46 protein-coding genes (2 of these 46 only partly in view) are annotated in these 57,271 nt (G+C 66.5%); 18 read left to right on the forward strand and 28 right to left on the reverse strand.

Going from position 1 to position 57,271, the window contains the following annotated elements; translation table 11 throughout:
• The 9 genes in view from wecB to AC07X6_RS17805 are tightly spaced (at most 15 nt apart) and all read left to right on the forward strand, a layout consistent with a single transcriptional unit that may run on beyond the window.
• Positions 1-1,127, forward strand: the 3' portion of a protein-coding gene (gene wecB / locus AC07X6_RS17765; RefSeq protein WP_494791849.1) for a non-hydrolyzing UDP-N-acetylglucosamine 2-epimerase. Its footprint begins 34 nt before the window's first position; only the last 1,127 of its 1,161 coding nucleotides appear in the window; the start codon falls outside the window, past its left edge; its stop codon occupies positions 1,125-1,127.
• Positions 1,127-1,984, forward strand: a complete 858-nt coding sequence (locus AC07X6_RS17770; protein WP_230538350.1) for an XrtA system polysaccharide deacetylase — start codon at positions 1,127-1,129, stop codon at positions 1,982-1,984. Before wecB ends, AC07X6_RS17770 begins: the two co-directional genes overlap by 1 nt.
• Positions 1,984-3,063, forward strand: coding sequence for a FemAB family XrtA/PEP-CTERM system-associated protein (locus tag AC07X6_RS17775; protein WP_494791895.1), 1,080 nt, complete (start codon positions 1,984-1,986; stop codon positions 3,061-3,063). The genes AC07X6_RS17770 and AC07X6_RS17775 overlap by 1 nt, the downstream gene beginning before the upstream one ends.
• A gap of 15 nt (positions 3,064-3,078) precedes the next feature.
• On the forward strand, positions 3,079-4,374 hold the full coding sequence (locus AC07X6_RS17780) for a TIGR03087 family PEP-CTERM/XrtA system glycosyltransferase (protein WP_494791850.1): 1,296 nt from the start codon (positions 3,079-3,081) through the stop codon (positions 4,372-4,374).
• Complete coding sequence (gene xrtA, locus AC07X6_RS17785; protein WP_494791851.1) at positions 4,371-5,963, forward strand: exosortase A; 1,593 nt, start codon at positions 4,371-4,373, stop codon at positions 5,961-5,963. The genes AC07X6_RS17780 and xrtA overlap by 4 nt, the downstream gene beginning before the upstream one ends.
• Positions 5,953-7,167, forward strand: a complete 1,215-nt coding sequence (locus AC07X6_RS17790; RefSeq protein WP_494791852.1) for a TIGR03088 family PEP-CTERM/XrtA system glycosyltransferase — start codon at positions 5,953-5,955, stop codon at positions 7,165-7,167. The genes xrtA and AC07X6_RS17790 overlap by 11 nt, the downstream gene beginning before the upstream one ends.
• Before the next feature lie 10 nt (positions 7,168-7,177).
• Positions 7,178-9,130 carry an XrtA/PEP-CTERM system amidotransferase gene (locus AC07X6_RS17795; RefSeq protein WP_494791853.1) on the forward strand — a complete coding sequence of 651 codons (1,953 nt, stop codon included), beginning with the start codon at positions 7,178-7,180 and terminating at the stop codon, positions 9,128-9,130.
• A 4-nt stretch (positions 9,131-9,134) separates the two neighbouring features.
• Positions 9,135-10,364: a TIGR04063 family PEP-CTERM/XrtA system glycosyltransferase gene (locus AC07X6_RS17800; protein ID WP_494791854.1), complete on the forward strand. Its 1,230-nt coding sequence runs from the start codon at positions 9,135-9,137 to the stop codon at positions 10,362-10,364.
• Positions 10,361-12,796 carry a glycosyltransferase gene (locus tag AC07X6_RS17805; RefSeq protein ID WP_494791855.1) on the forward strand — a complete coding sequence of 812 codons (2,436 nt, stop codon included), beginning with the start codon at positions 10,361-10,363 and terminating at the stop codon, positions 12,794-12,796. Before AC07X6_RS17800 ends, AC07X6_RS17805 begins: the two co-directional genes overlap by 4 nt.
• Before the next feature lie 14 nt (positions 12,797-12,810).
• Here the strand turns inward: AC07X6_RS17805 and AC07X6_RS17810 are convergent, their stop codons facing one another.
• The 7 genes from AC07X6_RS17810 to AC07X6_RS17840 form a co-directional block, all read right to left on the reverse strand.
• Complete coding sequence (locus AC07X6_RS17810; protein ID WP_494791856.1) at positions 12,811-13,680, reverse strand: hypothetical protein; 870 nt, start codon at positions 13,678-13,680, stop codon at positions 12,811-12,813.
• Between the two features lie 10 nt (positions 13,681-13,690).
• Positions 13,691-14,431, reverse strand: a complete 741-nt coding sequence (locus tag AC07X6_RS17815) for a DUF3944 domain-containing protein (protein WP_230538056.1) — start codon at positions 14,429-14,431, stop codon at positions 13,691-13,693.
• A gap of 693 nt (positions 14,432-15,124) precedes the next feature.
• Positions 15,125-16,864, reverse strand: a complete 1,740-nt coding sequence (locus AC07X6_RS17820; protein WP_494791857.1) for a serine hydrolase — start codon at positions 16,862-16,864, stop codon at positions 15,125-15,127.
• Positions 16,865-17,080: 216 nt separating this feature from the next.
• A complete protein-coding gene (locus tag AC07X6_RS17825) occupies positions 17,081-17,482 on the reverse strand; it encodes a hypothetical protein (RefSeq protein WP_494791858.1) in 402 nt (133 codons plus the stop codon).
• Positions 17,483-17,595: 113 nt separating this feature from the next.
• Positions 17,596-19,593 carry an MBL fold metallo-hydrolase gene (locus AC07X6_RS17830; RefSeq protein WP_494791859.1) on the reverse strand — a complete coding sequence of 666 codons (1,998 nt, stop codon included), beginning with the start codon at positions 19,591-19,593 and terminating at the stop codon, positions 17,596-17,598.
• Between the two features lie 211 nt (positions 19,594-19,804).
• Positions 19,805-20,272 (reverse strand): MepB family protein, encoded by a 468-nt coding sequence (locus tag AC07X6_RS17835; protein WP_494791860.1) that lies wholly within the window; start codon positions 20,270-20,272, stop codon positions 19,805-19,807.
• Positions 20,269-20,502: a hypothetical protein gene (locus AC07X6_RS17840; RefSeq protein ID WP_230538064.1), complete on the reverse strand. Its 234-nt coding sequence runs from the start codon at positions 20,500-20,502 to the stop codon at positions 20,269-20,271. Before AC07X6_RS17840 ends, AC07X6_RS17835 begins: the two co-directional genes overlap by 4 nt.
• Positions 20,503-20,595: 93 nt before the next feature.
• Between AC07X6_RS17840 and AC07X6_RS17845 the strand changes: the two genes are divergently transcribed.
• Positions 20,596-20,958, forward strand: coding sequence for a TfoX/Sxy family protein (locus AC07X6_RS17845; RefSeq protein WP_474291130.1), 363 nt, complete (start codon positions 20,596-20,598; stop codon positions 20,956-20,958).
• Here AC07X6_RS17845 and AC07X6_RS17850 read toward each other — a convergent pair.
• The 7 genes from AC07X6_RS17850 to AC07X6_RS17880 all read right to left on the reverse strand — a co-directional run bounded on the left by AC07X6_RS17850 (position 20,947) and on the right by AC07X6_RS17880 (position 30,728).
• A complete protein-coding gene (locus AC07X6_RS17850; protein ID WP_494791861.1) occupies positions 20,947-21,951 on the reverse strand; it encodes a 2-hydroxyacid dehydrogenase in 1,005 nt (334 codons plus the stop codon). The genes AC07X6_RS17845 and AC07X6_RS17850 overlap by 12 nt on opposite strands.
• A gap of 86 nt (positions 21,952-22,037) precedes the next feature.
• A complete protein-coding gene (locus AC07X6_RS17855) occupies positions 22,038-23,228 on the reverse strand; it encodes a hypothetical protein (RefSeq protein WP_494791862.1) in 1,191 nt (396 codons plus the stop codon).
• Positions 23,229-23,272: 44 nt separating this feature from the next.
• Complete coding sequence (locus AC07X6_RS17860; RefSeq protein WP_494791863.1) at positions 23,273-24,463, reverse strand: hypothetical protein; 1,191 nt, start codon at positions 24,461-24,463, stop codon at positions 23,273-23,275.
• 2 nt (positions 24,464-24,465) lie between these two features.
• Positions 24,466-26,049, reverse strand: a complete 1,584-nt coding sequence (locus tag AC07X6_RS17865; RefSeq protein WP_494791864.1) for an MBOAT family O-acyltransferase — start codon at positions 26,047-26,049, stop codon at positions 24,466-24,468.
• Entirely contained in the window at positions 26,039-27,112 is a 1,074-nt protein-coding gene (locus AC07X6_RS17870; protein ID WP_230538070.1) for a glycosyltransferase family 4 protein, read from the reverse strand. Before AC07X6_RS17870 ends, AC07X6_RS17865 begins: the two co-directional genes overlap by 11 nt.
• 37 nt (positions 27,113-27,149) lie before the next feature.
• The gene (locus AC07X6_RS17875; protein ID WP_494791865.1) at positions 27,150-28,628 is read right to left on the reverse strand and encodes a lipopolysaccharide biosynthesis protein; all 1,479 of its coding nucleotides are present in this window, start codon (positions 28,626-28,628) and stop codon (positions 27,150-27,152) included.
• A gap of 15 nt (positions 28,629-28,643) precedes the next feature.
• Positions 28,644-30,728, reverse strand: a complete 2,085-nt coding sequence (locus tag AC07X6_RS17880; protein WP_494791866.1) for a glycosyltransferase — start codon at positions 30,726-30,728, stop codon at positions 28,644-28,646.
• 152 nt (positions 30,729-30,880) lie between these two features.
• Here AC07X6_RS17880 and AC07X6_RS17885 point away from each other — a divergent pair, with 152 nt between their 5' ends.
• Both AC07X6_RS17885 and AC07X6_RS17890 read left to right on the forward strand, forming a co-directional pair.
• A complete protein-coding gene (locus AC07X6_RS17885; protein WP_494791867.1) occupies positions 30,881-32,191 on the forward strand; it encodes a putative O-glycosylation ligase, exosortase A system-associated in 1,311 nt (436 codons plus the stop codon).
• Entirely contained in the window at positions 32,188-33,123 is a 936-nt protein-coding gene (locus AC07X6_RS17890) for a polysaccharide deacetylase family protein (protein WP_494791868.1), read from the forward strand. Before AC07X6_RS17885 ends, AC07X6_RS17890 begins: the two co-directional genes overlap by 4 nt.
• Here the strand turns inward: AC07X6_RS17890 and AC07X6_RS17895 are convergent.
• From AC07X6_RS17895 to AC07X6_RS17905, 3 genes are read right to left on the reverse strand one after another with little or no spacing between them, the layout of a single operon-like run.
• Positions 33,032-34,978, reverse strand: a complete 1,947-nt coding sequence (locus AC07X6_RS17895; RefSeq protein WP_494791869.1) for an asparagine synthetase B family protein — start codon at positions 34,976-34,978, stop codon at positions 33,032-33,034. The two genes, AC07X6_RS17890 and AC07X6_RS17895, sit on opposite strands and share 92 nt — an antisense overlap.
• Complete coding sequence (locus AC07X6_RS17900; RefSeq protein WP_494791870.1) at positions 34,975-36,234, reverse strand: pyridoxal-dependent decarboxylase, exosortase A system-associated; 1,260 nt, start codon at positions 36,232-36,234, stop codon at positions 34,975-34,977. Before AC07X6_RS17900 ends, AC07X6_RS17895 begins: the two co-directional genes overlap by 4 nt.
• Positions 36,231-37,841: an acyl-CoA ligase (AMP-forming), exosortase A system-associated gene (locus tag AC07X6_RS17905; RefSeq protein WP_494791871.1), complete on the reverse strand. Its 1,611-nt coding sequence runs from the start codon at positions 37,839-37,841 to the stop codon at positions 36,231-36,233. Before AC07X6_RS17905 ends, AC07X6_RS17900 begins: the two co-directional genes overlap by 4 nt.
• Before the next feature lie 187 nt (positions 37,842-38,028).
• Here AC07X6_RS17905 and AC07X6_RS17910 point away from each other — a divergent pair, with 187 nt between their 5' ends.
• The 6 genes from AC07X6_RS17910 to AC07X6_RS17935 are packed head-to-tail and all read left to right on the forward strand — an operon-like array spanning position 38,029 to position 42,736.
• On the forward strand, positions 38,029-38,784 hold the full coding sequence (locus AC07X6_RS17910; RefSeq protein ID WP_494791872.1) for a GNAT family N-acetyltransferase: 756 nt from the start codon (positions 38,029-38,031) through the stop codon (positions 38,782-38,784).
• Positions 38,763-39,008: an acyl carrier protein gene (locus AC07X6_RS17915; protein ID WP_494791873.1), complete on the forward strand. Its 246-nt coding sequence runs from the start codon at positions 38,763-38,765 to the stop codon at positions 39,006-39,008. Before AC07X6_RS17910 ends, AC07X6_RS17915 begins: the two co-directional genes overlap by 22 nt.
• Positions 39,005-39,862 (forward strand): hydrolase 2, exosortase A system-associated, encoded by an 858-nt coding sequence (locus AC07X6_RS17920; RefSeq protein WP_494791874.1) that lies wholly within the window; start codon positions 39,005-39,007, stop codon positions 39,860-39,862. The genes AC07X6_RS17915 and AC07X6_RS17920 overlap by 4 nt, the downstream gene beginning before the upstream one ends.
• Entirely contained in the window at positions 39,859-40,746 is an 888-nt protein-coding gene (locus tag AC07X6_RS17925) for a hydrolase 1, exosortase A system-associated (RefSeq protein WP_494791875.1), read from the forward strand. The genes AC07X6_RS17920 and AC07X6_RS17925 overlap by 4 nt, the downstream gene beginning before the upstream one ends.
• 53 nt (positions 40,747-40,799) lie before the next feature.
• Positions 40,800-42,041: a glycosyltransferase gene (locus AC07X6_RS17930; protein ID WP_494791876.1), complete on the forward strand. Its 1,242-nt coding sequence runs from the start codon at positions 40,800-40,802 to the stop codon at positions 42,039-42,041.
• Positions 42,038-42,736, forward strand: coding sequence for an ABC transporter permease (locus AC07X6_RS17935; RefSeq protein WP_494791877.1), 699 nt, complete (start codon positions 42,038-42,040; stop codon positions 42,734-42,736). Before AC07X6_RS17930 ends, AC07X6_RS17935 begins: the two co-directional genes overlap by 4 nt.
• Here the strand turns inward: AC07X6_RS17935 and AC07X6_RS17940 are convergent.
• The 11 genes from AC07X6_RS17940 to AC07X6_RS17990 all read right to left on the reverse strand — a co-directional run.
• Entirely contained in the window at positions 42,723-43,460 is a 738-nt protein-coding gene (locus AC07X6_RS17940; RefSeq protein ID WP_494791878.1) for a hypothetical protein, read from the reverse strand. The two genes, AC07X6_RS17935 and AC07X6_RS17940, sit on opposite strands and share 14 nt — an antisense overlap.
• A 17-nt stretch (positions 43,461-43,477) precedes the next feature.
• Positions 43,478-43,915 carry a DUF6678 family protein gene (locus tag AC07X6_RS17945; RefSeq protein WP_494791879.1) on the reverse strand — a complete coding sequence of 146 codons (438 nt, stop codon included), beginning with the start codon at positions 43,913-43,915 and terminating at the stop codon, positions 43,478-43,480.
• Positions 43,915-45,144, reverse strand: a complete 1,230-nt coding sequence (purT, locus tag AC07X6_RS17950) for a formate-dependent phosphoribosylglycinamide formyltransferase (protein WP_494791880.1) — start codon at positions 45,142-45,144, stop codon at positions 43,915-43,917. The genes AC07X6_RS17945 and purT overlap by 1 nt, the downstream gene beginning before the upstream one ends.
• Positions 45,145-45,250: 106 nt before the next feature.
• A complete protein-coding gene (locus AC07X6_RS17955; protein WP_474291104.1) occupies positions 45,251-45,748 on the reverse strand; it encodes a VOC family protein in 498 nt (165 codons plus the stop codon).
• Positions 45,749-45,815: 67 nt separating this feature from the next.
• On the reverse strand, positions 45,816-47,249 hold the full coding sequence (locus tag AC07X6_RS17960) for a TolC family protein (RefSeq protein ID WP_494791881.1): 1,434 nt from the start codon (positions 47,247-47,249) through the stop codon (positions 45,816-45,818).
• Positions 47,239-48,582, reverse strand: coding sequence for an HlyD family type I secretion periplasmic adaptor subunit (locus AC07X6_RS17965; protein WP_494791882.1), 1,344 nt, complete (start codon positions 48,580-48,582; stop codon positions 47,239-47,241). The genes AC07X6_RS17960 and AC07X6_RS17965 overlap by 11 nt, the downstream gene beginning before the upstream one ends.
• Positions 48,579-50,780, reverse strand: a complete 2,202-nt coding sequence (locus AC07X6_RS17970) for a type I secretion system permease/ATPase (protein WP_494791883.1) — start codon at positions 50,778-50,780, stop codon at positions 48,579-48,581. Before AC07X6_RS17970 ends, AC07X6_RS17965 begins: the two co-directional genes overlap by 4 nt.
• A 103-nt stretch (positions 50,781-50,883) precedes the next feature.
• Positions 50,884-53,934 carry a calcium-binding protein gene (locus tag AC07X6_RS17975; RefSeq protein ID WP_494791884.1) on the reverse strand — a complete coding sequence of 1,017 codons (3,051 nt, stop codon included), beginning with the start codon at positions 53,932-53,934 and terminating at the stop codon, positions 50,884-50,886.
• Between the two features lie 547 nt (positions 53,935-54,481).
• A complete protein-coding gene (locus AC07X6_RS17980) occupies positions 54,482-55,018 on the reverse strand; it encodes a hypothetical protein (protein WP_494791885.1) in 537 nt (178 codons plus the stop codon).
• An 80-nt stretch (positions 55,019-55,098) separates the two neighbouring features.
• A complete protein-coding gene (locus AC07X6_RS17985) occupies positions 55,099-56,679 on the reverse strand; it encodes a methyl-accepting chemotaxis protein (RefSeq protein ID WP_494791886.1) in 1,581 nt (526 codons plus the stop codon).
• Positions 56,680-56,945: 266 nt separating this feature from the next.
• Positions 56,946-57,271: the 3' portion of a hotdog fold thioesterase gene (locus tag AC07X6_RS17990; protein WP_230538094.1), read on the reverse strand. 109 nt of this gene lie beyond the right edge of the window; the window shows 326 of its 435 coding nt (coding positions 110-435); the start codon falls outside the window, past its right edge — the gene reads right to left on this strand; its stop codon occupies positions 56,946-56,948.

Here is a 57,271-nt window from a genome sequence, read left to right on the forward strand (position 1 = left end):
CGCACCTGCTGTGCGTGGTGGCCGCGCGTCCCAACCTGATGAAGATGGCGCCCATCCTGGCCGCCCTGGCCCGCCAGGCGCCCGCCGTGCGCGTGACCCTGCTGCATACGGGCCAGCATTACGACACGGCCATGAACGGACAATTGTTTGCCGACCTGGACATGCGCCCGCCCGACCTTGCCCTCGACGTCGGCTCCGGCAACCACGCGCAGCAGACGGCCGAGATCATGCGCCGCTTCGACGCCGTGCTCGACGCCCATCCGCCGCTGGCGCCCGATGCCGTGCTGGTGGTGGGCGACGTCAATTCCACCCTCGCCTGCGCGCTGGTGGCGGCCAAGCGCGGCACGCCCGTGATCCACGTCGAGGCGGGCCTGCGCAGCGGCGACCGGCGCATGCCCGAGGAAATCAACCGCGTGCTGACGGATCAATTGTCCGATCTGCTGCTCACCAGCGAGGAAGGCGCGCGCGCCAACCTGCTGCGCGAAGGCATCGCCCCCGAACGCATCCACTTCACGGGCAACGTCATGATCGACAGCCTGCGGCAGCAGCTGCCGCGCGCAGTCCGGCCCGACATCACCGTGCGCGCGCATGGCCACGCCTGTCCGCCCGCCTACGGACTCTTGACCTTGCACCGGCCGTCGAACGTGGATGATCCGGCGCAACTGGAAGCGCTGCTGCAGGCGCTGGGGCAACTGTCATGCCGGCTGCCGCTGCTGTTTCCCATCCACCCGCGCACGGCTGCCGGCCTGCGCCTGGCGGGCCTGGAACCGCTGCTGGCGCGGCACGCCATCGTCCGTTTGCCGCCGCTGGGCTATCTGGAAATGCTGGGCCTGATGCAGGGAGCGCGCCTGGTGCTGACGGATTCGGGCGGCATCCAGGAAGAAAGCACGGCCCTGGGCGTGCCCTGCCTGACCCTGCGCGCCAATACGGAGCGCCCCGTCACCGTCACCGACGGCACGAACACCCTGGCCGGCACGGACCCCGCCGCCATCCTGGCGCTGGCGCGCGCCATCCTGGACACGGGCGGCAAGCGGGGCCGCATTCCGCCCCTGTGGGATGGCCACGCGGCCACGCGCATCGCCGCCGTCATCGCGCCCTGGCTGGCGGCGCGCCGGGGGCCGCCATGATGCCGCCGCCTTGCTCTTTGATATTGCGCAACGCGCTGACCATCGACGTGGAAGACTATTTCCAGGTCTCCGCCTTCGCGCCGCACATCGCGCGCGCCGACTGGCCCCGCCTGGAATGCCGGGTCGAGGCGAACATCGAGCGCATCCTGCTGCTGCTGGAAAGCCGCCGCATCCACGCCACCTTTTTCACCCTGGGCTGGATCGCCGAGCGCTATCCGGCCATGCTGCGCCGCGTGGCCGCCGCCGGGCACGAGGTGGCCAGCCACGGCTATGCGCACCTGCGCGCCAGCGAGCAGTCGGCCGCGCAGTTCGCCGACGACGTGCGCCGCAGCAAGACCATCCTGGAACAGTTGACGGGGCTGGCCGTGCGCGGCTACCGGGCGCCCAGCTTTTCCATCGGCGCGGCCAATCTATGGGCCTTCGACGTGCTGCAGGAAGCGGGCTACCGCTACAGTTCCAGCATCTATCCAATCCGCCACGACCATTACGGCATGCCCGATGCGCCCCGCTTCGCCTGGCGCCCGCGCGGACCGCAGGGCGTGCTGGAATTGCCCGTCAGCACCGTGCGCCTGCGCGGGCGCAACCTGCCGGCCGGCGGCGGCGGTTACTTCAGATTGCTGCCGTATGCACTGTCGCGCTGGCTTTTGCGACGCATCAATTCGCGCGACGGGCAAGCTGGCATATTCTATTTTCATCCCTGGGAACTCGATCCCGGCCAGCCGCGCCCGCCGGGCCTGAGCGCAAAGACGCGCTTTCGCCACTACCTGAACCTGGGGCGCATGGAAGCGCGGCTGGCGCGCCTGACGCGCGACTTCGTCTGGGACCGCATGGACCGCATTTTTCTGGAAAGCACATGATGCACGAGGCCAGTCTTCTTCCCGACACGGCGCAGTCCAGCGACACCATCGCCGTGCGCGCGCTGCAGCCGCACGAGCACGCGCGCTGGGATGCCTTTGTCGACGCCTGCCCCGAGGCCACCTTCTTTCACCGGGCCGGCTGGCACACCATCATGGAACAGGGTTTTCACCATGACAGCTATTTCCTGTACGCGGAACAGGACGGGCGCATCGCCGGCGTGCTGCCGCTGGCCCATCTGCGCAGCCGCCTGTTCGGCGCTTCCCTCGTTTCGCTGCCGTTCTGCGTGTACGGCGGCACCGCCGGCGGCAGTGCTGCCGTGCGCCAGGCGCTCGACAGTGCCGCGCTGGCGCTGGCGCGGCGCCTCGGCGTGGGCCACCTGGAATACCGCTGGCGCGAAGCGCCGGAAAACATGGCGACTTCCTGGCTGCAGAAACCCCTGTACGCCACCTTCCGCCGGCCGTTAAGTCCCGATGCCGAGCAGAATCTGCTGGCCATACCCCGCAAGCAGCGCGCCGTCGTGCGCAAGGCCATGGCCGGCGGCCTGCACAGCGCCATCGACTATGACCTGCGCCATTTCTACCCGATCTACGCGGCCAGCGTGCACCGGCTGGGCACGCCCGTCTTCGCGCGCCGCCATTTTGCCCTGCTGCGCGCGGTTTTCGGCGACGCCTGCGAGATCCTCACCGTGTATCACGGCCAGCAGGCGCAGGCCAGCGTGCTGCTGTTCTATTTCCGCGATGAAGTGCTGCCGTATTACGGCGGCGGCAGCGTGCTGGCGCGCAGCACGGGCGCCAACGACTTCATGTACTGGGAAGCGATGCGCCGCGCCAGCGCGCGCGGCTACCGCCTGTTCGATTTCGGCCGCAGCAAGCTGGGCACCGGGGCATACGACTTCAAGAAGAACTGGGGTTTTACGCCGCAGCCGCTGCCGTATGCCTGCCAGCTGGTGCGCGCCAGGGCCTTGCCGGAGGTCAATCCACTCAATCCCAGGTACGCGCTGTTCATCCGCGCCTGGCGCCGCCTGCCGCTGCCGCTGGCCAACCTGCTGGGGCCGCACATCGTGCGGCAACTGGGCTAAGCACCGGGACACGCCATGCGCGAACTGCTCTTCCTTTCACACCGCTTGCCATATCCGCCCAACAAGGGCGACAAGATACGCTCGTGGCACATGCTGCAGTACCTGAGCCGGCATTTCCGCGTCCACCTGGGCTGTTTCATCGACGATGACGACGACTGCCAGCATACAAAAAGCGTGGCCGCCCTGTGCGCCAGCACGCGCTTCATTGAATTGCGGCGCGGCACGGCCCGCTGGCGCGCCCTGCAGGCGCTGCTGTCGCGGCAAGCCATGAGCGTGCAGTACTACCGCGATGCGCGGCTGCTGCAATGGGTCGAAGGCGTGCTATCGGGCGGCAAGGTGCGCCACGCGCTGGCCTTTTCCGGGCCGATGGCGCAATACATCGACGGCAGCGCGGGCCGCGCCCTGCACCGCGTGATCGATTTCGTCGACGTCGATTCCGACAAATGGCGCCAGTACGGCGACAGCAAGCCCTGGCCCGTGTCGCTGCTGTACCGGCGCGAAGCGCAGCTGCTGCTGCAGTACGAGCGCCATATCGCCCAGCAGTTCACGGCCGCCAGCTTCGTCTCGCCCGCCGAAGCGGCCCTGTTCCGCCAGTGCGCGCCGATGGCGCGGCGCAAGACCGGGTATTTCAACAATGGCGTCGACACGGCGTATTTCGCGCCCATGGCGGCCCAGCCCGCAATCTATGCGCCCGGCGTGCAGGCGCTGGTGTTTACGGGCGCCATGGATTACTGGCCGAACATCGACGCCGTGCAATGGTTCGTGCGCCATGTCTGGCCCGCGCTGCGGCGCCAGTTTCCCCAGCTGCAGTTCTACATCGTCGGCAGCGCGCCCGTGCCCGCCGTGACGGCGCTGGCCAGGGTGGCCGGCGTGGTGGTGACGGGCAAGGTGCCCGACATCCGCCCCTACCTGGCCGGCGCGGCGCTGGCCGTGGCGCCGCTGCGCATCGCCCGCGGCGTGCAGAACAAGGTGCTCGAAGCGATGGCGATGGGCAAGATCGTGCTGGCCACGCCGCAGGCGCTGGAAGGCATCGCCGCCCAGCCGGGCCTGGAATTGCTGCTGGCGCGCGACGACGCCGAATTCATCCACCATGCCGCGCGCGTGCTGCGCAATGCCCAGGGCGGCGGGACCGAAGGCAGCGGCGCGGCCATCGGCGCGGCGGCGCGCCAGCTGGTGTTGCAGGATTACGACTGGGAACGTAACCTGCGGGGCCTGGGCGCCATGCTGGGTGTATCGGCCGAGGCCGGTACCGATGCGCCTGCCAGCGGCGCCGCCGCGCCTTTGCTGCCCGTGCGGGAGCCATCTACATGAGTCTGCAACTCGACGAGCTGGCCCGCTTGCCGGACGCGGCCGTCCTGCCGCATGCGCACAACCAGCAGCAAGCGCTGGCGATCCTGCTGCTGGCCCTGGCCGCCGTCGTGCTGCTGTACCACGCCACCTTCTGGTCGATGCTGGAACTGTGGTCGCGCTCGCAGACCTTCGCGCACGGCTTCCTGATCGTGCCCATCAGCTGCTGGCTGGCCTGGCGCCAGCGGGCGCCCCTGGCCGCGCTGGCGCCCCAGCCGTCGCGGGGCGGCTTGCTGCTGCTGGGCGCGCTGGGGCTGGCCTGGCTGCTGGCCGACGCCGCCAACGTGCCCGTGGTGGAGCAATATGCGGCCACGGCCATGCTGCCCGCCTGCGTGCTGGCCATCCTCGGCTGGCCGGCCGTGCGCCTGCTGGCCTTTCCCCTCGCGTATCTGTTCCTCGCCGTGCCGTTCGGCGAAGTCTTCCTCGATCCCCTGATCGACTTCACGGCTGCCTTCACGGTGACGGCGCTGCAATGGACGGGCGTGCCCGTGTTCCGCGACGGCAGCAATTTTTCTCTGCCCACCGGCAACTGGTCGGTGGTGGAAGCGTGCAGCGGCTTGCGCTACCTGATTGCCGCGCTGGCCCTGGGCGCCCTGTTCGCCCACGTCAATTTCCACAGCACGCGGCGGCGCCTGGCCGTCATGGCCGCCGCCCTGCTCGTGCCCATCCTCGCCAATGGCGTGCGCGCCTACCTGATCGTGATGCTGGGCCACCTGAGCAATATGCGCCTGGCCGTGGGCGTCGACCACCTGATCTATGGCTGGCTGTTCTTCGGCCTGGTGGCGCTGCTGCTGTTTTGGCTGGCCGCGCGCTGGCGCGAATTGCCGCTGGCGCGCGCTGCGCGGCCGTTGACACTGCCCGCCCGGCCTGGCGCCAGCGCCGCTGCGGCCAGCACGCGCGCCGTCATCCGCGCCAGCATCGCCTGCCTGCTGCTGGCGGCGCTGTGGCCGGCGCTGGCCCTGGCCAGCCAGCGCCACGATGGCACGGCGGCGCCCGGCTCCCCCGCCGTGCTGGCCTTGCCCGATCCGCCCGCCTGGCGCCGGCTGCATGCCGCGCCGCCCGTCTGGCAAGCGCCGTATGCGGGCGCGCCGGCGCGCTTTGCCGCCACGTATGCGCGCCGGGATGGCGACGGCGCGCCGGTCGGCTTGCAGCTGCACTGGTATGCGCGCCAGGCGCGCGATGCCGAACTGCTGACGCACCAGGCCCTGCCCTACGGCCCCCGCTGGATGGCGCTGGCGCAGCGCATGCGGCCCGTCACCGTGGCCAGCGGCGTCCTGGGCGTGCGCGAAAGCGTGCTGGGACACGGCGGCGAACGCCTGCTCGTGTGGCGCGTCTACCGCCAGGGCGGCATCGTCACGGCCCGGCCCGTGCTGGTGAAGCTGCTGCTGGCGCAAGCCAAGCTGCTGGGCAGGCGCCAGGATGGCGCCGACATCCTCGTCTTTGCCGCCTACGACGAGCTGGCGCCGCCGCCGCGCGCGCACCTGCAAGCCTTCCTGCAAGCGGCGCTGCCCGTCATCGAACAACGCCTGCAGGAGCTGCCGCATGGCCCTTGACCTCGCTACCGTCCGCCCCCGGCAAGCGGCCGAAGGGCCCGGCGCCGCCCCCCTGATCGTGCACGTGATCCACCAGCTCGACGTGGGCGGCCTGGAAAACGGCCTGGTGAACCTGATCAATCATCTGCCGCCCGAACGCTACCGGCACGCCATCGTCTGCCTGAAGAACGCCACCGCGTTTCGCCAGCGCCTGACCACCCCAGGCGTCGAGGTGATCAGCCTGGACAAGCGCGAAGGCAAGGACTGGCGCCACTACCTGCGCCTGTACCGCGTGCTGAAACAGCTGCATCCGGCACTCGTACACACGCGCAACCTGGGCTGCCTCGAAGCGCAATTGCTGGCCTGGCTGGCCGGCGTGCGCCTGCGCGTGCATGGCGAACACGGACGCGACATGAGCGACTTGCACGGCACCCGCCGCAAATACCGGCTGCTGCGCAAATGCATGCTGCCGCTGGTGCAGCACTTCATCGCCGTCAGCGCCGACCTGGGGCAATGGCTGGTGGACGTCATCGGCGCGGCGCCCGCCCAGGTGTCGCACATCGGCAATGGCGTCGACAGCGTGCAATTCCATCCGCGCCTGGGGCCGCCGGCCGCCGTCGGGCCGCCCGGCTTCCTGTGCAACGGCGCCTTCGTCATCGGCAGCGTGGGCCGCATGGCCGCCGTCAAGGACCATGCCTCGCTGGTGCAAGCCTTTTTACTGTTGCTGGCGCAGCCGGGCGCCCGCGCGCGCCTGCGCCTGATCATCGTCGGCGACGGGCCGTGCCGCCAGGCTTGCCTGGACCTGCTGCGGCAGGCCGGCGTGGCCCATCTGGCCTGGCTGCCCGGCGCGCGCGACGACGTGGCGCAGCTGCTGCGCGCCATGGATTTGTTCGTGCTGCCCTCGCTGGCCGAAGGCAGTTCGAACACCATCCTCGAAGCCATGGCGACGGGGTTGCCCGTCGTCGCCACGCAGGTGGGCGGCAATGCGGAACTGGTGCAGTCGGGCTGGAGCGGCACGCTGGTGCCGCCCGGTTCGCCCGAGATGCTGGCCGACGCCATGCTCGACTACTACAGCATGCCGGAACTCGGTCCGCGCCACGGCGCGCGCGGGCGGCGCCAGGTGCTGGCCGAGCACAGCCTGCCCGCCATGGCCGGCGCCTACCTGGCCGTGTACGACCGCCTGACGGGCGCGCGCCAGCCCTCTCCCCTGTCCACCTATCCCTGAAAGGCCTCCCATGTGCGGCATCAGCGGCATCTTTGATTTGCAGGGCCAGCGCGACATCGACGTGCTGCTGCTGGCGCGCATGAACCACAGCCTGCGCCACCGGGGGCCGGACGAAGGAGGATTGCACCGCGAACCGGGACTGGGACTGGCGCACCGGCGCTTGTCCGTGATCGACCTGGCCAGCGGCCAGCAGCCGCTGTTCAACGCCGACCGCAGCATCGCCATCGTCTTCAATGGCGAAATCTATAACTATCGCAGCCTGATGGCGGAACTGCGCCAGTTCGGCCACGCCTTCCGCACCAGCAGCGATACGGAAGTCATCGTCCACGCCTGGGAACAGTGGGGCGAACAATGCGTGCGGCGCCTGCGCGGCATGTTCGCCTTCGCCCTGTGGGACCGCCGGCGCCACCTGCTGTTCCTGGCGCGCGACCGCCTGGGCGTCAAACCCCTGTATTACGGCGAGGCGCAGGACGGCACCCTGCTGTTCGGCTCCGAACTCAAGGCCCTGCTCGCGCATCCGGCCATGCCGCGCGCGCTCGACCCGCTGGCCGTGGAAGAGTATTTCGCCTACGGCTACGTGCCCGAGCCGCGCAGCATCTTCCAGCATGCGCGCAAGCTGCCGCCAGGGCATACCCTGTCGATCCGCGCCGGCCAGCCGCTGCCCGCGCCGCAAGCGTACTGGGACATTCCCTTCACGCCGAACCCGCCCGCCAGCGAGGCGCAGGCGGCCGACGAACTGCTGGCGCGCCTGCGCGAAGCGGTGCGCATCCGCATGGTGGCCGAAGTGCCGCTGGGGGCCTTCCTGTCGGGCGGCGTCGATTCGAGCGCCGTCGTGGCGCTGATGGCGGGGGCCAGCGCCACGCCCGTCAACACCTGCTCCATCTCGTTCGGCGACCCGGCGTACAACGAGGCGCGCTACGCCGACCTGGTGGCGCGCCGCTACGGCACGGCGCACCACGCGCGCCAGGTCGAACAGGACGACTTCGAGCTGATCGACCTGCTGGCCAACCTGTACGACGAACCGTTCGCCGACAGTTCCGCCATGCCCACCTACCGCGTTTGCCAGCTGGCGCGCCAGCGGGTCACCGTGGCCCTGTCCGGCGACGGCGGCGATGAAAGCCTGGCCGGCTACCGGCGCTACCGCCTGCACACGCGCGAGGAAAAGGTGCGCAAGGCGATGGACCCGCTGCTGCCGGCCGGCCTGCGCCAGTCGCTGTTCGGCACCCTGGGGCGGCTGTACCCGAAGGCCGACTGGGCACCGCGCTTCCTGCGCGCCAAGACCACCTTCGAAGGCCTGGCGCGCGACACGACGGACGCGTATTTTCACGGCGTCAGCCTGCTGGGCGACGCCATGCGCGCGCGCCTGTTCAGCCCGGAATTTCGCCGCAGCCTGCACGGCTACCGCGCCGTCGAGGTGCTGCGCCGCCACGCGCTGGCCAGTCCCGCGCAGGATCCGCTGTCGCAGGTGCAGTATCTGGACCTGAAAACCTACCTGCCTGGCGACATCCTCACGAAAGTCGACCGGGCCAGCATGGCGCATGCGCTGGAAGTGCGCTCGCCCCTGCTCGACCATGAACTGGTGGCGTGGATGTCGGGCCTGCCGCCGCAATTCAAGCTGCGGCGCGGCGAAGGCAAGTACCTGCTGAAAAAAGCCCTGCGCCCGCTGCTGCCCGACAGCCTGCTGTACCGCCAGAAGATGGGCTTTTCCGTGCCGCTGGCCGACTGGCTGCGCGGCCCGCTGCGCCAGCGCCTGCAGCAGCGGCTGCTGGGGCCCACCCTGGCGCAGTGCGGCCTGTTCGACATGGATTACGTGCGCCTGCTGCTGGAACAGCATGCGAGCGGGCGGCGCGACTACAGCGCGCCCCTGTGGGCGCTGCTGATGTTCGAAGCCTTTTTGCGCCAGGTGCTGCCCGTCGATGGCCGCAAGGCGGCGGTAGCCGCGCCGGCCATGGCCATGGAGTGAATCCATGCGCATCCTGCACATCCTCGACCACTCGCTGCCGCTGCACAGCGGCTACACGTTTCGCACTCTGGCCATCCTGCGGCAGCAGCGCGCGCTGGGCTGGCACACCATGCAGCTCACGAGTGCCAAGCAGGGGCCGGCCGACGGCGCGCAGCAGCTGGTCGACGGCTGGCATTTCTACCGCACGGCGCCCGATGCCCGCTGGTGGGCGCGCCTGCCCGTGCTGCGGCAGGTGGCCGTCATCCTCGGCCTGGCCGTGCGCCTGCGCCAGCTGGCGCAACGGCTCGAGCCCGACATCCTGCATGCGCACTCGCCCGCCCTGAACGCCATCGCCGCCATCAATGCGGGACGCGCGCTGGGCATACCCGTCGTGTATGAGGTGCGCGCCTTCTGGGAAGACGCGGCCGCCGACCATGGCAGCAGCCGGCCCGGCGGCCTGCGCTACCGCCTCACGCGGGCGCTGGAAACCTATGCGCTGCGCCGCGCCGACGCCGTCACCACCATCTGCGAGGGTTTGCGGCGCGAACTGTGCGCGCGCGGCGTGCCCGCGCATAAGATCACGGTGATCCCGAACGCCGTCGATGCCGGGGCTTTCAGCACCACCGCGCCCGACGACCTCTGGCTGGCGCACAAACTGGGCTTGCATGGCCACCTGGTCATCGGCTTCATCGGTTCCTTCTATGCCTACGAGGGACTGGCCCTGCTGCTGCGCGCCATGCCGCGCCTGCTGGCGGCGCAGCCGGCATTGCGCCTGCTGCTGGCCGGCGGCGGCCCGCAGGAAGCGGCGCTGCGCGCGCTGGCGGCGCAACTGGGCATCGAGGGCGCCGTGGTCTTCGCGGGCAGAGTGCCGCACGCGCAGGTGGCCGCGTATTATCAGCTGGTCGACATCTGCGTGTATCCGCGCCTGCCGATGCGCCTGACGGAACTGGTAACGCCCTTGAAACCGTTGGAGGCGATGGCACAGGGCCGCCTGGTGGTGGCGTCCGACGTGGGCGGCCACCGCGAACTGGTCGAGCATGGCAAGACGGGCATGCTGTTTCGCGCCGGCGACGCCGCGGCGCTGGCGCAGGCCGTATTGCACCTGCTGCTGGCGCCCGACAGCTGGCCGCTGCTGCGGCGCCAGGCGCGCGCCTTCGTCGAGACGGAGCGCAGCTGGGGCGCCAGCGTGGGCCGCTATGCGCCCGTGTATGCGCGCGTAACCGCGGCGCGCGCGGCGGCGGGAGCGATGCCATGATCTTCACGGGCTTGCGCATCGCGCTGGTCGGCCCGCTGCCGCCGCCGGCCGGCGGCATGGCGAATCAGACAGCGCAGCTGGCGAAGCTGTTGCGCGACGACGGCGCGCAAGTGCAGCTGCTGGCCGTCAACGGTCCCGCGCTGCCGCCCTGGCTGGCGCGCATCCGCTACCTGCGCGCGGCGCTGCGCCTGCCCGTGCACCTGTGGCGCCTGTGGCGCGCCGCCAATACGGTCGACCTGTTCCATATCATGGCCAATTCCGGCTGGTCCTGGCATCTGCAGGCCGCGCCGGCCCTGTGGATCGCCAGCCTGAAAGGCAAGCCGGCCCTGCTCAACTACCGGGGCGGCGAAGCGGCCGCCTTTTTCGCCCGCTCGCCGCGCCTGCTGGCATTCAGCCTGCGCCGCGCCAGCGCCATCGTCGTGCCCTCGGCCTACCTGGCCGGCATCTTCGAGCAGTACGGCCATACGGCCCACATCGTGCCCAACGTGGTGGACTTGCAGCGCTTTGCGCCCGCCGCGCCGCGTGCGCATGGCGCTGCCGGCCCGTGCATCCTCGTGGCGCGCCACCTGGAAAGCCTGTACGACAATGCCAGCGCCGTGCGCGCCCTGGCCATCGTGCGACGCAGCTATCCCACGGCGCGCCTGGTGCTGGCCGGCGGCGGGCCGCAACGCGCGGCGCTGGCGCGCCTGGCCAGATCCCTGGGTGTGGACGCTGCCGTGCGCTTCGCCGGCCCCGTCGAGAACGCCGCCATGCCGGCGCTGTACCAGGCCAGCGACATCGTGCTCAACCCCAGCCTGGCCGACAACATGCCCAATTCCGTGCTCGAGGCGCTGGCCTGCGGCGTGCCCGTCGTCAGCACCAACGTGGGCGGCATTCCCGCCCTGCTGCAGGACGGCGTGACGGCGCTGCTGGTGCCGCCCGGCGATCCGGCCGCCATGGCGCAGGCCATCGTGGCACTGCTGCGCGACCCGCGCCGCGCGCGGGCGCTGGCGGACGCGGGCCTGGCACATGGGGCCGCCTTTGGCTGGCCCGGCATCGCGCCCAGGCTGGCCGCGCATTACCGCCGCATCCTCGCGGCGCCGCGCCCCAGCGCCTACACGCGGCTCGTCGCCCGCTGGCTGTTTCCCCTGCACGAATGGCTCAAGGGCCACCACAGCGCGCGCCTGCTGCGCCGCCTGGAACGCTCGCAGTGGTGGAACGCGGAGCAGCTGCGGGAGTGGCAACTGGCGCGCCTGCGCCACCTGCTGCGCCACGCGGGCCGGCACGTGCCCTACTACCGCGCCCTGTTCGCCCGCAGCGGCTTCGATCCCGACCAGGTCAAGCAGCTGGCCGATCTATCGCGCCTGCCGCTGCTGCGCAAGGCTGACATTGCGGGCGCGCGCGACAGCTTCAAATCGGCCCGCGCCGTGGGCTTGCGCCCGTTCGCCACGGGGGGCTCCAGCGGCCAGCCGCTGCAGTTTTTCCTGGGACGGCGCAGGGTCAGCCACGACATCGCCGCCAAGTGGCGCGCCACGCGCTGGTGGGGCGTCGACATCGGCGACCGCGAAGCCGTGCTGTGGGGTTCGCCCATCGAGCTGCATGCGCAAGACCGCGTGCGCCGCCTGCGCGACGCGCTGCTGCGCACCACCCTGCTGCCCGCGTTTGCCATGTCGCCCGACCGCCTGGACGGCTACGTGCGGCAGTTGCGCCGCTGGCGTCCGCGCATGCTGTTCGGCTACCCGTCGGCCCTGTGCCGCATCGCCAGCCACGCCGCGGCGCGCGACCAGCCGCTCGACGGCCTGGGCGTGAAAGTGGCCTTCGTCACGGCCGAACGCCTGTACGACGAGCAGCGCGCGCAGATCGCCGCCGCCTTCGGCTGCCCCGTCGCCAACGGCTACGGCGGACGCGACGCGGGCTTCATCGCCCACGAATGCCCGGACGGCGGCATGCACATCACGGCCGAAGACATCATCGTGGAAATTGTCGATGGCCAGGGCCAGCCGCTGCCGCCGGGAGTCACGGGCGACATCGTCGTCACCCACCTGGCCACGCAAGACTACCCCTTCATCCGCTACGCCACCGGCGACGTGGGCGCGCTGGGCACGCAGCCCTGCGCCTGCGGCCGCGGCCTGCCGCTGCTGCAAAAGATCGAAGGGCGCAGCACGGATTTCCTCACGGCCGCCGACGGCACCGTCATGCACGGCCTGGCCCTCGTCTACATCGTGCGCGAACTGCCGCAGGTGCGCAGCTTTAAAATCATCCAGGAAACCCTGCTGCGCACGCGCGTGCTGCTGGTCTGCCAGCCGCGCCTGGACGACGCCACGCGCAGCGCCATCGTCAGGGGCTTCCAGGCCAGGCTGGGCGCGCAGGTCGACATCGCCATCGAGGAAGTCGACGAGATCGCGGCGGAGGCGTCGGGCAAGTACCGGTATGTGGTGAGCGCGGTGGCGTAGGCAGACAACCCGCGTTACATTGCCACCCGGCCCGCCGGCAGCGACAGCAGCATTTTTCCGTGCTCGGATTGGAAAAGCTGTTTCGCATTGGCCTCGATCGAACGATAGACCTCGCTGCGCGCTCCGGCGACGCCGCGTATCACTTCGCGGTGTAACTCATTCATGAAATGACGGAAAATCTGCAGACCATCGTTGAATCGCCCTGCACCGTCGAGCAGGATATGCTCTGCAAGCCGCAGTTTGCCGATACGCGCGCAAAGCAAGTATTCGATATGAATTCCCGCAGGCATCATGTCGAGCATTAATTGGGCGAAATTGGTGATCAGCTCAAAATGCGTTGCGGACACGTCTTTGGACGACTTCGTCAAGGCAAGAATATTATCGATAAAGGACAACACTTCATTGCGTTTCGCCGCCATGCTGGTCAACAGCGGAATGGCAAGCTCGCGTATTTCCGATGCCAGGCTACGATCCTGCAACAAGGTTCGCGCTGCCTCCACCAGTCCTACATATTCACTGATCTTATCCATGTAAAATACAATGTGCTGCGAGCGCACATCTTGCGCAATGACATCGACAGTGGCCTGGATTTTATCCAGTTTCTTTGCCAGATATTTTGTCTGCACCACGATCGCGGCAAGAATAATGCCGGTCGAAACGGCCGCGGCGATCACCGTCGTCGCCTGCGCCACTTTCAGCGCTTCTTCCACGCTCTTGGCCGCACTTTCCTTGAATGGAAGATGCTGGATGATGCCAGACCCGCCGCTACCCTCGGCCCAGTATGCCACGCCGTCATGTATGGCTGCCTTGCCTTCCGCCATCGCTTGTATCAACACCGGCTTCAATTTGGCCTGGTCGATGATCCATATCGTTTCTTGCAACATTTACATTTCCTTAGAAAAATTCACGTGCTTCGCATTCCCGCCGCATATAAGCGATCTGAATGACGGCAGGGATCGTTACGCGATATGCGGCGCCGCTGATTGCGGGCACGGTGAGCGCGGCCGACACGGCCAATCCGACCGGTCCGGCAAACATGGCCAGGCTTCTGCCCAGTCCACCTGTCGCAATGACGCCAAGTGCCCGTCCCGCGAACATGCTTGCAGCGGATGTGGCGATCAGTGCCGATATCTGCAAGGAACCGATGCCGCTCGACAAGGCCGCTTTCAGCAAGGCCAATCCTTCCGCATCGCGTAAGTTATTGCCGATATCAAATTCCTTCAGCAGCGAAGCACGTTGTTCCGCACCGAGCTTTTCCCAGGCATCGCCGATGAATTTCTCCAGCAGCTTGTTTTCCATCAGATAGGCGGAACTGTTTTTTTCCGTCTTGACTTTCTGGTTATCGCACACGTCCGACAAAATCTCCTTGTAAAGCACGCCATCGCCGCGAAACAGGTTGACGATCGTGTCGCCGCCGAAATGCTGAAGCTCGCCGGCAATCAACTTCCAGCATTGCCGGTGCTGGTCCTTCTTTCCAGCAAACTTCTTGAAGTTGTCGTCCTCAAGAAGTTCGCTGGCGATGCGAGCCGATCCATCTTTGTCGTGCGTGAGATAGCCCGCCAAAACACGCAAATCCTCTTCCTTGCAATACGGCAGGAATGCGAGGTCTTCATCGACGCGATATTTGATACCCATATTTCCCCTTGGTAATTTTCTTATATTGTATTTTTAATCGCGCCCAACTTACAAGGCAAAACAAGGAAAAACATGCAATATGAAGCCGATACTTTTATTTCGAAATGGCAATTAACGCCACTATCTTCGCCAAACTGATTTTCCAAAACAATGACATCGACCTTTTTCTCAGGAAAATACATTTCAATGGATGTAAATCCCAGGCCCAGACCTGTGGCAAATCGGGCAGGTATCTACTCACGAGCCTTTGCAAGTCTATCCATGATCCGAAAATTATCGCCCGGATTTAACCGTGTTCTATTTTCAAAATCCGAATAGCCAAAGGCTTTTGAGTATCTGGTCTGGCCATATTTCGTGAGGAGGATGACGCCATTGAAACTTCTTGGACTTGTTGATCTTGCCACGCTGTCGATTTTGGCGGAATAATCATCTGCCTTTTCCGCATGTGAATGCTCTCCAACCTGGGCATGCACGCATGCGGAGATCGTCAACAAAAAAATATAGCGCGGATATTTTCAGTGGCAGCATCGTTTTTCTTTCAGTATGGAGATTCTGATTTGATTTATTATTGCCATGTAAACGCGTATTTTCATCACAAGAAGTCCTGCAGAATTAACAATATGACAAGTGCAGGCCTGTTAGTGAGTGCGGATCCAGGCTGGCAAAAGAAGGAAGGCTGGGCACGCCGGGCGTTCAGTCGTCCACCAGATCGAAGTCGGCAAGCAAACCGTCCGCGGTCAGGTAAACCAGCAATTTGCGCCCTGGCTTGATGCCGCTGACATGGTAGGCAAGGACACTGTCCACCTTGCTGCCATGACGTTCGATCGCGCGACCAGCGACAGCTTGCTCGTGCAAAAAAGTGAGTGACTTAACATTGACGAGTTCGCCAATGGCTTGCGTGCCAAAGTTGCTCTTGATGCCAGGTGTCGCAAAATCCGAATTGGCCAGGGCGCTGCCGCCACGCGCTATGTCGGCCAGCAAGGCCTGCACACTCCGGGTACGCGCAGGCTGGGGGTCGGTGCGCGCTTTCAAAGTGTGCATCAGCGGGCCGATGCGCGGCGCCTTATTGGCTTTGCCCTTGGTCGTCACGACGACGTCCGTCACCTCTCCTTGTGCATCGACGACGAAAGCCAGTTCGCAATTGCGCGACGTCGAATGGAAACGGTGCGCGCCGACAGGCACGAAAGTTTCGTCGGGCAAGCCATCGTAAATGCTGCGCAGCTGGCCACCCCGCATATCGAAGGTGCCCATCGTGTTGTTCGCCAACTCGTAGCGGCCCGTGTAGCGGCTGAGCGCCCTGGCATCGATGTGGATGGCGGGGTGCTTGCGCAACACGTCGTAGTCGGCATCCGGCCAGCGATAGGCGCGGCCGATGGCGGCGGTCAGGCGGTCCATCATGCGGGAATTGTCATTCGCGTTAATCATGATCACGGCGCCCTGGCCCGTGCGGGAAAATGCCGTCAGCAAGGTATCGAAGCCTTCGTCGCGCCCGCCGTGCGAGAAGCGTTGCGCGCTGCCGCTGCCGTGCAGGAAGACGCCCAGGCCCGCGTTCTCTATTTGCGGGGTCAGCATCTGTTGCGTCAAGGCTGCCGAGATGACCGGGTTGGACGTGCCGGCCAGGGATTGCTGCACGCCGATGGCGAAGCGCGCCAGGTCCGATGCGTTGGTCCATAAACCGGCCGCCGCCATTTCCGGATACACATGCCAGCGTCCCGCCACCAGGCTGCGGTCGGCAAGGTGGCCGCTGGCATTCAGGCGCGCGCGCTCGGCTGGCGGCGGCTGCAGATAGGAGCTCTCCTGCATGCCCAAGGGCATGAGGACCGCGTCGCGCATGTAATCGGGATACGCCTGGCCGCTCACGTCGGCCACCATTTGTTGCATGACGGTATAGCCGCCACCGGAGTAACGCACCTTGCTGCCTGGAACGATGTCAACGCGGATGGGCGCGGTATTCGCCGGTTGCTCGCCGTTCAGCACCTGGACCACGGTGGGCAGCGGCGCATTGCTGGCGTAACCGGGGAAGCCGTGCACGGTCAGCCCCGCGTTGTGGCTGAGCAGCCTGCGCAAGGTCACCTTTTGTTCGGCCGTCAGGGCGCTGTCCGGCAGCTTCCACGTGAGCAGCCGGGTATTGACGTCCTCGTCAAGGGCAAGCTTGCCCTGCTCTACCAGGTGCAGCGCCCCCAGCGCGGCTACCGGCTTGCTGACCGAACCGGCCTGGAACAGTGTGTGCGGACCGACCGGCGTTTTGCCGCCCTTTTCCGTGACACCGTACCCTTGCACCCTGACAATCTTGCCGTTGTCGATGACGGCAAGCGACAGTCCGGGGATCTTCCGCATCTGCATTTCGGCTTTGATAATGTCGTCCAATGCGTCCGCCCGGGCACTACTTGCGAACAACAGGGTAACGATTACTGCCAGGGGATGAACTCGCATGAACGCCTCTTTCAATGGTGAATGACGGATATCAGTAAGGAAAGGTTGACGATACGTCACCTTGCCCGGCCACCATGCAGCATTGCGACAGGCCGTCAGATATCAGTCATGGGCGGTCATTTTCCCGGATGGGTTGCGGGCCGCATTGGCGGGCGCGAGCGCTTCTGGGCGGTTGCTGCTATTGGCAGCTTGCGCCCCAGAGCGGACGTAATCGCGTCACCACCATTTGCCGAACTTGTTGAGCGCTAAATGCAGCGCAAGCATTGACCCGGCATTGATCTTCAGTCGAATTGCGATGTTGTCGCCATCTTGTGACTGCCTTTTCGAACGAGGATTGATCGTTAGATACTCCTCAGATGAATGCCGTTCGAAGTGAAGTATTGGGTACTCGCTCATGTCATGCAGTCCCGCGTCGCTGCCGTCACGGAGGTCACTTTCGAATTGAACGAGGGCGTCATACGCAAACCAAAGGTGCTCCGCAGTCCAGTTGAAACTCTGGCTTCCGCTTGAATACTCAACTTCAAGCCGGACCTGGACGCCGAGATCCATCGGATCTACTTCTGCAAACCAAAGCTGGAACTTGAGGGGGCCTTCGACGAAAGCTACGTCAGCAGCCATCTGAGTCCTTTCCTGGGTGTGGTAATCTCGGGCTATCGCAATGGCCGCTCCTGAACAGTTGCCGCCTTTGGTCATCTTTGGTATTTGAATCAGCAGGCTTGTGATACATGGGCTCACTGCCGCGGTGACATGAGGTCAATTAACCGTTCCAAGAGCGCATTCGTGCGCTTCTGCTCGGCCACCAGGACCTGCCAACCGTTGTCAGCAAGTGCCGGTTCTGGTGCGGGCGGATCGATCCATTCATGCAGATCCAGGCTGTACCACCGGCTAGAATCCGCAAACTCGACTTTCGCAACCTTGCGCTCCAGAGCCCCGGGAACATGCAATTCGATCGCCTCTTTCAACATCTCGCGCGATTGTTTTGTACCGTGGTTCAAGAACACAGTTGTGGCTTTGTCGCCTTCTTCCGGAGGAAGTTTGTGATCAGTAAAAATGTATTGCAGTAATCCGCTCTGGTCGGCATGGCCTGAGTAATAGCCGCCCACATCGATTATCTGCGCGTGGATGTCGTCAAGGCGAAATACCGTGTCGTTGACCTGGATTTCCGTGAAGTCAGGAAGCACTCCTTCGATACGGCATTTGCCTAATTGTGCCAATTTTCCGCCCAGCGTGCCGCTGGCCATATAACCTGTAATCAGAATCACAGCCTGGTTCGAAGGTAACAGCTGTTCAAGGTGATCGACCACGCGACCTCCCTCGCACATTCCGCCGCCCGAAATCGTAATGTGAGCTGGTGGCGGAACTTTTGGCCTGAGTACTGGCTTCTTACTCTTGTAATCGTTTTTCTTCGAAGAAATCAGTCCTTGGTAGCGCAGCAGATGGGGCCCGAGCGCAATTTCGATGCCGGTCAATTCTTTATTGATGGGGAAAATGGTGCGGATCTTGTCATCAACTTCCGCTTCCGATGACAGTCGCAAGCGTTCGGCCATAAGCCTGTTGCGGTACAGCGTTTCGTCGGGAGCGCGTTTTTGCCTGCGGCATAATTCGGTACCGAAAACGCCGGTCATCCTCAGCGTCAGAGGAGAGTCCACATCGATTTTCAATGCCAGTGGTTTCGTATATCCCATCATAATGGATCGGAACTCAGCGAAATTCACCTTTGCATTGTCGACAAATCCATAGCGCGGTGCGTTACTCTCATCTGGTTCACGCGCCTCTATCGCATCACGCCACTGCTCTTGCACCGCTTCGGACTGTGCTTCCAATGCCCGCTTGATGCGCCCATTGGTGGCTTCATCCCACGAACCTGCAGCGATGCAATCGGCTATGGAGAAGACCGGTAAGATCGGAATATTGGCAGGCAAGCGGTCGTTTGGTGATTCAAGAATGCAAACTAGATCCAACAGAATTTCCTGCGTCCGCTGTAACGAGAATGCGGGAATCAAAATCTTGCCTCGATTGAACGCAGCATCCCTGATCACGTCGGTGAGCGCATCAAGGCGTGCAAGATAATTTGAAAAATGCGGAGAGCGAACCCGTGCCCCATAGGTGCTCTCCACCACCATATATTCAGGCACACCAAACGGCTCCTGCCGACCGGCGAGCAGCGGCTGGCAAGGATTGTCCTTCGTGTTGTTTCCCAGGTCGCCGCTCATGACAATATCTCCACGCGTGCCATCGTCGCGATTCCATGAAATCTTGAGCGACATCGCCCCGAGAATATGGGCAGTGCGTGTGAACGACACGAATAGATCGTCATCGACAGGAATATAGCGTGACAAGCCAAAATCAGGCCGCTGATCCACGCAGCTGAACTGAATCGCTTTGACGTCGTCCTCAGAGTAAAGGCCCGAAGAGAAACGGACACTGTCTAGCAGTGACAGCCGTGCAAGCTGCGCCGTGGCCGTTGTGCAAAAAACGACGCCTTGAAAACCATCGCGATAAAGTTTGGGAATGAGCCCGCAGTGATCGATGTGCGCATGCGTCAGAAGCACAAATTTGATGTCGGCGGCATCGAAAGGAAATTTTTGCCGGTTTTTGAGAAGTGCATGGTTTTCGCCCTGATGCAAACCACAGTCAACCAAGAATTGCACTTCTTTGCGGTCGTAAGAAAAGTGTGTGCATGAGCCTGTTACATGATCGTCACTGGCGCCGATAAATCTAATTCGCATTTAAAACCCTGAAGAAATAAGCGTCTGAAAGTCCTGCTTCTGGACGACAGCGGCCCCAGAGAATAGCGGATTGCCAAGCAAAAAAAATCACACATTGTCACACGACCGCGAATGTCCGCTTGTGGACCGATAGCGGACTAAGCAAAATGGAGCGCAACATCATGCGCCATGCCTTCCAACTGCCCTGCCGCAAACATGAGAACGAAAACAATCACTGCCCCAGCAGCTGTTCCAGCCTTCGCTGATCCCCCGCCGCCACAAACCACTCCCCCTGCCAGCGCTGCGTGCGCTGTGCCTGGATGGATTCCGGCGCGCACCAGGGCGGATACACGCGCAGCGCGCGCTTGCCTCCAGCTCCGGCGCGCGACATCACGCCCCGTTCCAGCAGCACGCTGCGCGGGAAGATGAAAAAGCCGTGCCGCGCGCCGCCGTCGTCGGTCACGGCGATGATGACGGCATCGACGGTGTCCGCGTCGTCCAGCGGGGCGATGTCGGCGTCGGGATGGGGGCGCTTCCAGACGGTGACGAACTGGCCCGTCTTCGTCGGCGTGGTCTTGGCCACGCGCAAGACCAGCCGCTTGCCGTGCAGTTCGGCGCGGCAGGCGCCGTAGTCGGCGCTCTCCGCTTCCGGCACGGGCGCTTGCGGCAAGCCGAGGAAGGCCCAGGGACTGGCCTTCATTGCGCGCTGAACTCGGCGGCAGCCTTCGCTGCCCACAGCGCTTCGGCGTGACTGGCGAACGGGCTGTCGTAGCCGTCGATATTGCCGTCTTCATCGACAAAATACAGCCACCAGCCGCCGCCCTGCTCGCGGATGGCCGTCTGGCCCGGCGCGCAATGGGTTTCAAGCGCCTGATCGGCGGCCAGGGTGGCGATGGTGATGCCGCGGTGAATAATATGCTGGGGTGTCATGGCAGCTAATGCAAAATAAATAATGGCGATAGTGTAGCCGCACCGCCCTGTCCTGGCCAGTGCGCTACACTATTGCTTCCTACGGAGGACAACATGGCATCACAGCAAGGCACGGTGGATTTTTTGCTCGACCAGATGGCGGGCGCGGGCAGTATCAGCGCAAAAAAGATGTTTGGCGAGTACGGCTTGTATTGCGACGGCAAGATGTTCGCCATCGTCGCCGACGACATGCTCTTCATCAAGCCGACGGACGCGGGCCGCGCCTGGATCAGTACCATGGGCACGCTGCAGGAAGCGCCGCCCTACCCGCAAGCCAAGCCGTATTTCCTCATCGATGGCGGGCTGTGGGACGAGCGCGACTGGTTGTCCCAGCTGGCGCGGCGCACGGCCGATGCCTTGCCGCAGCCGAAACCCAAGCCGCCGCCCAAACCGAAAAAAACGGCATCAAACAGCTAGTACGCTGTTCTCGCACGCCTTGCCCTGCAGGAAGCATTGCAGGTTGTGATAGGTGATGGCGGCGATCTCGCGCAGCGCCTCGATGGTAAAGAAGCCCTGGTGGCCCGTCACCAGTACGTTCGGGAAGGTCATCAAGCGCTGGAAGACGTCGTCGTCGATGATGTCCGACGAGCGGTCCTGGAAGAACAGATTGCTTTCCTGCTCGTACACGTCGATGGCGAGCGAACCGAGCTGGCGCGACTTGAGCGCCTCGATGACGGCGCCCGTGTCGATCAGGCCGCCGCGCGAGGTATTCACCAGCATGGCGCCCTTCTTCATCAGCGGCAACGTGGCTTCACTGATCATGTGGCGCGTGCTCTCCATCAGCGGGCAATGCAGCGAGACGATGTCGGCCTCGGCCAGCAGGCGCGGCAATTCCACCATCGTGCCCAGCTGGGCGAACGCGGGCGCCGGATACGGGTCATGGCCCAGCACCGTGCAGCCGAAACCTTTAAAAATGCGCGCCGTGGCCAGGCCGATCTTGCCCGTGCCGACGATGCCCACGGTCTTGCCGTGCAAGGTGGAACCCAGCAAGCCGTCGAGCGAGAAATTGCCTTCGCGCACGCGGGCGTAGGCGCGGTGCGTGTGGCGGTTCAGGGTCTGCACCAGGGCCAAGGTGTATTCGGCCACGGCTTCCGGCGAATACGCGGGCACGCGGGCAACGAACAGGCCCAGGCGTTTGGCCGCTTCCAGGTCGAGGTTGTTGTAGCCGGCGCAGCGCAGCAAAATGGCGCGCACGCCGTAGCCGTGCAGCGCTTCCAGCACGGGCGCGTCGAGCACGTCGTTGACGAAGACGCAGACGGCGTCCGCGCCTTGCGCCAGCACTACGGTTTCCTGGCTCAGCAAGGCGCTGTGGTAGACCAGTTCGATGCCAGCCGGATCGGGCTGGGACGGCAAGGCTTCGTCGAAGAAGCGGCGGTCGTAGGGCTGGCTGGCGAAGAAGGCGATTTTCATGGGGCGTCCTGGAACTTGCTGAATGGCAAAACATTATCATAGCGCAAGCGCCCCGCTTCCCGGCGTACGTCTGCCTCCTTGACTGCCTATTTGGGCTCGCGGGGCAAGGTCAGCACGTGGCGCAGGTAGGCCGTTTCCTCGGCGTGCTGCGCGTGGTAGCGTTCGCGCGCGGCGCGCATGGCCGCCTGGTGGGCCGCGATGCTGCCTTCCGTCAGCTCGACGCCGAAATCGGCCGGCACCGGCACGGCGCCGCCGAACAGGCGCGCCAGGATGAAATGGCCCACGTTGTCGCGGTAATGCGATGCTTCCCAGTAATAACGCATTTCGCGCCTGCCCGTCACCTGCGGGATAGGCTCGCTGGTGATGCTGTTGAAGCCGGAAAAATCGTACACGCGCACGTCGCAGCCCTGGCTGCGGTGGCGCTGCGCCAGTTGCGCCAGGTCGCGCTGCCAGGTTTCCATGGCGTCCCACTTGCCGCGCCAGTACAGGGCGTCGAGCGTGAGCGCGTGCGTGGGATTGATGTACAGGCGCAAGCGCGTGCCGCCCCGGCACAGCTTGCCGACGCTGGCATCGAAGGCTTGCAGCGCGGGCGCCGTCGGCCCCAGGCCGTCGCCGAATTCCTGCAACCGCGGCTTGAACGCGCGCGCCGTACCCACCCAGCCATGGTTGCGGGCCGTGATGCAGCCCTGGTCGCGCTGGCCGTCCAGGGCCAGGCTGGACAGGCACACGCCGTCATAGCTGCCGCTGAGGATGCGCCAGGTGTCCTGGGTCATGTCGACGGTGAGGCCGCGCTTAATGTTGAGCAAGGCGCGCCGCGCGAAAAACGCGGGGCCGCCAGCCGTCAAGCCCGGCTCCACGCCGGCCGAGCCCAGTTCCAGCGAAAACGAGGGCGCGTCGATGCCCCACACCATGGTGTCGACATGGCTGACCCTGGCCGCGTGCTCGGCCAGGCGGATCGCTTCGCCGATCGAGGCGCCCGAGACGGCGCTGTTAAAGATGCTCTTGCCATCGAACAAGGCGCGCACCCTGGTGGGCAAGCCCATTTCCGTGCGCGAATTGCCGATGTAGACGATGGCGGGCCGGTAGCGGGCCACGGCATACGTCTTGCCCCACACGGCGAGCTTTTCGTAGGTGGGACGCAAACGCTGCACCAGCGGCGTGTCCCACTGGTGCAGCAGATACGGATCGACGTGGTAATTTACGGCGGAGATCAGGGCCAGCGCGGCCAGCGCGCAGGCAAAGAAGATGGCGAGGTAGCGGCGGGCGGTAGTGTCCATGGTCGGCATAGGAAGTGGAGAAATGGCGTATGCGGAGTCTTGCATCAACGCCGGATCAGCGGCCCGTCCAGCACCCGCTGCGCATAGGCCGTTTCGCGCGCGTGTTCCACGCGGTAGCGGTCGCGCGCGGCGCGCATGGCCGCCTGGTGGGCGTCGACGTTGGCTGGCGTCAGCTCCACGCCGAAATCGGCCGGCGCCGGCGCGCCGCCGCCGAACAGGCGCGCCAGGATCAGGTGGCCGACATTGTCCCGGTAATGCGACACTTCCCAGTAATAATGCATGTCGGGCTTGCCGCTGACGAGCGGCGTCGCTTCCGTCGTGATGCTGTTGAATCCGGAAAAATCAACCAGGCGCACGTCGCAGCCCTGGCGGCGGTGGCGCTCGGCAATACTCACCAGGCCGCGCTGCCAGGCCTGCATGGCATCCCACTTGCCGCGCCAGTGCAGCGCGTACAAGGTCAGCGCGTGCGTGGGGTTGATGTACAGGCGCAGGCGCATGCCTTCCCGGCACAGCTTGCCGATGCTGGCGTCAAGCGCCAACGTCGAGGGCGGCGTCGGCCCCAGGCCATCGCCGAATTCCTGCAGCCGCACGGGTATCGCGTCCTTCGTTCCCAGCCAGTGCGCGATGCCCTTGCGGGTGCACGACTCGTCGCGCTGCCCGTACACGGCCAGGCTGGAGCGGCAGGTATCGCCGGCATTGCCGGTGAGGATGCGCACGCTGTCCTGCGTCATGTCCACCGTCAGGCCGCGCTGCAGGTTGACCAGGGCGCGCCGGGCGAAAAAGCCCCGTCCGGTGCCCGTCAGGCTGTTTTCCACGCGCGCCGCACCCATCTCCAGGGAAAAGGTGGGCGCGTCCATGCCCCACACCATGGTGTCGATGCGGCTGACCCTGGCCGCATGCTCGGCCAGGCGGATGGCGTCGCCGATCGAGGCGCCGGACACGGCGCTGTTGAACACGCGCTTGCCGTCAAACAGCGCGCGCACGCCCGTCGGCAAGCCCATTTCCGTGCGCGAATTGCCGATGTAGACGATGGCCGGCCGGTAGCGCGCCACGGCATAGGTCTTGGCCCAGGCACCGAGCTTTTCATTGATCTGGCGCGGGCGCTGCAGCAAGGGACTGTCCCACTGGTGCAGCAGGTAGGGGTCGACCTGGTAATTCAGCAGCGAGACGGCGCCCAGCGCCAGGCCGGCGCAGGCGCAGAAGCAGACGAGGTAGCGGCGGGCGGCGGCGTCCATGCTCAGAACTGGAAATAGAGAAATTCAGTGACCCGGTTCATGCCGAAGATGCAGGCGACGAACAGCGCGGCAAAGCCCACGCTCCAGCGGGCCGTGGGGCGCCAGCTGAAGGCCCAGCGCCCTGTGGGCTGAAATATTCTTTCAATGGCAGGCTCGTAGAGAAAGAATATTTCTTGCGTATTCGGCGCCTTGAAGGCCAGCAGCATGGCCGCCAGCAGCGCGGGCAAGCCCGGCCCCATCAGTTCGATCCAGCGGATGCCGTCGAACGCGGGATGCACGCCCCACTGCGCCAGGCTGGCCCCATGGCTGGCCAGGCCGCGCGGCAGGCTCACGCCGTTCGCCCCCAGCAGCGCGCCCGTGATGTCCCAGGCCGTGGCCACGTCGGGCGCGCGGAAGAAGACCCAGGCCAGCATCACGGCAAAAAAAGTCAGGACGCCGGGCCACCAGCGCAGCCAGCAGTACCCCGGCGCCGCGCCGAAGAGCCGCTGCCACGCCTGCTGCAGCACCAGGTACAGGCCGTGCAAGCCGCCCCAGATGACGAAGGTCCAGCCGGCGCCATGCCACAGGCCGCCCAGCAGCATGGTCAGCATCAGGTTGCGGTAGCGCATGGCTTCGCCGCGCCGGCTGCCGCCCAGCGGGATATACAGATAGTCGCGCAGGAAACGCGACAAGGTCATGTGCCAGCGGCGCCAGAAGTCCGCGATATTGGCCGCCTTGTACGGCGAGTTGAAGTTCAGCGGCAATTTCACGCCGAACAGGCGCGACAGGCCGATGGCCATGTCCGAATAGCCGGAAAAGTCGAAATACAGCTGGAAAGTGTAGGCCAGCACGCCGATCCACGCCTCGATCAGGGTCGGCGTGGCGCCGGCCGCGAAGACGGGCATGGCCAGCGGCGACAGGTTGTCGGCGATCAGCACCTTTTTTGCCAGGCCTATCGTAAAAATCGACAGGCCGATGGCGAAATTGGCCGCGCGCGGGTGGGCGTTGGCCGGGTCGGCGAACTGCGGCATCATGTCGCGGTGGTGCAGCACGGGGCCGGCGATCAGGTGGGGAAAGTAGCTGACGAACAGCACGTAATGGATGAAGCGGTATTCGCGCACCTCGCCCCGGTAGCAATCGACGAGGAAGGCGATCTGCGTGAAGGTAAAGAACGAGATGCCGATCGGCAAAATGATGTCGAGGCCGGACCACGGCAGGCTGCCAGTATTGGCACCGGCGGCACCGGCGGCGACGGCGACCGCGTTCACGCTGTCGATGAAGAAATTCGCATATTTATAGTAGGCGAGCAAGCCCAGGTTCAGTGCCAGGGCCGCCACCAGCACGCGCTTGCGGGCCGCGCCCGCGCTGGCACTGAGCAGGCGCCCGGCGCCGTAGTTGACGCAGATCGAGGCCAGCAGCAGCGGCAGATAGCGCACGTCCCACCAGGCATAGAAGAACAGCGAGGCCAGCGCCAGCCAAATCGCGGGCGCCAGGCGGCGCCCGCTGGCAGAGGTGCCGCCGGAGGTCGCCCAGCGGTCCAGCAGAAAATAGCCGGCCAGCACGATGGGCAGATAGGCAAACAGGAAGGCGAAGGAATTAAACAGCATGGCGTCTCCTGGCAGGCAAGGATTGCACCTGGTAGTAACATTCGGCGATCCGGGCCGCCACCCGTTCCCACGTAAAGCGTTCCACCAGGGCTTGCACGCGCGCGCGTTCGGGCGGCAGCGCCAGCAGGTCGAGGATGGCCTGGCGCTGCGCGGCGCCATCGTCCCAGGCCACCTTGCGCAGCGCGAACGCGGAATCGGGCAAGTCCAGCGCGCTTTGCGCCGTCATGACGACGGGCGTGCCGGCCGCCAGCGCTTCGAGCACGCTCAAGGGAAACACTTCGCCTTGGCTGGGCAAGGCCGCCACGGCCGCCGCATGGTAGGCGCTGGCCAGCAGCGGGTCGGCGTGGTCGAGCGCGCCCAGCCACCTGACGTACGGCAAGTCCAGCAATTGCTGCAGATACGCCTGCTGTTCCCGGGGCGCGGCGCCGATCAGCACCAGGGGCAAGCCGGCGCCCGCCAGCGCCTGCGCCAGTCCCAGCTGGTTTTTATACGGCGAAATGCTGCCCACCATCAGCGCGAACGGCCCGGTGATGCCCGTCTCGCGCAGGAACAGATCGCCATTGGCCGTGAAGAAATGCGGGTTAATGCCGTTCGGCAATACGCGGATGGCGTCGGACGGCATGCCGAAGCCTTGCACGATGGCGTCGCGCTCGGCCTCGCCCAGCGCGATCACCACGTCGGCCAGCTGCAGGGCGCGCCGCGTTTGCGCATAGCTCGTTTGCACCATCCACTCCGTCAAGCGCCCTGCCAGCCGGTCGGCCAGCCGCGCGCGCCAGGCGCTGGCGCGGCCCCATCCCGGCGACAGCAGCGGCGACAGCACCACGGGCACACCTTGCTCGCTGGCCATTTCCATGATGCGGTAAGTGCCATTACTGGCCGAAAACACGTGCAGCACGTCGAAATCGGCCAGCCGCTGATGGTTGGCGTCGACCAGCTGCACGTCCAGGGGCCGCGCCGGTTGCTGGGGCAGCCGGTTCAGCGCGGCGATGGTTTCGCGTACCTGGATCTGCAAGCCGCCGTCGCGCTGGAACAGCATCGGGTAGGACAGGATACCGACACGCATGGTCTTCCTTTCGTGCGCCCGCGCCGCTATCAACGGCTCAGTGCGGTGATTTGACGGCCAGCCAGCGGCCGGCCAGCTTGCGTTGCAACAACAAAAATTCGCCGGCCAGTTCATGCTTGAACAGGAACAGGCCGGCCAGCCAGCACAGCAAGGTCGCCAGCGCCGTGCCCGTCAGCGCCAGCAGCGCCGGCGTGTCGATAGGCAGCCACAGCAGCGAAGCGACGGGCGCGATGGCGCTGACACCGCACAGCAGCAAACTCTTGCGCAAGGCCCGCGCCAGGATGCGCCAGTCGAGTGCGCTCAAGCGCCGCAGGCAGCCGTAGCTCATCCAGCTGCGCAGTACATTGCTGAGCACCACGGCCCAGGCCACGGCCACCAGGCCGAACGGCGCCGCGGCCAGCAGCAGCGCCACCTTGCTTGCGCCCGCCCAGGCATCGAGCCGCACCTGCGCATGCAGCTGGCCCGTCGCCACGAACAGGTAGCGGGCCATGCTGAACATGCTATACACGGCCGAGGACAGGCACATGATGCGGATCAAGGGCACACAGGCCAGCCATTGCGAACCGTACAACACCTTGACCAGGGGCAAAGCCATACAGGCGAGAAAGAGAAAAAACGGCCAGGCCAGCGCCGTCATGTAGCTGATCGTGCGCAGATACACGCGTTCCGCCCCGCCCTGCCCCCCTTGTCCACTCCCCTCCCGCGCGCGCGCCGCGAACAGGGGAAACACGACGGGAGAAATCGCGCTGGTGATGGCCTGGTTAAAAATATTCAGCACGCTTTGCGCCTTGCCGAACAGGGCCAGGCTTTCTATGCCGATCAGCTTGCCGATGATCAAGTCCGGCGCCGCCACGCCCGCCTCGTCGACGAGTCCGCCTCCGGTCGCATACGCGCCAAAGCGGGCGATATCGCCGATGCCGCGCCGTCCCGGCAGCCACGGCAATTCCTTGGGCCGCACCAGCAGGCTCACCAGCAGCGAGGCGCAGGAACCGGCCAGCGCCGCCCATACCATGCTCATGTAACTGTAGCCCTGCAGCGCCAGCAGCACGGCCACCAGCAGGTTGACCACGCTGTTGGCGGCATTGATCGCATAGATGGCGCGAAAGCGCAGTTGCCGGCGCAGCATGGGCAAGGTCAAGGCACTGAACGGGATCAGCAGGAAATTGACCGACAGCAGCCGCAGCACGAGGGTCAGCCGGGGTTCGCCATAGAAATGCGCGAGCGGCGCGCTGGCCAGCAGCACCAGGCCCGCCAGCAGCCAGGCGACGAGCAGGCTGGTAGCCAGCGCGGCCCGCAATTTGACGGCATCGAGCCGCTTTTCCTGGATCAGGTATTGGCCCACGCCGAAATCGCGCACCACTTGCGCCAGCGCCACCAGCACGGCCCCCAGCGAATACACGCCCACCTCGGCCGGCGTCAGCAGCCGCGACAGCACCATGGTGGCGACGATGCCGAGCAGCAGCACCGTGTATTTTTCGGCAAACGAAAAGAAAAACGAGTGGCGGGTGGCGTTCATCCCCGTGGCCGGCGCCTACACGAGGCCCGCATAGAACTGGCGCAGCTGGCGTTCCAGGCGCGGCATCGAATAGCGCTGCACGGTTTCTTCGCGCGCCAGCCGTCCCATGCGGGCGCGCCGGGGCGCGTCTGCCAGCAGCTGCGCCACGGCGCCGCAGGCGGCGTGCTCGTCATCGAGCGGCAGCAGCAGCCCGCCTGCGCTATCGTGCAGGATATCGTGCGTGCCCGGCACGTCCGTCCCCACGGCCGGCACGCCGCAGGCCATCGCTTCGATGGTGGCGATGCCGAAGCCCTCGTTCTTGCTCAGCAGCACATGCAGGTCGAAGGCCGGCATCAGCAGCTCGACGCGCTGCCGGAAGCCGGCAAACACGACCCTGTCGTGCAAACCCGATTGCTGTGCCTGCAGCCGCAGCATGGCTTCCAGCGGCCCCGTGCCCACCAGTACCAGATATAAGTGGGGAAACTGGGGCGCCAGCCTGGCGAACAGGGCCAGCAGCGCTTGCGGGCGCTTTTGCGCGGACAATCTGGCCACGCAGCCGAGCACGAGCGCGTCCGGCGGCAGCCCGAGTTCCTTGCGCGCCAGTATTTTCCGTTCGGGCGAGACGATGAACGTGTCCGTATCGACGCCATTGGGAATGATGGCCAGCCGCGTCTGCGGCGCCAGCATGTCGCGGTACAGGTCGAGGAAATGCCGCATGGACGAGGCCGACACGGCATACACGCCCTTGACGCTGCGAAACGCCTCCTGCAACCGGGGCCGCTGCCAGTCGCTGAAGGTTTCCAGGGGAAACGCATTGTGCACGCTGATCACGGCCGGCAGCCGGCATTGCCGCGCCAGCCACAGGATGGAAGCGCCATATGCCGTCCAGCAAAACGCCACGTGGACCAGGTCCGGGCGCAGCCGCCGCAGCCGCCAGGCGCCCGTGACCCTGGCGCGCAGCCAGTTCCAGCGGCGCCAGGCCCAGTGTTCGAGAAACAGGGGCGGCTCATACACGCGCACCTGCACCTGCCTTGCGCGCAAGTCTTGTGCCCAGGCGGTAAAACCGGGAAAGCGCCGCAGCGCCAGCACGCTGTCATAGCCGTTCGCGCCCAGTATTGTCGCCTCTTGCGCCATGCGCAGCTCCATGCCGCCCAGCTCGCCGGAATAACTGCTGATGACGATGCGCGGCAAGCGTTTGCGCCTTCCACGCCACGCTTCATGAAAAAAGCCGCGCAGCCAGGCCCGCTCCCACTGGCGCAGGAACAGGTCGGCGTGGTCGCGCCGCAGCCAGGCCCGCACGGCGCCGAAGGTATCGCGCACGTATCTGCCCAGCATCCAGCGTGGCACGCCCAGCAGCTCCACGCTCGGCGCAAAGGTCGCCAGCCGGCACTGGCCCCGGCCGAACAGCATGGCGCGGCGCAGTATCCAGGCGCGCCGCACTTGCGGGGCACGGATGATGTGCGCCACCCGCGCTTGCGGACAGAACCAGGATGGGTTGCCGGCCGCATGCATCTCCAGGTTGAGCCGGGTTTCGCTGCCCATGGCGTAATTGGCCCCTTGCGGGCCGATGCTTTCGTCATAGCGGGCACCCGCCTCGAAGATGCGGCGGCGGATCGCCATGTTGGCGCCCCACACGAGCCCCGGATAGATGGGCGCGTCGCGCAGGTCGGGGCTGGTGATGCCCCACGTTAAGCCCACGGGGGTCAGGCGCAGCAGCCAGTCGGCCGGCCGTTCCCGCCAGGCGGGCACGATGGCGCCGCCGAACAGGGCGTAGCCGGGGTGGGCGCGCGCGCTGTCCTGCAGGCGGCACAGCCAGTCGGGCGCGGGCATGGCGTCGTCGTCGCCGAAGACGAACAGCTCGCCGCCGTCTCCGCCCAGGCGCAGGGCGTGCTCGACGGCGCCGTTCAGGGCGGGACTGCGGCCGCGCCGTGCCACATAGATATAGCTCAAGGGCAAGCGCCCGCGAAAGGCGGCGATCACCCGGGCCGTGGCATCCGTGCTGCCATTGTCGGCGATGACGAGGCGCCAGCCGCCCACGGGCGGGCGCAAGCCCATGTAGGCGCGCAATACCTGGGGCAAGGTGCCGGCGCCATTGTAGGTCGCCATGAGAACGGTCAACAAGGACATGCCTCCTTGGTCTTACCATGACAAAACTGATTGATGGTTTCAACAACACTCAACAGTATTGATCCAGTGTACTGAGCCTGCCCGCCAGCCCGTTGACAGGCATCAAGACCATGGCAACCCGGGCAAAACCAGGAGCGTCCCCCTTCATGCGCGACATCTTGATTACCATCATCATCCTGGGTTCGCTGCCCTTCATCCTGAAGTCGCCGGCCATCGGCGGCCTGATGTGGGTATGGGTCAGCGTGATGAACCCGCACACGCAAGCCTGGGGCTTTGCCACCCACTTGCCGTTCGCCTTCATCATCGCCATCGCCACCATGGTCAGCCTGCTCATGACGCGCGAGCCGAAAAGCCTGCCGCTCACGCCCGTCAGCGTGCTGCTGCTGCTGTTCGTCGCGTGGATGAATGTCACGGCCCCGTTCGCCCTGCTGCCGGAAGCGTCGTGGGTGCAGTGGAACAAGGTCATGAAGATCATGCTGATGAGCTTTGTGATCATGATGGTGATACGCACGCGGCGCGACATCGTGCGCCTGATCTGGGTGCTGGTGGGTTCGATCGGCTATTACGGCGTGAAAGGCGGCATCTTCACCATCCGCAGCGGCGGCACGGAACGGGTCTGGGGACCGGAGGAAACGTTTATTGGGGATAACAATGCCCTGGCCCTGGCCCTGATCATCACGATTCCCCTCATGTATTACCTGCAGCAAAACACGGAGAAACAGCGACGCTGGGTGCGCCATGGCTTGTCCGCCGCGATGCTGCTGTCGGCCCTGGCCGCGCTGGGCTCGTATTCGCGCGGCGCGCTGCTGGCGATTGCCGCCATGGGCCTGTTCATGTGGCTGAAAAGCGAACGCAAGCTGATGCTGGGCGCGCTGCTCGGTGCGGTCACGCCCCTGCTGCTGGCCTTCATGCCCGAGCGCTGGGCCGAACGCATGGACACCATCAACACCTATCAGGACGATGTGTCCGCCATGGGCCGCCTGAATGCCTGGCGCATGGCTTGGAACCTGGCGCGCGACCGTTTCCTGGGCGGCGGCTTCGACGTGTCCGACGCCGCCATCTTTGCCCGCTACGCGCCGAACCCCATGGACGTGCATGCGGCGCACAGCATCTATTTCCAGGCGCTGGGCGAACACGGCTTCGTCGGCTTGCTGATTTACCTGGCGCTGGGCCTCGCCACCTGGCGCACGGCGGCCGCCATCATCCGCCGCACACGGGGCCAGCCGGAACTGCGCTGGGCGCACGGCCTGGCCACCATGAGCCAGGCCAGCCTGATCGGCTTTGCCGTGGGCGGCGCCTTCCTCAGCCTGCTATATTTCGACATGCCGTACTACCTGATGGCCGCCCTGATCGCCACGCGCATCGTCGTCGAGCGCGAATTGCGCGCGCCGGCGCCCATGTCGCGCCAGGCCAAGGCCGAGGCCGAGGCCAGGGCCGCCGTCGCGGAGCAGCCATGACGGCCACCTTGTCCATCCTGATCTACCACCGCGTGCTGGCGCGGCCCGACCCGCTGTTTCCCGGCGAAGTGGACGCGGCCCTGTTCGAGCGCCAGCTGCGCCTTGTCAAACGGTTTTATGCGCCGCTGCCCCTGTCCGAGGCCGTGCAGCGGCTGCAGGATGGCAGCCTGCCGCGGCGCGCCGCCTGCATCACCTTCGACGACGGCTATGCGGACAATGCGCAAGTGGCCCTGCCCCTGCTGCAGCGCCATGGCTTGCACGCCACGTTTTTTATCGCCACGGGCTACCTCGATGGGGGGCAGATGTGGAATGACACGGTGATCGAGGCCGTGCGCCACGCGCCCGGACCCCGGCTCGACTTGCGGGAACTCGGCCTGGACTGCCTGCCCGTCGCCAGCCTGGCGCAGCGGCAGGCGGCCATCGCCGCCTTGCTGGGCCAGCTCAAATACCTGCCATTTGCCCGGCGCCAGCAGCTGGCCATGCACATCCGCCGCCAGGCAAGCGCCACGGCGGGCCCGGCCGCCATGCTGAGCACGGCCCAGCTGCGCCAATTGCAGGCGGCCGGCATGGGGCTGGGCGCGCACACGGCCAGCCACCCGATTCTGTCCACCTTGCCGGACCACGCCGCGCAGCGCGACATCGCCGACGGCAAGCACCGGCTGGAAGACTTGATCCAGGCGCCCGTCACCCTGTTTGCGTATCCGAACGGCAAGGCCGGGCGCGATTACGGCGCGCCGCACGTGGCGATGGTGCGCCGCCTGGGTTTCCAGGCGGCCGTGGCGACGGACTGGGGCGTGGCGCGCCCCGGCGCGGGGCTGGACTTGCTGCAACTGCCCCGCTTTACGCCGTGGGATCGAGGACGGCTCGCGTTTCTGTGGCGCTTGCGGCAAAACCGCCGGCAAGCGCACCCAGCGCCGCCGGATGCTGGCTGAGCCACTGTTCCAGCATCAGCAGCAGCCACACCATGGTGCCGTGATAGGCCGGGTGTTCCGCCAGCAAGCGCCCCTTCAAATCGTCGATGAAGGCGGGCCGCACGATGCCGCGCCCGCGCAGCTGCGTCAGGTTGTCGAAGGCAAATTCGCGCAGCGGGGCGTGGCTGTGCAGCCACTGGCCGAAAGGCAAGCCGAAGCCGTGCTTTTTCTTGCGCACGATGGCCGGCGGCAGGATTTCCGCCAGCGCCCGCTTGAAGAAGGGCCGCAATTGCCGGCCGTCGAGCTTGTCCCGTGGCGCCAGGCGCGACGCAAACGCCACCATCGCGTCGTGCAGGAAGGGAAACGCCGCTTCCACGCCTGCCAGCTCGCACGCCTTGCACACCTTGAACAGGTCGTTGTCGGCCAACGTAAAACGCATGTCCAGGGCCAGCATCTCATTGATCTGGCTCAAGCCCTGGCCTTGCCGCTCCCAATACGCGCCGTTCACGCAGCCGGGCGCCACGCCCGGGTCGATGGTGTCGATAAAACCCGCTTCCAGCACCGTGCGGTAGCCATGGCGCAGCAGCAAGTTATAGCCGTCCAGCCGGGCCGGCAGCGGCAAGCTCGCCTGTTCGATATAGCGGCGCGCCTTGTCGCCCAGGCGCCACGGTTGATTTATCCGTTCACGGAACAGCAGCGGCTCGATGATGGCCTGGCGCAAGATGACGGGCAAGCGCTCGTACTGCGACAGCAAGGCCTGGTGCGCATAGCGCTCGTTGCCGCCGAACAATTCATCGCCGCCGTCGCCGCCCAGCAGGCGCGTCACGCCATCCTCGCGCGCCATGCGCGCGCAATAGTAGGCGGGAATGGCCGAGGCATTGCCGAAAGGCTGGTCGAAGATGGCCGCCATGGCGGGGATGGCGGCCAGCACGTCGCCGGGCGTCACGTAGCGCTCGTGGTGGATGCTGCCCGCATGGCTGGCGGCCAGGCGCGCATACGCCATTTCGTCATAGCCGGGCGCATCGAAGCCGATGGAATACGTGCGCGCGGGGCGGCCCGTCACTTGCCCCATGATGGCGGCCAGGGTGGAACTGTCCGTGCCGCCGCTGAGAAACGCGCCCGTGTCCGCCCCGTCCGCGCCCAGGCTGCTTTCCACGGCCTGGCGCAGCAGGCGCAGGAATTCCTGCTTGTTGGCGGCAAAGCTGGCGCGCGCGCGCCCTGCCGCCGGCTCGTGGAAGGCCAGTTGCCAGTAGCTGCCCTTGCATTGCTTGCCGCCCCGTACATGCAGGTATTCGCCGGGCAGCAAGCGCTGCTGGCCCAGATAGGCCGTGGCCGGGCCTGGCACCATGTGGAAGTACAAATAGTGATACAAGGCTTGCGGATCGAGCGCCCCGCGCACGGATGGATGGGCCAGCAAGGCATCGTGGGAAGAGGCAAAGAACATCCCCTGCGCATTGCTCGCATAGCTGAGCGGATGCATGCCGGCGCGGTCCACGGCCAGCAGGGCCGAGCCGGAAAAGGCGTCGAGGATGGCTAAACAGAATGGCCCGGACAGGCTGGCGCAGGCGGCCACGCCCCGGCTCAGCCACAGGGACGCGAGGCGGCACGCCACGTCGTCGGCCGAACCGTCGAGCACGGGCCGGCCCCAGATGGCCACTTGCAAGCCATCTTGCTGATACACATGGCGGCTGCCGTCGATGGCGGCCACGGCCACGCCGCCCACTTCGCTGAGGCTGGCGGCCAGCGGCGCGCCATCGAAACGCGACAGGGGCGCGGCCATGCCGGCCAGCGCCGTGGCCGCGCCATCATCGGCATCGGCGGCGGCCAGGCCAGCAGCGCCGCCTGCCTTCCCCAGCCAACCGCACAGGCCGCTCATACGAGCACCTCGGCCGGCAAGGGATGGCCGAGAAAAGCCGTCGGGCTGGCCGTCAAGCCGTAGGCGCCCGACTGGAACACCACCACCAGGTCGCCCTCCCCGGCGCGCGCCATTTCCATCTGGTCGGCCAGCAAGTCCAGCGGCGTGCACAGCGGCCCCACGACGGACGCCACTTCGCGCGGCCCGCCGTGCAGGCGGTTGCCGATGGCGACCGGGTAATTCTTGCGGATCAGCTGGCCAAAATTGCCGGAAGCGGCCAGGTGATGGTGCAAGCCGCCGTCCGTCACTAAAAATACCTGTCCATGCGATACCTTGCGTTCGAGCACCTTGCACACATAGATACCCGCCTCGGCCACCAGGTAGCGCCCCAGTTCCAGGTTCAGGCGCACCCCGGGCGCCGCCTGGGCCAGCAGATCGAGCTGCCGCTGCAAGCCTTCGGCCACGGGCGCCAGATCCAGGGCCTGGTCGCCGGGAAAATACGGCACGCCGAAGCCGCCGCCGATATTCAGGGTGCGCAACGGCGACGGCGCGCTGTCGGCCAGCTGCAGTGCCAGTTGCACGCTCAGCGCCTGCGCCTCGGCCAGGGCCGCGCCCGACAGGCTTTGCGACCCCGCATACAGGTGAAAGCCGTGGAAATCGAGCCCCAGCTGGCCGATGCGGCCCAGCAACGCGGGCACCAGGGCCGCATCGACGCCAAACGGCTGCGCCCCGCCGCCCATGCGCATGCCCGTGCGGCGCAAGGCGAAATCGGGATTCACGCGCACGGCCACCCTGGCCGTCATGCCCAGCCGTTCGCTGGCCAGCGCCGTCCTTTCCAGCTGCGCGCCGGACTCCACGTTAATCAAGACACCCGCGGCCACGGCCCGCGCCAGTTCGCCATCGCGCTTGCCCGGCCCCGCAAAACTGATGCGCTCCGGCGCCAAGGGCGTATCGAGCGCGGTCGCCAGTTCGCCGCCCGAGGCCACGTCGATGCCGTCGACCAGGCCCGCCAGCCACTGCACCACGGCCGGCATGGGATTGGCCTTCATCGCGTAATGCACGTGCACCCCAGCGGGCAAGGCGGCGCGCAATTGCGCCACGCGGCGCGTGATGTGCGCCCGTTCATACGCATAGAATGGCGTGCTGCCCACGCGCTGGGCCAGCCGGTGCAATGGCACCCCGCCCACCTGCAGCACGTCGTTTTCCACGGCGAACTGCTGCCCCAGGGCCGCGTGCAACGGCAATTCCATATTGTTCGAGCGGATCAAGTCCTTCATGCCGCATCTCCTGATTGGACCGCATACGCCTGCGCCAGTTCCCTGGCCAGCAAGGGGCGGTCGATCTTGCCGTTCGGATTGCGCGGCAGCACGCCGTCGCGGATTTCCACCCACAGCGGCACCATATAACTGGGCAGGCGCGCGCGGCAGGCGGCCAGTATGCCGTCGCGCTGCAATGCGACACCGGGCGCAGGCGTGACGAGCAAGGCGATGGCCTGGCCCAGCACGGCATGGGGCAAGCCCAGCGCTGCCGCCTCGCCCACCAGCCCGCTCGCATACGCGACTTCCTCGACCTCGGCGGGGCTGACCCGGTAGCCGGACGTCTTGATCATGTCGTCGCTGCGGCCCACGAAATACAGATAGCCTTCCGCATCGCGGCGCACGGTGTCGCCCGACCAGACGGCCAGTTCCGGCAGCACCAGGCCGCTCGCCTGCGGCGGCAAGGGCTTGAAGCGCTCGGCCGTGCGCGCCGCATCGTTCCAGTAGCCGAGCGCCACCAGCGCGCCACGGTGCACGAGTTCGCCCGGCTCGTCGGCGTCGCACACGCTGCCGTCGGGACGCAGCACCAGCACTTCCGCGTTCGGGATCGCCTGTCCGATGGAATCGGGGCGCCGCTCCAGCTGTTCCGGCGCCAGGTAGGTGGAACGGAACGCTTCCGTCAAGCCATACATCAGGTAGACCTGCGCGCGCGGCAGCGACTGGCGCAGCCGGTCGAGCGTGGCGCGCTGCATCACGCCGCCCGAATTGGTGATGTAGCGCAAGGGCGTGGACAAGGGCCAGCTCAGCTGCGACAGCTGCACCCACAGGGGCGGCACGGCGGCCAGGCCCGTGATGGCTTCCTGCTCCACGGCTTCGACTATGTCGCGCAGCAACAGATAATTCATCAGCACGGCACAGGCGCCGCTGGCAAAGGCAGTCGTCAGCTGGCTCAGGCCGTAATCAAAGCTGAGCGGCAGCACGCACAAAATCCGGTCGTCCGGCGTATTGCGCAGATAGCCCGACACGCTGAGCGCGCCCGCCAGCATGTTGCGGTGTGACAGCACCACGCCTTTCGGCCGCCCCGTGCTGCCCGAGGTATATAAAATGGCGGCCATGTCCGTATCGATCGCCGCATGCGGCCTCGGCGCGGGGCCGCCGGTAGCGGGCACATCGCTGGACACCGCAGTCCACGCCAGCACGCGCAGCTTGCCCAGGCGCGATTCCGGCAGCGGTTCGCCCGTCAGCAGCACCGTTTGCAAGTCCGGGCAGGCAGCCAGCGCGGGACCCAGCTGGGCCAGGCGTTCGCGCGAGGTGACGAGGATGGCCACGTTGCAATCGGCCAGGATATACGCCACCTGTTCCGGCTTGAGCAAGGGATTGACGGGCACGAACACGCCGCCGGCGGCCGCCGCGCCAAACATGGCGCGGACGTTTTCCGGGCGTTTTTCCAGGTACACGGCCACGCGCGCGCCGCGCCGCAAGCCCAGGGTCAGCAGGGTAGCGGCCGCTTCGCGCACGGATTGCGCCAGCGCGGCATAGCTTGTTTCTTCGCCCTGCCACGACAGGCCCGGCGCGTGGGGCGCGCGCTGCGCCGTTTCAAAGATCAGATCGTGTATCAGTGTCGCCATCGTTTCGTCCCCGGATTGCCATGATTGCCATGCATTCCCCTATGATTCAGACAAACGGCCACAACGGTCTTGATTTTGATCAATTAACAGTTTCAGCAGCACAGCTTGAGCCGGCGCAACATCGTCCCCCGGCCGCTGCGTTCTAATGGACAGCGTTGGCTGCATAGCCGCCCCATCCGTTACCACCATGGCTCCGTCCCCGCGATTTCCCCTGCTGCAACGGCTTGCCGCCAGCCTCGATCAGCTGGGCTGGCGCGACAGCGCCTGGCTGGCCGTGGCGCGCCTGCTGGAAAGCGTGCCGGGCGGGCGCTGCGCGCTATATCGTTATCAATTCGTCGCGCAGGCCGTGGCGCCCGGTTCGCTGTGCCGCGGACGCGGCCAGTCGATTGCCGTCGCGCCCTGCCTGGCGGAGGCGGACTTGCCGCCCGGTCCCGAACGCCGTCCCGGCGCGCTGCGCGAACGCTACCGGCAAGGCGCGCAATGCCTGGTGGCGCGCGACAAGTCCGGCATGGCCGGCTGGATCTGGCTGTTGCGCCACGGCTGCCAGGAAGACGAGGTGCGCGCCCGCTATGCGCTGGCGTCGCAACAATCGTCGTGGGACCTGGACGTGTGGGTGCATCCCGAGCGGCGGGGCGGCCTGGTCTTCGCCCGCCTGTGGGAAGAAGCCAATGCCGTGCTGCACGCGCAGGGCGTGCGCTGGACGTGCAGCCGCATCTCGCGCTTCAACCGCGCCTCGCTGGGCGCCCATGCGCGCCTGGGCACGCACGCGCTGGGCACGGCCACCTTTATCCGCTGCGGGCGCTGGCAATGGATGGCCGCCAGCCTGCCGCCATATATCCACCTGTCGCGCCGCCCCGACGACATCCCCTGCCTCGCCTTCGATACGTCGACCCTGCCGCACTACCCTTCCCTGGAGCTGACATGCCGCATCTTGAAGCAGTAAAACGCATCCTCGACACCGCGCTGGGCTTGAACGGGCGCGCGCTGGAAGCCCACACGCCGCTGCTGGGCAGCGTGCCGGAACTCGATTCGATGGCCGTGATCGGCGTGATCGCCGCGCTGGAAGACCATTTCGGCATCATCGTCGCCGACGACGACATCCACGCGCGCCACTTCGCCACCGTGGGCACCCTGCACGATTTCGTGTTTGCAAAGCTGCGCGGATGAACAGCGCCGCCCTCGACGCGCTGCCGCTGCTGCCCTTCTTCCTGCCCGCCAGCGGCGGACAGCGCTACTGCCTGCTGCACCTGCCGGCGCCGGGCCGCGGCGCGCGCGGCGGCATCGTGTATGTCCACCCCTTCGCCGAGGAACTCAATAAAAGCCGCCACGTGGCCGCCGCGCAGGCGCGCGCCTTTGCCGCCGCCGGCTACAGCGTGCTGCAGATCGACCTGTACGGCTGCGGCGACAGCAGCGGCGACTTCGGCGAGGCACGCTGGGACATCTGGCACAACGACCTGCACCTGGCCTGCGCGTGGCTGGCGCAGCGCGTCGACGGTGCCTTGAGCGTATGGGGCTTGCGCCTGGGCGCTCTGCTGGCCCTCGATTTCGCCAGCCGCGCGCCGCTGCCGCTGGCGCGCCTGCTGCTGTGGCAACCGGAAGCCGATGGACGGCGCGTCATCGACCGCTTCCTGCGCCTGCGCCTGGCGTCGGGCATGCTGGCCGGCGGCACGCATGAGGCGCCCGGCCATGCCCGCGCCGCGCTGGCGAATGGAGATTCTGTGGAAGTGGCAGGCTACCTGCTGGCGCCAGAACTGGCGCAGGCCATCGATAGTGTCAGCGCATCCGCCCTGCTGCCGTCCGTGCCCGTCTACTGGCTCGATTACCAGGCGCCGGAACAAGCTGCCGCTCCCTTGCCGCCGCTGGCGCGCCACTGGCGCGCACACGGCGCCGCCGTGCACGTGGCCAGCTTCGGCGACGGCCCGTTCTGGCACAGCGGCGAACTGCTGGCCTGTCCGCAGCTGCTGCACGCCACGCGGCTACTCTGCCGCGACTGGCTCGACGAGGAAGGGACGCCGCCATGAAACGCGACAGCAGTCAGCCGCACCTCGCAGGGCACGGCGTGCGCGAGCTGGCCCTGCGCTTTCGCAGCGCTGCCGAAGACGGCGAGGCGCGGGCGCACATGGTCGGCATCCTCAGCCTGCCCGCCGTACCGGGCCCGCGCGGCGTGTTGATCGTCACGGGCGGGCCGCAGTACCGGGTCGGCAGCCACCGCCAGTTCGTCCTGCTGGCCCGCGCCCTGGCCGCGCAAGGCTGGCCCGTGCTGCGTTTCGACTTGCGCGGCATGGGCGACAGCGAGGGCAGCGCGCGCGACTACCGCGCCGCAGGTCCCGACATCGCCGGCGCGCTGGCGCAATTCTTCGACGCCGTGCCCTCGTTGCGCGAAGTGGCGCTGTGGGGCTTGTGCGACGGCGCCACGGCGGCCGCCTGCCATGCGCCGCGCGACGCGCGCGTCCAGGCCCTGGTGCTGCTCAATCCCTGGGTGCGCAGCAGCGCCGGCCTGGCGCGCGCCACCTTGCGCCATTATTATTTGCCGCGCCTGCTGCAAGGCAGTTTCTGGCGCAAGCTGGCCAAAGGCGGACTGCGGCTGGGCGCCAGCCTGGCGTCGCTGCGGCAGGTGGCGGCCGCCACGCAGGAACAGACGACGCCAGACAACGATGCGCCCGCGCCGGCCCTGCTGCGGGCATTGACGCAATTCCAGGGCAAGGTGCTCCTGATTCTCAGCGGCGACGACCTCGGCGCGCGCGAGTGGCAAGCGCTGCTCGCTGGCGATCCTGCCTGGCGCGCCGTGGCCGCGCGCGCGCAATGGACGCAGGCGCAGGTGGCGGGCGCCAACCACACGTTCGCCAGCGCCGCCTGGCGCGGCGCAGTGGAACAGCAGTGCGCACAATGGCTGCAGTCATGGTAAAAACCTCGCCGAACGCGGCCCGACCGAGCGCAGCCCGACCAAAACGGGTGCTGATGGTGGCCTACCATTTTCCGCCGCTGGCCGGCGGCAGCGGCATTTTGCGCACGCTGGGTTTTGCGCGCCATCTGCCCGACTGCGGCTGGCAACCGCTGGTGCTCAGTCCCAGCCCCGTCGCGTATGCGCAGAAAGGAACGTCGCAGCTGGCGCAGATCGGGCAGCGCGCCACCGTGCGGCGCACCCTGGCGCTGGACGCGGCGCGCCATTTGGCCATCGCCGGGCGCTATCCGCGCTGCCTGGCCCTGCCCGACCGCTGGAGTTCCTGGTGGCTGAGCGCCGTGCCGGCCGGCCTGCGCATGATCCGCGAATACCGCCCCGACGCCATCTGGTCGACGTATCCGATCGCCACGGCCCACCTGATCGCGCTGACCCTGCAAAAACTCAGCGGCCTGCCGTGGATCGCCGACCAGCGAGACCCCATGCTGGACGACAGCGACCCGCTGGCGCCGTATCCGCCCGAGCCGCGCCTGCACCGCATGCATGCGTGGATCGAGCAGCGCATCGCGGCGCGCAGCGCGGCCATCATCTGCACCACGCCGGGCGCCATCGACGCGCACCGGCGGCGCCTGGCGCAGCTGGCGCGCGAACGTTTCCACCTGATCGAAAACGGCTACGACGAAGACGGCTACCCGGACAGCCCTGCGCCCACGGGCCAGCGCAGCCGTTTCTTGCTGCTGCACAGCGGCGTGATCTACCCGTCCGAACGCGATCCGCAAGCGCTGTTCGAGGCCCTGGCTCGGCTGCGCCGCGACGGCGTGCTGCATGCGCGCAATTTCCAGCTGGTGCTGCGCGCCACGGGCCACGATGCGTGGCTGGCGCAATTGCTGGCGAAATACGGCATCGGGGACCTGGTCAGCCTGGAACCGCTGCAGCCGCACGGCGCGGCGCTGCAGGAAATGCTGGCCGCCGACGGCTTGCTGCTGCTGCAGGCGGCCAACTGCAATGCGCAGATTCCCGCCAAGCTGTATGAATACCTGCGCTGCCGCCGCCCGATCCTGGCGCTGACGGACCTGGCGGGCGACAGCGCGGCCAAGCTGCGCCACTGCGGCATCGACACCATCGGCCAGCTGGCCTCGAGCGGCGATTGCGCGCACGCGCTGCTGCGCTTCCTGGCCCTGGCGCGCCAGGGCCGCGCGCCGCTGGCCAGCCCCGCGGCCATCGCCCTGCAATCGCGGCAAGCCCGCAGCAACGCCCTGGCCGACGTGCTGGACCAGGTCAGCCACAGGAGAACAGCATGAAGCACCGCATACTTGCCTGCACCCTGGCCGCCTGCTGCGGCATGGCAGCGGCCGAATGTCCGCCCTACGTCAAGGGCACCACGGGCGGCGACTACACGAGCGCGGAAGACCGCGAAGGCCTGTCCGTGGTCGAGAAATTCCATTTTTCGCGCGCCGTGGAAACGCTCACGCAAGGCATGACGAGCAGCCTTGGCGGCGACATCAGCTACACCCTGGAGCACTTTCCGAACCACCACCGGGCGCTGGCCTCGATGGCGAAACTGGGCTTGCGCCTGAAAAGCGCGCAGCCGCCGGGCGCCCGCTACACGGTCAGCTGTTTTTTCGAGCGCGCCATCGCCTTCGCGCCGCACGACGTGACGGCGCGCATGGTGTACGGCAGCTACCTGCTGGCCACGGGCCAGGATGCCATGGCGCTGGAGCAGCTGGACACGGCCAGCCGCCTGGCGCCCGAGCAGGCTACCATCCAGTACAACCTGGGGCTGATGTACGTGAAAAAGAAGGAGTACGAGAAGGCCAGCGCGCACGCGCAAAAAGCCTATGCGCTGGGCTTTCCCTTGCCGGGGCTGAAGAACAAGCTGAAGGCGGCGGGCAAGTGGCGCGAACCGCCGCCGGCACCGGCCGTCGTTGAAGCGAAGGAAGCAGCGAAAACGGAGGAGCCAGCCGTGCCGCCGGTCGAAGAACCTAGCGGGGAATGAGGGCTGGCCGCCGGGCCACGCTCAGGTGGCCCGTTGGCGAGGCGGCCAGCGCGGCGGCCAGGTCGCGCCGCGATTGCGCCTTGTCGGCGGCCTCGCTGATGAACGCCAGTTCCGCCGGCTGCAGCACGGTAACGGCGAGCAGCATCACTTCGCCATATGGCGTGGCGAACGCTGGAGGAAGCGTGGCCGCTCCCTGGGCCAGCAGCACGCCCACCTGTTCATCCTCGTCTTCGAGGCCTGCCGGCGCATCCTGCACGTCCAGCACCATCGAGACGCTGCCGTGGCGCTGCACCAGCAAATCGATGGAACCGTGGTCGGCCACGTTCTGGCTGACCTGGTAGATCACGTCGAACAGCCACGATGCCTGCACCGCATCGCCGTCGAAGGCGGCCAGCGGCGCTTCGATGCACACTTCCAGCAGGTGGCCGCGCGGCACGAACACGTCGTCGTCATCCTCGAACGGATCGCTCAAGCCGTCGCTGGCGATGAGGATGGAATCGGCGCGGCGGATCACGCGCCACGCCTGGCGCAGCGACGGCCAGCGCGGGCCTCCCATGAAGGCCGGGTTGACCAGCGGCGCCAGCACGTCGGCGTCTACGGTGCCCAGGGTGGCATAAAAGGCGTCGCGCGCGGCGCAGGCCGCGGCCAGCATCTGCGCGCCCGCTTCCTTGCCAACAACGGCGTCATCCGGTTGCGGTACTTGGGGAATATCGTTGTCAGGCATATCCAATACTCATTAAATTAGTCGGCAGGCGGGAAGTCATGGCAGGAACGGGGCAGATAGCCCCAGATGCGCGCCACCCGCTCGCGCACCTCGAAATCGAAGCCGATGCGTTGCAGTTCCGGCACGATCCACACGCCATGGTCGATGATTTTCTTCGGCAGCAGCATGGCCACGTGTTCTTCCGAGGTCAGGCTGATGTCGAACCATTCCACGCCCATGAACGGAAACGGCGGGTGATAATCCCACTCCGTGTCCCAGCGCGACACGTAGCCGGACACGGAGCCGTAGCGGTACGACGGCACCCAGTCGGTCCGCCCGCGCATGAAGGCCAGCAGCTCGTTCCACTTGCAGTCGTTGGCGGCGCCGGCCAGGTTGCGCCGCGCGATGTGGCCGCGCAGCTTGCGCTTGATGTCGTCGCCGCCGGCGTCGGCCTGCGGCAGGCTGGCCTCTGCCATCAGCGGGCCACCGGCTTCACTTTGGACGCGGCCAGCACGGCGCGCGCGCGGGCCGTGTCGATATCGTCGGCCGTGGCCAGCGCCACGCCCATGCGGCGGCGGGCGAACGATTCGGGCTTGCCGAACAGGCGCAGGTCCGCGCCCGGCACATTCAAGGCGTCGGCCACGCCTTCGAAGGCGATGCCTTTCGCTTCCAGCTGGCCGTAGATGACGGCCGAGGCGCCGGCCGAGCGCAGCGCCACGTTGACGGGCAAGCCGAGGATGGCTTTCGCGTGCAGCTCGAACTCGCTCTGCACCTGGCTGGCCATCGTGACCATGCCCGTGTCGTGCGGGCGGGGGCTCACTTCCGAGAACCACACCATGTCGTCCTTGACGAACAGCTCCACGCCGAACAGGCCCAGGCCGCCCAGGTTGTCCGTCACCTTGCGAGCGATCTCGCGCGAACGCTCAAGGGCCAGCGGCGCCATGCGGGCCGGCTGCCACGATTCCACGTAGTCGCCGTGCACCTGCAAGTGGCCGATCGGCTCGCAGAACTGCGTCTCGATCTGGCCCGAGGCACCGACGGCGCGCACCGTCAGCAGGGTGATCTCGTAATCGAAGTCGATGAAGCCTTCGACGATGACCCGGCCCGTATCGACCCGGCTGCCGCTGGCCGCATACGCCCATGCCGCATCCACGTCAGCGGCGCTATCGAGCTTGGACTGGCCCTTGCCCGACGAGGACATCACGGGTTTGACGACGCACGGAAAGCCGATTTCCTGGCAAGCGGCCTGCAGCTCCTGCAGGCTGCTGGCGAAGCGGTAGGGAGAAGTCGCCACGCCGAGCGTTTCGGCCGCCAGCGTGCGGATGCCTTCGCGGTTCATCGTCAGCACGGCCGCGCGCGCATTCGGGATGCAGGTGATCTGGCCCGCCGCTTCCAGCGCCGCCAGGGTCTCGGTGGCGATGGCTTCGATTTCCGGCACGATCAGGTCCGGCTTTTCCAGGTCGATCAGGGCGGCCAGGGCCACGCCGTCGCTCATGTCGATCACGTGCGAGCGGTGCGCCACCGGGTGGCCCGGCGCGTTCGGGTAGCGGTCGACGGCGATCACTTCCACGCCCAGGCGCTGCAGCGCGATGATCACTTCCTTGCCCAGTTCGCCGGAACCCAGCAGCATGACCTTGATGGCGGTGGAAGACAAGGGCGTGCCGAAAGTGCGGGGCACGATGGTGTTGCTGGTGCTGATAGTCATGGGCAGGGTCAATCTGGCAATGGAAAGATGGCCGGAACTATAGCAAATGCCGGCCATCTTGGACAGGGTGCGCCGCTGGCGTGCGCCCCCTGCCCCGCGTGGCCGGCTAGCCCGCGTACGCCCGCTTGATCTCCTCGATGTCGATCTTTTTCATGCCCATCATCGCTTTCATCACGCGCCCGGCCTTGACTGGGTCGGGGTCCGTCAGCAGGCGGATCATGAGGGTGGGCACGATTTGCCACGATACCCCGAACTGGTCCTTGAGCCAGCTGCATTGCTGCGCTTCCGGCGGCCCGCCCCGGGACAGCAGGTTCCAGTAGTGGTCGACTTCATCCTGGGTTTCGCAATTGACCTGGAACGAGATCGCTTCGGAAAACTGGAATTGCGGCCCGCCGTTCAAGCCCGTAAACGTCTGGCCATCGAGCTCGAAGGCCACCGTCAGCACGCTGCCAGGCTCCTGGCCGTGGATTTCCTTGCCTTCCTCGCCGTAGCGCAGGATCTGGCCGATCTTTGAATTGGGAAATATTTCCGTATAAAACCGGGCCGCCGCCTCGGCATTGCCGTTGAACCATAAACATGGGGTAATCTTTTGTACGCTGTGCATGATGTCTCCCTTGGTCGAAGTAGAAACACCTTCCCTGTGCGGGAAGGCCAGTGCTCCATCATAGTCACTATCGCGCCGTCGAGGCGCGCAATTTGCCGTCGCTTGCGCCACCCTCTTGCGCGATATCGCCGCGTCCCAGCATGCCGGCGCTGGCCAGCAGGCGCAGCCGGACCGAGCGCCATTCCGCCTGGCAACGGATGCGCTCCTGCTGTGCTTCCAGCAGCGCCGACTGCGTATTCAGCATTTCCAGGATATCGGCCGCGCCCAGGCCGAACTTGCGCTGCACGCTGGCCAGCGCGTGCTGCGCCGCGTCCAGCCATGTCTGCGCCGCGGACAGGTTGGCCAGGGCCGTGCTCGCCTCCGCATGCGTCCTGACCAGGTCCATCAGCGTCTGCTGCTGCACCTCCTGCGCCTCCGCTTCCCTTTGCTCGGCCTGCGCCTGCGCGCCGCGCACCTTGTAGTGGCGCGCAAAACCGTCGAACAGGGGGATGTTGAGCGAGATGCCCACCAGCGTTTCGCGCGTGGAAGCCGGCGACAAGCCCTGGTTGGGGCGGCCGTTCTGGTACAGATTCGCCGTCAAGTCGATGCTGGGGCGGCCTTCCGAGCGGGCAATGTCCACCCGCTCGCGCGCGGCCGCCAGCTGCGCCTGCGCCGCCACGATGGCCGGATGCCGTTCCCTGGCCAGCGCCAGCCAGGCGCTCAAGTCGTCACGCCAGCCTGCGCCTGCGCCCGAGCCCGCCCCTGCGCCATCCCCGTCGTCGTCCACCAGCACCGCCGTGCCGGCCGGCAACCCCAGGGTGTACACCAGTACGGCGCGGGCCTTGCGTTCGTCGCCGTCGGCGCGGCTGGCGCCCAGGGCCGCCTTGGCCAGCGCGCTCGTCGCTTGCAAGGTGTCGCTGTGCGAGCCCAGGCCCCGCTGTGCGCGCCGCTGCGTCGCTTGCACCGTTTCCTGGGCCAGCGCCTCGTATGCCTGCCGCATCTGCACGCTGGCCCGCGCCGTCTGCGCGTCGAAATACGCGCTGACCGTCGCCGCCAGGGTCTTTTGCAGCACGGCGTCGCGGTTGGCCAGGGCCGCATCGAGCAAGGCCTGCGCCGACCGCTGGCCCGCCGCGCGGCCGCCAAAGTCGAACAAACGCCAGGACAGGCTGAGCGAACCCGTATTGCTGTCCAGGCTGCTGGAAGCCGTTCTGGCGCCGGGATAGGCCGTGCGGTCATGCACGCGGCTCAGGCTGCCATTCAGGGTGGGCAGATAGGCGGCCCGCGCTTCGCCCACGCCGGCCGCCTGCAGCCGGATGCCGGCCCAGGCGCCGTGCACCTGCGCGTTGCGGCACAGGGCCAGGTCGACGGCCGCCGGCAAGCTCAGCGGCACATGCAATGGCACTTCGGCCTCCCGGCTGGACGGACATGGCGCGGCGTCCAGCTCGCCCGCCAGTTGCGCCTGCGCGGGCAAGGCCCCCAGCAACGCGGCGGCCAGCAAGGCGGCGCGGCATCTAGCGTTCATGCAGCGCCTCCTTCTGGTGCTGCACCAGCGGCGAGAGCACGTATTCGATCACCCGCCGCGTGCCCGTGCGGATTTCCGCGCGCACGGCCATGCCGGCCGACAGCGGCACCAATTTGCCGTCGACGGCGATGGCCGGCTGCCGCAGCGTGATCCTGACGGCGTAGACGAGGCCCTTCTTGTCATCCTCGATGGCGTCGCGCGACACGCTGCTGACCACGGCGGGCACGGTGCCATACTTTGTGTAGTCGAAGGCGTCGACCTTGATGGCGACCGCCTGCCCTTCCTGCACGAAGCCGGCGTCGCGGTTTTCCAGCATGGCGTCGATTTCCAGCCTGCCCTGGCGCGGCACGATCTGCATCAGCGGCTGCGCGGCCGGCACCACGCCGCCCACCGTATGCAGCTTGAGCTGCTGCACCGTCCCGTCGACGGGGGCCGTCAGGCGCAGCAGGCTGCCGCGGGCGCCGGCGCGGCGCGCATCCTGGCCGCTGGCGGCCGCCACCCGGGCCCCCTCGGCCAGCGCGTCGTACGCATCCTTGCGCGTCTGCGCGACCAGGGCCGCGCGTTCGCTGCGGGCCGACGCCAGCTGGCCCGCCAGATCGATGCGCGCCTGTTCCTTTTCCAGCCACGCGTGTTCGGCCACGTCGCGCGTCCCGGCCAGCGCCCGGTAGTCGCCGGCGCGCTGCACCGCCAGCGGCAGCGCCTGCGCATAGCGGGCGATTTCGCCATCGAGATGGGCCAGCCTGGCGCGGAAACTCGCGTACTGGCCGTCCACATGCGCCTGCGCGGCGGCGACGTCGGCGGCGGAAGCATCCGCGGGCGGCGCCAGCTTCGGCGCGCGTACGGTGTCAACGGCGGCGATCAGCGCGCGCGAGCGGGCCATCTGCAGCGCGGCCGCCACGGCGTCGCCGGCAGCCTTGTCGCGCTCGGCGTCGGGGCCGCGGCTGTCGAGCTCCACCAGCAGCTGGCCCGCTTTGACGGCTTGCCCTTCCCGCACGTGCAGGGCGCGCACGGCGGCCACGTCGACGGAAGCGATGGTCTTGGTATTGCCGGACGGAATGATCTTGCCCGCCGCATTGACGATGATGTCGACCTTGCCGAACACGGCCCACAGCACCACGCAGCCGACGAGCAGCATCAGCACGCGCGCCGTGAAGCGCAGCGACGGCGATACGGGCCGCTCCTGCAGCGCCAGCGCGGCCGGCAGGAAGGCCGCCTCGTCCTCGCTCAGCACGGGACCGCCCAGGGTGGCGCGGATGCGCCAGCTGTGCCGCAGCACCTGGCCATAGCGGGCCAGCAGTTCGCCATACGCGGCCAGGCGGTGGCCGGCGCTCATGTTGCGTCCCCTGTTGCGCTTCCGGTCGTTCCCTGCTGCAAGCCGTACAAATGGGCATAGATGCCGCCGGGCCGGGCCAGCAGCGCGTTATGCGTGCCCAGTTCGGCCACCTGGCCCCGCTCCATGACGACGATGCGGTGCGCCTCGCGCACGGCCGACAGGCGGTGGGCGATGATCAGCACGGTGCGCCCCGCGCAAATGCGGCGCATATTGTCCTGGATGATTTTTTCCGACTCGTAGTCGAGCGCGCTCGTCGCTTCGTCGAAAATCAGGATGCGGGGGTTGCCGACGAGGGCGCGGGCGATGGCGATGCGCTGGCGCTGGCCGCCCGACAGGCCCGTGCCGTGCTCGCCCACCATGGTGTCGTAGCCTTCCGGCAACTCGCAAATGAAATCGTGGGCACCCGCCAGTTTCGCCACGGCGATGACGGCGTCGATGGGCAGCGCCGGGTCGCTCAGCGCGATATTGTCGCGCACGGAGCGGTTGAACAGGATATTTTCCTGCAGCACCACGCCGATCTGGCGCCGCAGCGAGGCCGTGTCGATGACGGCGATATCCTGCCCGTCGATCAGCACCCTGCCACGTTCGGGGATGTACAGGCGCTGCGCCAGCCGCGTCAGGGTGCTCTTGCCGGAGCCGGAACGCCCGACGATGCCGATCACTTCGCCGGGCGCGATGGCGATCGACACGTCGCGCAGCACCTCGGCCGCGTCGGGCCGGTAGCGGAAACCCACCTGCTGGAATTCGATGGCGCCCGCAATGCGCGGCATGCGCGCCTTCTGGCTGCCTCCGTTCAAACCGCCCGATTCCGTGCGGGCATTCAGGATATCGCCCAGCCGGCTCATGGAAATGCCCACTTGCTGGAAATCGTTCCACAGCTGCGCCAGGCGCAGGATGGGCGAGGCCACCTGCCCGGCCAGCATATTGAAGGCCACCAGCTCGCCCACCGTCATTTTCCCGTCGATGACGAGGGTGGCGCCCCACCACATGATGGCCGCCGTCACCAGTTTACTCACCAGGGTGACGCCGCCGCTGGCCAGCATGCCGATGTTGTTCGCCGACAAGCCCGCCGACACGTAGCCGGCCAGCTGCTTTTCCCACTGCTGCTGCCAGCGCGGTTCGACGGCCATGGCCTTGACCGTGTCGACGCCGCTGATCGTTTCGACCAGGAAAGACTGGTTTTCCGCGCTGCGGTTGAATTTGTCATTCAATCGCCCCCGCAGCACGGGCGTGAGCAGCATCGACAGGGCCGCATACACGGGAATCGAGGCCAGCACGATCACGCTCAGCGCGGCGCTGTACCACAGCATGGCGGCGATGAAGATGAAGGAAAACAGCACGTCGAGCACCAGGGTCATGGCGTTGCCGGTGAGAAAGGAGCGGATGCTTTCCAGTTCATGGATGCGGGCCACGGAATCGCCCACGCGGCGGGCCTGGAAATACGCGATCGGCAAGGCCAGCAGGTGGCGGAACAGGCGCGCGCCCAGTTCCACGTCGATCTTGCTGCTGGTGCGGGCGAATACATAGGTGCGTATCTGGCCCAGCACGGCCTCGAAGACGATGGCGCACACGAGGCCGATGGCCACCACGTTCAGGGTCTGCATGGCGTGGTTGACCAGCACCTTGTCCATCACCACCTGGAAAAACAGGGGCGTGGCCAGGCCGATCAGCTGCAGCACGAAGGAAATCAGCAGCACTTCGCCCAGCAGCCTGCGGTATTTGACGATGGCGGGAATGAACCAGCTGAAGTCGAAACGGGCCGTCTCGCCCGCGTAGCTGGCCTTGCTGGTAAAAAAGATCAGTTCGCCCGACCAGATGGCGAGGAAAGCGTCGCGGCCCAGGATTTGCGGCGGCTGGCCCGGATGCTGGACGAGCACCTTGCTCACGCCGCCGTCGCCCGTGTCGACCTTGCCGAGGATAAAGAACCGGCCGTCGTGGCCGATGGCGATGGCCGGCAGCGGCGCCTGCGCCAGCCGTTCAGGCGCTTGCTGCACCAGCTTGGCCGTCAAGCCCAGCTGTTTTGCGGCCAGCAAGACGGTTTGCCGCGTGAACACGGAATGGCCGAATGCGTGCTTGAGCTGGGCGCCGTCGGCGGGCACGCCATGCAGGCTGGCCATCAGCAGCAGCGACAGCAAACCCGTGTCGGGCGCGGCAGGTTCCAAGGGGGACGTATCGTGGCGATATAAAAATGCGGTCATCGGATCATGTCAGAAATTCAATGGCACAGCCTGGCCGGGGCTGCTCACCCCGGCCAGGCTGCGTGCTGGTGAAACTAGCTGCTCAAGCGTTCAACGTCAGCGATCATTGCGCTGCCGCCAACTGGATCTGCGATGCCTGGCCACCGTGGGCCGACCACGGCGCCGATGCCGCCGCCGGCACGGCGAAGCCAGCCATCGCTTGCACCAGCTGTGCAGGATCGGCTTGCCAACTGCCGCTGCCCGCCTGGCTGGCGGCGTTAAATGCCTGGCCGGCGCGCCAGTTCTGCGCCAGCACGGGCGCCAGGGTGGCGGCCGTGCTGGCAGGCAAGGTCAGCTGGCCCAGCGGCGGCGGCGTCAGGCCCGCCATCGCCTGCACCAGATTTTGCACGTTGTTGCCCAGCAGCACGCGGCCATCGGCCGTGCGGAATTCCTCGATGCTGCGCGGCGCGCTGTCGTACCAGCCGTTGACGGTGACTTTGTCGCCGCTGCCGATGGTGCTCACTTCGAGGGCCGTGCCCACCTGGCGGAACCACAGCTGCTCGGCGCTGACGCCGGCCAGGAAGGACACCACGTCGCGGCTGCCCGCCTCGTCCGCCTCGGAAATGGTGTCGGCGCCGTCGCCGCGGGCAAAGATATAGGTATCGCTGCCCAGCGCGCCGGAGAGCGCGTCGTCGCCCCTGCCCCCTTGCAGGGTATCGTTGCCCAGGCCGCCGGCGAGGATGTTCTTGAGCTCATTGCCGCTCAGGAAGTCCGCGAAAGTGCTGCCGACGACGGCGTTGAAGTTGGCCAGCACGTCGACGCCGGCCCGCGCCGCCAGGGGCGCGCCGACGGGCGCGAAGGCGGCCGTCACGCCTGCGCTGGCGCCGTTGTAATTGAGCAAGTTGCCGGCACCACCACCGTCAAGCACGTTGCCGCCGGGCGTATTGACGAAAAAGTTGTTGCTGGTGTAGGCGCTGCCCGTCACCGTCAGGCCGCGCGCGTTCAGGCGCACGTTTTCCACATTGTCGGCCACCGTGTAGTTGACCGTGGTGTACACGGTATCGTTGCCGCCATTGCCCCGTTCCACGATGAAGTCGCCGCCGTGGTTGACAAAATAGCTGTCGTCGCCGTGCAAGCCTTCCAGCAAGTCGGCGCCGTAGCTGCCATTGAGCAAATCGGCGTTTTCCGTGCCGACGACATACGTTACCGTCGGCTGCGTGGGACCGTTGAAGTGCCAGGCCTGGGCCAGCGCGGGCGCCAGGATGGCGGCGGTGGCGGCCGGCAAGGTCAGCTGGCCCAGCGGCGGCGGCGCCAGGTTCGCCATCGCCTGCACCAGCAGCCCCACGTCGGCGCCCAGCAGGACATGGCCGGCGGCCGTGCGGAATTCCGCGATGCCGGGGACGGCCCCGTCCCAGCCGCGGATGGTGATCTTGTCCGTGGTGCCGATGGTGCTCACCTCCAGGTCCGCCCCCACCTGGCGGAACCACAGCTGGTCGAGGTTGACGCCGCCCAGGAAGGCGATGGCGTCGTAGCCCGTATCCGGTGCCGACGCGGCGATGACGTCGGCGCCGTCGCCGCGGGCGAAGACATAGGTATCGTCGCCCAGGCCGCCCGCCAGGACGTCGGCGCCCTGGCCGCCTTGCAAGATGTCGTGCCCCCGGCCGCCGCTCAGGGTGTTGTTCAGCTCGTTACCGGTCAGCACGTCGTTGTAGGCGCTGCCTTCCACCGTGGAAAAATTGACCAGTTCGTCGCGCCCCTGCTGTACCGCCGGGGCACTGTTGGCGGAGACGAGGCGCACTGTCGCGCCAGTCCTGGAACCGGCATAGCTGGCGGTATTGTTCGCGCCGCCGCCTATGAGCAGGTTGCCGCCGGTCACGTCGACATGGAACACATTGTAGGAGCCGCTGCTGCCTGCCACCATCTGGCTGCCTGCGCTGATATGCACTTCTTCGACATTGGCCGGCAACGTGTAGCTGCTCGTGCTGACATACACGGTGTCGCGTCCGCCGTCGGCCTCTTCGACGACCACGTCATTGACATGGTTGACATAATAGATATCGTCGTTGCCCTGGCCGGCCATCAGGTCGGCGCCCGCCGTGCCCCTGATGATGTCCTTGTACACGCCGCCGACGAAGGGGCCGCCATTGGTCGGCAGATCCGTCCCGTCGATGCGCCAGTTCTGCGCCAGCGCCGGCCACAGGAGGCTGGCGGTGTCGGGAGGCAAGGTCAACTGGCCCAGCGGCGGCGGCGTCAGGGCCGCCATCGCCTGCACCAGGTTTTGCACGTCGCCGCCCAGCAGCACGCGGCCGTCGGCCAGGCGGAATTCCTCGATGCGGGGCACGATGCCGGCGCTGTACCAGCCGCTGATGCTGATCTTGTCCGTCGTGCCGATAGTGCTCACTTCCAGGGCCGTGCCCACCTGGCGGAACCACAGCTGGTCGATGCCGACGCCGGCCAGGAAGGCGACGACATTGTGGCCGCCGCCCTCGGGCACTTCGTGGATGTTGTCCGCGCCGTCGCCGCGGGCGAAGATATAGGTATCGTCGCCCACCATGCCGGCCAGCAGATCATCGCCCTTGCCGCCGCGCAGGGTATCGTTGCCCATGCCGCCGATCAGCGCGTTCTTGAGTTCGTTGCCGGTCAGGACATCGTCGAACTTGCTGCCCGTCAGGCCGACGAAATTTTGCAGCACGTCGGTGCCGGGCGTCGCCGGCAGCGGACCGTTGGCGCCCGACAGGGTGGCGGTCACGCCCGCTGCAGCGTTGGCATAGCTGACCGAATTGCCCGTGCCGCCACCGTCGAGCACATTGCCGCCCGGCGCATGCACATAAAAGGAGTTGTTGTTCGTGGCGCTTCCCGTCACCGTCAGGCCGCTGCGGCTGATGTGCACGTTCTCGACGTTGTCGGCCACCTTGTAATTGACGCTGGTGTACACGGTATCGCTGCCGCCGTTGGCCAGCTCGACGATCACGTCGCCGCTGTCGTTGACGTAATAGGTATCGTCGCCGGCCAGGCCTTCGAGCACGTCCGCGCCCGTGGTGCCGGTGAGCACATCCGCGTTCGCCGTGCCGGTGAAGCGCTGCGGGGCGGCCGCGACACCGTTCAGGTATGCCTCGATGGCGGACATGCCGTCGTCGGCGGCGGTGGAAGTTTGCGATGCAAATTTTTCAGTCATGTTGCAGTTTCCTGTCATTAAACGTCAAAACCAAGAGTGAATATGTCGGCGCAAGCTGACATGCAAGGCAAAAGTCCCGGCCGCCTCCACTTGCAGTTCAGCGTGCACCTTCAACGGTCCGGCACTTTCGGCGCAGGGACGGCGCGCGATTGAACGCCGCCTCGCATGCACGCCTTATTGACGTTCAAGCGGGTATCACACTGTTATTTGTCATGCAAATGTCACACTGCAGGGAGGGAAGAAGAGCAAGACGGGAAGGAAGCACGCGGGCGCGCCCGCTGCGAGGGGGGTCTGTTATGGGGGTCTGTTTTCAGGCGGCTGGGAGAGAGCTCTCGCCGCGCTGGGCGCCATCGGCGCGCTGCTGGTGCTGATCAGCATCGATGGCGTGGCGCTGGTGCCGTATTTGCTCAAGAAAAGAGAACTTGACGACGCTTGACAAAAACGTCGCGAGCGGAAGGTAGAGGTGGTCGAGAAGCGCAACCGTACTCAGGTACGGTGAGCATCGCAGGCCATCTGTACCGACGCGCAGCAGGTTTCGGCAGGCGTCCTAGGCGTCGAGGCCGTAAAACACGGCCACCAGGATGGCGATATTGTTGCAGGCGCGGGAAAATGTCGTTGTTGCATAGGCAACAGCGACGCCCGGTTCGCGGTAGCGCAGGTAGACAAAGCTGAACATGGCGCCCGAGCCCAGCGCGACGATGGCGTGCAGCAGGCCGCCGCTGATGAAATGCACGATGGCCCACAGGATGGCGCCGATGAAGATGCTCAGCTGGCGCGTGGCGCCCAGGCGCTTGAGGATTTCCAGCGGCAGCAACTGGCCGAGGAAGGTTTCCAGGATGGGAGAATAGATGACGACCCAGAACACCAGCAGCGGCAGCGACATTTCGCGCTTGAACTTGGCCAGGCCCGTGTGCGCGCCCCAGTATGTGGGCGGCAACAGCCATTTGGTGAGGAACAGGATGGCAAAGCACAGCATGCATGTGAGCAAGCCCCAGCCGAGGCCGGCCAAGGCCTGGTGCAGCACGGGCGGCGCGGGCTTGTCGTCGTCCGGGCTGGATAGATCGTGGCTGCTGCGCACTTGCATGAGTAGTCCTGGCGGTGATCCAGCTCTCATTGTAGCGCGGAATATGGCGCTTGGCGCGCCGCGCTGCAGTATGAGCGGCCTCAGGCCGCCAGACGCAGGGGGCCGTTGGCCGGCTTGGCCAGCTTGAAAATCCCCACTTCCTGCTCCAGCTGCGCCGCCTGCTGCTGCAATTCGTGCGCGGCAGCGGCCGCCTGCTCGACCAGGGCCGCGTTTTGCTGGGTCACGCGGTCCATGTCGACGATGGCGCGGTTGACTTGCTCGATGCCGGCGCCCTGCTCCTGCGTGGCATGGCTGATCTCGGCCATGATGCCCGTCACCCTGCCGATGCCAGCCACCACGTCATGCATGGTGACGCCGGCCTGCTCGACGAGCAAGGTGCCCGTGCCCACCTTGCTGACGGAATCGTCGATCAGGGCCTTGATTTCGCGCGCGGCGGCGCTCGAACGCTGCGCCAGGTTGCGCACTTCCGAGGCGACCACGGCAAAGCCGCGGCCCTGCTCGCCCGCGCGCGCCGCCTCGACGGCCGCGTTCAGGGCCAGGATGTTCGTCTGGAAGGCGATGCTGTCAATCACGCCGATGATGTCGACGATCTTGTTCGACGAGGCATTGATCAGGCCCATGGTGTGCACCACTTCGGCTACCGCCCTGCCGCCCTGCTCCGACACCTTCGACGCCTCGCGCGCCAGGTGGTTGGCCTGCTGGGCGTTGTCCGCATTCTGGCGCACGGTGGAAATCAGTTCTTCCATCGACGAAGCCACTTCTTCCAGCGAACCGGCCTGCTGCTCCGTGCGCTGCGACAGGTCGCGGTTGCCCGAGGCGATCTCGGTCGAGGCCGTGGCAATGCTTTCCGTACCGTGGCGCACCTTGCCGACGATGGCGGCCAGATTATCGCGCATGGTTTTGATCGCGAACAATAAACTGCTGTCGTCGCCGTGGCGCGTGTGCACGTCGATGGCCAGTTCGCCCAGCGCGATGCGCCCGGCAATCGTGGCCGCATACGCCGGTTCGCCGCCCAGCTGGCGCAGCAATCCGCGCGTGATGACGGTGGCGACCGCAATACAAATGAGCACGCTGAGCGCGGCCAGCACGCCGATCCAGCGCAGCGACTGGCCATAGATGGCGCGCGCGGCCACGCTGGCCTGCTCCGATTCGCGCTGCACGTTTTTCAGCACGGCATCGATGTCGGCGACGATCCGGCGCCGCAGGGGGCTGCATTCTTCGACGAGGAAGGTGCCGTACTGCTCCATCTGTCCCGTGGCGCGGAATTGGCGCGGACGCTGCAGTTCCTGCGCCATGGTTTTCAGCCCCGTGCTGATTTTGTCGAATTGCGCATCGCCGGCGAACTGCGGCGCCAGCTTCGCCAGCGCGTCCAGGTACAGCGCCTTCTGGCTGTCGAGGATGGCCAGCTCTTTTTCAGCGGCGGCCTGGTCATGGAAAATGTAGGCGTTGCGGGCGGCCAGGCCCGTCTGGTCGAGCGCTTCGCGCGCCACGTACAGCGGTTCGAGTTTTTCCAGTTGGACTTTTTCTTGCGCGTCCATGGCACCGGAGATGGCGCCGATGCGCAGCAGCGCGAAGGCGGCCAGCACCAGCATGAGCACGACCAGCAGCCCGAAGCCTGCGCTCAGGCGCGCGCCTATCGTCAAACGATTGAATGACATCATTGTTGTTATTGCCCTGTAAATAAAGTTGATTGTTGCTGGTTATTTAAAAACCAGCGATCTGCTCGCCGTCGTGTTGCCTTTCCTGCATGGTGCAGGATGGGTCTCTAACTGGCGTTTTTTGGGCAGTCAGCTTCTAATTTCGGGCAATGCAGGCGCGCGGGACAGACCCTGCGCCATACAACAGCACACTGAATTATAAGCGAACAGCGTTACGGATGATTCCACGTGTACACTTTTAATGCCTTGATGCATATCAAAAAAGACAATTAACGCTGGCCTGGCGTATCGATGACGGCCATGGTGATGCGCGAGATGCAGCACAGCTTGCCATCGTCGTCGCTGATGCGGATTTCCCAGACCTGGCTGCTGCGGCCCCGGTGGATGGGCGTGGCGCGCCCCGTCACGTGGCCGCCGCGCACGCCGCGCACGTGGTTGGCATTGATTTCCTGGCCCACGCTCACTTGCCGGCTGGAATCGAGGCAGGCATTCGCGGCCATGCTGCCCAGGGTTTCGGCCAGCAGGACGGAAGCGCCGCCATGCAGCAGTTTAAACGGCTGCATGGTGCGGTGGTCGACGGGCATGGTCGCCTCGA

The organism is Janthinobacterium sp. GW460-12-1-14-LB5, assembly GCF_059423585.1.

What these genes read in the sequence shown, in the direction of transcription:
- AC07X6_RS17770 (WP_230538350.1), top strand. Translation starts at nt 1,127, where the DNA reads ATGCCGCCGCCTTGCTCTTTGATATTGCGCAACGCGCTGACCATCGAC.
- AC07X6_RS17775 (WP_494791895.1), top strand. Translation starts at nt 1,984, where the DNA reads ATGCACGAGGCCAGTCTTCTTCCCGACACGGCGCAGTCCAGCGACACC.
- AC07X6_RS17780 (WP_494791850.1), top strand. Translation starts at nt 3,079, where the DNA reads ATGCGCGAACTGCTCTTCCTTTCACACCGCTTGCCATATCCGCCCAAC.
- xrtA (WP_494791851.1), top strand. Translation starts at nt 4,371, where the DNA reads ATGAGTCTGCAACTCGACGAGCTGGCCCGCTTGCCGGACGCGGCCGTC.
- AC07X6_RS17790 (WP_494791852.1), top strand. Translation starts at nt 5,953, where the DNA reads ATGGCCCTTGACCTCGCTACCGTCCGCCCCCGGCAAGCGGCCGAAGGG.
- AC07X6_RS17795 (WP_494791853.1), top strand. Translation starts at nt 7,178, where the DNA reads ATGTGCGGCATCAGCGGCATCTTTGATTTGCAGGGCCAGCGCGACATC.
- AC07X6_RS17800 (WP_494791854.1), top strand. Translation starts at nt 9,135, where the DNA reads ATGCGCATCCTGCACATCCTCGACCACTCGCTGCCGCTGCACAGCGGC.
- AC07X6_RS17805 (WP_494791855.1), top strand. Translation starts at nt 10,361, where the DNA reads ATGATCTTCACGGGCTTGCGCATCGCGCTGGTCGGCCCGCTGCCGCCG.
- AC07X6_RS17810 (WP_494791856.1), bottom strand. Translation starts at nt 13,680, where the DNA reads ATGTTGCAAGAAACGATATGGATCATCGACCAGGCCAAATTGAAGCCG.
- AC07X6_RS17815 (WP_230538056.1), bottom strand. Translation starts at nt 14,431, where the DNA reads ATGGGTATCAAATATCGCGTCGATGAAGACCTCGCATTCCTGCCGTAT.
- AC07X6_RS17820 (WP_494791857.1), bottom strand. Translation starts at nt 16,864, where the DNA reads ATGCGAGTTCATCCCCTGGCAGTAATCGTTACCCTGTTGTTCGCAAGT.
- AC07X6_RS17825 (WP_494791858.1), bottom strand. Translation starts at nt 17,482, where the DNA reads ATGGCTGCTGACGTAGCTTTCGTCGAAGGCCCCCTCAAGTTCCAGCTT.
- AC07X6_RS17830 (WP_494791859.1), bottom strand. Translation starts at nt 19,593, where the DNA reads ATGCGAATTAGATTTATCGGCGCCAGTGACGATCATGTAACAGGCTCA.
- AC07X6_RS17835 (WP_494791860.1), bottom strand. Translation starts at nt 20,272, where the DNA reads ATGAAGGCCAGTCCCTGGGCCTTCCTCGGCTTGCCGCAAGCGCCCGTG.
- AC07X6_RS17840 (WP_230538064.1), bottom strand. Translation starts at nt 20,502, where the DNA reads ATGACACCCCAGCATATTATTCACCGCGGCATCACCATCGCCACCCTG.
- AC07X6_RS17845 (WP_474291130.1), top strand. Translation starts at nt 20,596, where the DNA reads ATGGCATCACAGCAAGGCACGGTGGATTTTTTGCTCGACCAGATGGCG.
- AC07X6_RS17850 (WP_494791861.1), bottom strand. Translation starts at nt 21,951, where the DNA reads ATGAAAATCGCCTTCTTCGCCAGCCAGCCCTACGACCGCCGCTTCTTC.
- AC07X6_RS17855 (WP_494791862.1), bottom strand. Translation starts at nt 23,228, where the DNA reads ATGGACACTACCGCCCGCCGCTACCTCGCCATCTTCTTTGCCTGCGCG.
- AC07X6_RS17860 (WP_494791863.1), bottom strand. Translation starts at nt 24,463, where the DNA reads ATGGACGCCGCCGCCCGCCGCTACCTCGTCTGCTTCTGCGCCTGCGCC.
- AC07X6_RS17865 (WP_494791864.1), bottom strand. Translation starts at nt 26,049, where the DNA reads ATGCTGTTTAATTCCTTCGCCTTCCTGTTTGCCTATCTGCCCATCGTG.
- AC07X6_RS17870 (WP_230538070.1), bottom strand. Translation starts at nt 27,112, where the DNA reads ATGCGTGTCGGTATCCTGTCCTACCCGATGCTGTTCCAGCGCGACGGC.
- AC07X6_RS17875 (WP_494791865.1), bottom strand. Translation starts at nt 28,628, where the DNA reads ATGAACGCCACCCGCCACTCGTTTTTCTTTTCGTTTGCCGAAAAATAC.
- AC07X6_RS17885 (WP_494791867.1), top strand. Translation starts at nt 30,881, where the DNA reads ATGCGCGACATCTTGATTACCATCATCATCCTGGGTTCGCTGCCCTTC.
- AC07X6_RS17890 (WP_494791868.1), top strand. Translation starts at nt 32,188, where the DNA reads ATGACGGCCACCTTGTCCATCCTGATCTACCACCGCGTGCTGGCGCGG.
- AC07X6_RS17895 (WP_494791869.1), bottom strand. Translation starts at nt 34,978, where the DNA reads ATGAGCGGCCTGTGCGGTTGGCTGGGGAAGGCAGGCGGCGCTGCTGGC.
- AC07X6_RS17900 (WP_494791870.1), bottom strand. Translation starts at nt 36,234, where the DNA reads ATGAAGGACTTGATCCGCTCGAACAATATGGAATTGCCGTTGCACGCG.
- AC07X6_RS17905 (WP_494791871.1), bottom strand. Translation starts at nt 37,841, where the DNA reads ATGGCGACACTGATACACGATCTGATCTTTGAAACGGCGCAGCGCGCG.
- AC07X6_RS17910 (WP_494791872.1), top strand. Translation starts at nt 38,029, where the DNA reads ATGGCTCCGTCCCCGCGATTTCCCCTGCTGCAACGGCTTGCCGCCAGC.
- AC07X6_RS17915 (WP_494791873.1), top strand. Translation starts at nt 38,763, where the DNA reads ATGCCGCATCTTGAAGCAGTAAAACGCATCCTCGACACCGCGCTGGGC.
- AC07X6_RS17920 (WP_494791874.1), top strand. Translation starts at nt 39,005, where the DNA reads ATGAACAGCGCCGCCCTCGACGCGCTGCCGCTGCTGCCCTTCTTCCTG.
- AC07X6_RS17925 (WP_494791875.1), top strand. Translation starts at nt 39,859, where the DNA reads ATGAAACGCGACAGCAGTCAGCCGCACCTCGCAGGGCACGGCGTGCGC.
- AC07X6_RS17930 (WP_494791876.1), top strand. Translation starts at nt 40,800, where the DNA reads ATGGTGGCCTACCATTTTCCGCCGCTGGCCGGCGGCAGCGGCATTTTG.
- AC07X6_RS17935 (WP_494791877.1), top strand. Translation starts at nt 42,038, where the DNA reads ATGAAGCACCGCATACTTGCCTGCACCCTGGCCGCCTGCTGCGGCATG.
- AC07X6_RS17940 (WP_494791878.1), bottom strand. Translation starts at nt 43,460, where the DNA reads ATGCCTGACAACGATATTCCCCAAGTACCGCAACCGGATGACGCCGTT.
- AC07X6_RS17945 (WP_494791879.1), bottom strand. Translation starts at nt 43,915, where the DNA reads ATGGCAGAGGCCAGCCTGCCGCAGGCCGACGCCGGCGGCGACGACATC.
- purT (WP_494791880.1), bottom strand. Translation starts at nt 45,144, where the DNA reads ATGACTATCAGCACCAGCAACACCATCGTGCCCCGCACTTTCGGCACG.
- AC07X6_RS17955 (WP_474291104.1), bottom strand. Translation starts at nt 45,748, where the DNA reads ATGCACAGCGTACAAAAGATTACCCCATGTTTATGGTTCAACGGCAAT.
- AC07X6_RS17960 (WP_494791881.1), bottom strand. Translation starts at nt 47,249, where the DNA reads ATGAACGCTAGATGCCGCGCCGCCTTGCTGGCCGCCGCGTTGCTGGGG.
- AC07X6_RS17965 (WP_494791882.1), bottom strand. Translation starts at nt 48,582, where the DNA reads ATGAGCGCCGGCCACCGCCTGGCCGCGTATGGCGAACTGCTGGCCCGC.
- AC07X6_RS17970 (WP_494791883.1), bottom strand. Translation starts at nt 50,780, where the DNA reads ATGACCGCATTTTTATATCGCCACGATACGTCCCCCTTGGAACCTGCC.
- AC07X6_RS17975 (WP_494791884.1), bottom strand. Translation starts at nt 53,934, where the DNA reads ATGACTGAAAAATTTGCATCGCAAACTTCCACCGCCGCCGACGACGGC.
- AC07X6_RS17980 (WP_494791885.1), bottom strand. Translation starts at nt 55,018, where the DNA reads ATGCAAGTGCGCAGCAGCCACGATCTATCCAGCCCGGACGACGACAAG.
- AC07X6_RS17985 (WP_494791886.1), bottom strand. Translation starts at nt 56,679, where the DNA reads ATGATGTCATTCAATCGTTTGACGATAGGCGCGCGCCTGAGCGCAGGC.